At 44.5% G+C, this 57,671-nt stretch carries 49 protein-coding genes and 2 pseudogenes (1 of these 51 running past the window's edge); 41 read left to right on the top strand and 10 right to left on the bottom strand.

Annotated elements, in window-relative coordinates; genetic code table 11:
* The 5 genes from D7Y06_RS11855 to D7Y06_RS28575 form a co-directional block, all read left to right on the top strand.
* A partial coding sequence (locus D7Y06_RS11855; RefSeq protein ID WP_120408013.1) for a CXXX repeat peptide modification system protein occupies window positions 1–378 on the top strand: 378 nt, incomplete at its 5' end.
* A gap of 79 nt (window positions 379–457) precedes the next feature.
* A complete protein-coding gene (locus D7Y06_RS11860) occupies window positions 458–2,095 on the top strand; it encodes a peptidase domain-containing ABC transporter (protein WP_256387221.1) in 1,638 nt (545 codons plus the stop codon).
* Between the two features lie 99 nt (window positions 2,096–2,194).
* Window positions 2,195–4,096, top strand: a complete 1,902-nt coding sequence (locus tag D7Y06_RS11865; protein ID WP_158591362.1) for an FtsX-like permease family protein — start codon at window positions 2,195–2,197, stop codon at window positions 4,094–4,096.
* A gap of 23 nt (window positions 4,097–4,119) precedes the next feature.
* Window positions 4,120–4,779: an ABC transporter ATP-binding protein gene (locus D7Y06_RS11870; protein ID WP_120408016.1), complete on the top strand. Its 660-nt coding sequence runs from the start codon at window positions 4,120–4,122 to the stop codon at window positions 4,777–4,779.
* Window positions 4,780–5,124: 345 nt separating this feature from the next.
* Window positions 5,125–5,682 carry a DUF6033 family protein gene (locus D7Y06_RS28575; RefSeq protein ID WP_120408017.1) on the top strand — a complete coding sequence of 186 codons (558 nt, stop codon included), beginning with the start codon at window positions 5,125–5,127 and terminating at the stop codon, window positions 5,680–5,682.
* On the opposite strand, the gene D7Y06_RS11880 is transcribed toward D7Y06_RS28575, so the two are convergent.
* Window positions 5,583–5,984 carry a response regulator gene (locus D7Y06_RS11880; protein ID WP_120408018.1) on the bottom strand — a complete coding sequence of 134 codons (402 nt, stop codon included), beginning with the start codon at window positions 5,982–5,984 and terminating at the stop codon, window positions 5,583–5,585. The two genes, D7Y06_RS28575 and D7Y06_RS11880, sit on opposite strands and share 100 nt — an antisense overlap.
* 2 nt (window positions 5,985–5,986) lie before the next feature.
* Window positions 5,987–8,830, bottom strand: coding sequence for a hybrid sensor histidine kinase/response regulator (locus D7Y06_RS11885; protein ID WP_120408019.1), 2,844 nt, complete (start codon window positions 8,828–8,830; stop codon window positions 5,987–5,989).
* 211 nt (window positions 8,831–9,041) lie between these two features.
* On the opposite strand from D7Y06_RS11885, the gene D7Y06_RS11890 reads away from it, so the two are divergent.
* Complete coding sequence (locus D7Y06_RS11890) at window positions 9,042–9,824, top strand: sirohydrochlorin cobaltochelatase (RefSeq protein ID WP_120408020.1); 783 nt, start codon at window positions 9,042–9,044, stop codon at window positions 9,822–9,824.
* A gap of 94 nt (window positions 9,825–9,918) precedes the next feature.
* Window positions 9,919–10,868, top strand: a pseudogene (locus D7Y06_RS11895) (family 43 glycosylhydrolase).
* A gap of 447 nt (window positions 10,869–11,315) precedes the next feature.
* On the opposite strand, the gene D7Y06_RS11900 reads toward D7Y06_RS11895, so the two are convergent.
* Together D7Y06_RS11900 and D7Y06_RS27050 are read right to left on the bottom strand one after the other, a co-directional pair.
* Complete coding sequence (locus D7Y06_RS11900; RefSeq protein WP_199714696.1) at window positions 11,316–11,492, bottom strand: hypothetical protein; 177 nt, start codon at window positions 11,490–11,492, stop codon at window positions 11,316–11,318.
* A 100-nt stretch (window positions 11,493–11,592) separates the two neighbouring features.
* Window positions 11,593–11,676 (bottom strand): annotated as a pseudogene (locus D7Y06_RS27050) (helix-turn-helix domain-containing protein); the annotation flags it as partial.
* A gap of 119 nt (window positions 11,677–11,795) precedes the next feature.
* Between D7Y06_RS27050 and D7Y06_RS11905 the strand changes: the two are divergent.
* Window positions 11,796–12,125, top strand: a complete 330-nt coding sequence (locus D7Y06_RS11905) for a hypothetical protein (RefSeq protein ID WP_120408021.1) — start codon at window positions 11,796–11,798, stop codon at window positions 12,123–12,125.
* Here D7Y06_RS11905 and D7Y06_RS11910 read toward each other — a convergent pair.
* Entirely contained in the window at window positions 12,112–13,416 is a 1,305-nt protein-coding gene (locus tag D7Y06_RS11910) for a glycoside hydrolase family 27 protein (RefSeq protein WP_120408022.1), read from the bottom strand. The two genes, D7Y06_RS11905 and D7Y06_RS11910, sit on opposite strands and share 14 nt — an antisense overlap.
* A gap of 204 nt (window positions 13,417–13,620) precedes the next feature.
* Between D7Y06_RS11910 and D7Y06_RS11915 the strand changes: the two genes are divergently transcribed.
* The 3 genes from D7Y06_RS11915 to cysK all read left to right on the top strand — a co-directional run bounded on the left by D7Y06_RS11915 (window position 13,621) and on the right by cysK (window position 16,929).
* Window positions 13,621–15,561, top strand: coding sequence for a glycoside hydrolase family 127 protein (locus D7Y06_RS11915; RefSeq protein WP_120408023.1), 1,941 nt, complete (start codon window positions 13,621–13,623; stop codon window positions 15,559–15,561).
* Window positions 15,562–15,679: 118 nt separating this feature from the next.
* Window positions 15,680–15,871, top strand: a complete 192-nt coding sequence (locus D7Y06_RS11920; RefSeq protein ID WP_120408024.1) for a YjfB family protein — start codon at window positions 15,680–15,682, stop codon at window positions 15,869–15,871.
* Between the two features lie 131 nt (window positions 15,872–16,002).
* Entirely contained in the window at window positions 16,003–16,929 is a 927-nt protein-coding gene (gene cysK / locus D7Y06_RS11925; RefSeq protein WP_120408025.1) for a cysteine synthase A, read from the top strand.
* On the opposite strand, the gene D7Y06_RS11930 is transcribed toward cysK, so the two are convergent.
* Window positions 16,918–18,003, bottom strand: a complete 1,086-nt coding sequence (locus D7Y06_RS11930; protein ID WP_120408026.1) for a DUF4422 domain-containing protein — start codon at window positions 18,001–18,003, stop codon at window positions 16,918–16,920. The genes cysK and D7Y06_RS11930 overlap by 12 nt on opposite strands.
* A 118-nt stretch (window positions 18,004–18,121) precedes the next feature.
* Here D7Y06_RS11930 and D7Y06_RS11935 point away from each other — a divergent pair, with 118 nt between their 5' ends.
* The 14 genes from D7Y06_RS11935 (at window position 18,122) to D7Y06_RS11995 (ending at window position 40,730) form a co-directional block, all read left to right on the top strand.
* Complete coding sequence (locus tag D7Y06_RS11935) at window positions 18,122–18,526, top strand: hypothetical protein (protein WP_120408027.1); 405 nt, start codon at window positions 18,122–18,124, stop codon at window positions 18,524–18,526.
* A 33-nt stretch (window positions 18,527–18,559) separates the two neighbouring features.
* On the top strand, window positions 18,560–20,155 hold the full coding sequence (locus D7Y06_RS11940) for a HelD family protein (protein WP_120408028.1): 1,596 nt from the start codon (window positions 18,560–18,562) through the stop codon (window positions 20,153–20,155).
* 218 nt (window positions 20,156–20,373) lie between these two features.
* Complete coding sequence (gene thiS / locus D7Y06_RS11945; RefSeq protein ID WP_120408029.1) at window positions 20,374–21,345, top strand: sulfur carrier protein ThiS; 972 nt, start codon at window positions 20,374–20,376, stop codon at window positions 21,343–21,345.
* Between the two features lies 1 nt (window position 21,346).
* The gene (thiH, locus tag D7Y06_RS11950; RefSeq protein ID WP_120408030.1) at window positions 21,347–22,504 is read left to right on the top strand and encodes a 2-iminoacetate synthase ThiH; all 1,158 of its coding nucleotides are present in this window, start codon (window positions 21,347–21,349) and stop codon (window positions 22,502–22,504) included.
* The gene (locus D7Y06_RS11955; RefSeq protein WP_120408031.1) at window positions 22,497–23,063 is read left to right on the top strand and encodes a thiamine phosphate synthase; all 567 of its coding nucleotides are present in this window, start codon (window positions 22,497–22,499) and stop codon (window positions 23,061–23,063) included. Before thiH ends, D7Y06_RS11955 begins: the two co-directional genes overlap by 8 nt.
* Window positions 23,064–23,163: 100 nt before the next feature.
* Window positions 23,164–24,507, top strand: a complete 1,344-nt coding sequence (locus D7Y06_RS11960; RefSeq protein WP_120408032.1) for an MATE family efflux transporter — start codon at window positions 23,164–23,166, stop codon at window positions 24,505–24,507.
* 166 nt (window positions 24,508–24,673) lie between these two features.
* A complete protein-coding gene (locus D7Y06_RS11965) occupies window positions 24,674–33,901 on the top strand; it encodes an Ig-like domain-containing protein (protein ID WP_120408033.1) in 9,228 nt (3,075 codons plus the stop codon).
* Window positions 33,902–33,913: 12 nt separating this feature from the next.
* Window positions 33,914–35,059, top strand: a complete 1,146-nt coding sequence (locus D7Y06_RS11970; protein ID WP_120408034.1) for a class B sortase — start codon at window positions 33,914–33,916, stop codon at window positions 35,057–35,059.
* Window positions 35,060–35,091: 32 nt separating this feature from the next.
* Entirely contained in the window at window positions 35,092–36,984 is a 1,893-nt protein-coding gene (locus D7Y06_RS27800) for a leucine-rich repeat protein (protein ID WP_120408035.1), read from the top strand.
* Window positions 36,985–37,066: 82 nt separating this feature from the next.
* Complete coding sequence (locus tag D7Y06_RS11980) at window positions 37,067–37,666, top strand: hypothetical protein (protein WP_120408036.1); 600 nt, start codon at window positions 37,067–37,069, stop codon at window positions 37,664–37,666.
* 177 nt (window positions 37,667–37,843) lie between these two features.
* Window positions 37,844–38,167 carry a hypothetical protein gene (locus tag D7Y06_RS27065; RefSeq protein WP_243119288.1) on the top strand — a complete coding sequence of 108 codons (324 nt, stop codon included), beginning with the start codon at window positions 37,844–37,846 and terminating at the stop codon, window positions 38,165–38,167.
* A gap of 13 nt (window positions 38,168–38,180) precedes the next feature.
* Window positions 38,181–38,945, top strand: a complete 765-nt coding sequence (locus D7Y06_RS11985) for a glycoside hydrolase family 43 protein (protein ID WP_243119290.1) — start codon at window positions 38,181–38,183, stop codon at window positions 38,943–38,945.
* A gap of 32 nt (window positions 38,946–38,977) precedes the next feature.
* On the top strand, window positions 38,978–40,483 hold the full coding sequence (locus D7Y06_RS11990; RefSeq protein WP_199714698.1) for an alpha-N-arabinofuranosidase: 1,506 nt from the start codon (window positions 38,978–38,980) through the stop codon (window positions 40,481–40,483).
* A gap of 4 nt (window positions 40,484–40,487) precedes the next feature.
* Window positions 40,488–40,730, top strand: coding sequence for a DUF6171 family protein (locus D7Y06_RS11995; protein ID WP_120408038.1), 243 nt, complete (start codon window positions 40,488–40,490; stop codon window positions 40,728–40,730).
* A 46-nt stretch (window positions 40,731–40,776) separates the two neighbouring features.
* Here D7Y06_RS11995 and D7Y06_RS12000 read toward each other — a convergent pair whose 3' ends face one another.
* Window positions 40,777–41,700 carry an ArsR/SmtB family transcription factor gene (locus D7Y06_RS12000; RefSeq protein ID WP_120408039.1) on the bottom strand — a complete coding sequence of 308 codons (924 nt, stop codon included), beginning with the start codon at window positions 41,698–41,700 and terminating at the stop codon, window positions 40,777–40,779.
* A gap of 450 nt (window positions 41,701–42,150) precedes the next feature.
* On the opposite strand from D7Y06_RS12000, the gene D7Y06_RS12005 reads away from it, so the two are divergent.
* The 6 genes from D7Y06_RS12005 (at window position 42,151) to arfA (ending at window position 45,853) form a co-directional block, all read left to right on the top strand.
* Window positions 42,151–42,363: a hypothetical protein gene (locus D7Y06_RS12005; protein WP_120408040.1), complete on the top strand. Its 213-nt coding sequence runs from the start codon at window positions 42,151–42,153 to the stop codon at window positions 42,361–42,363.
* Complete coding sequence (locus D7Y06_RS12010; protein WP_120408041.1) at window positions 42,341–42,745, top strand: hypothetical protein; 405 nt, start codon at window positions 42,341–42,343, stop codon at window positions 42,743–42,745. The genes D7Y06_RS12005 and D7Y06_RS12010 overlap by 23 nt, the downstream gene beginning before the upstream one ends.
* Complete coding sequence (locus D7Y06_RS12015; RefSeq protein WP_330566439.1) at window positions 42,724–43,206, top strand: carbohydrate ABC transporter permease; 483 nt, start codon at window positions 42,724–42,726, stop codon at window positions 43,204–43,206. The genes D7Y06_RS12010 and D7Y06_RS12015 overlap by 22 nt, the downstream gene beginning before the upstream one ends.
* Window positions 43,170–43,355, top strand: a complete 186-nt coding sequence (locus D7Y06_RS27940; RefSeq protein ID WP_330566440.1) for a hypothetical protein — start codon at window positions 43,170–43,172, stop codon at window positions 43,353–43,355. Before D7Y06_RS12015 ends, D7Y06_RS27940 begins: the two co-directional genes overlap by 37 nt.
* Before the next feature lies 1 nt (window position 43,356).
* Window positions 43,357–44,226 (top strand): carbohydrate ABC transporter permease, encoded by an 870-nt coding sequence (locus D7Y06_RS12020; RefSeq protein WP_120408042.1) that lies wholly within the window; start codon window positions 43,357–43,359, stop codon window positions 44,224–44,226.
* 115 nt (window positions 44,227–44,341) lie between these two features.
* Window positions 44,342–45,853: an arabinosylfuranosidase ArfA gene (gene arfA, locus D7Y06_RS12025; protein ID WP_120408043.1), complete on the top strand. Its 1,512-nt coding sequence runs from the start codon at window positions 44,342–44,344 to the stop codon at window positions 45,851–45,853.
* A gap of 34 nt (window positions 45,854–45,887) precedes the next feature.
* Here the strand turns inward: arfA and D7Y06_RS12030 are convergent, their stop codons facing one another.
* Both D7Y06_RS12030 and D7Y06_RS12035 read right to left on the bottom strand, forming a co-directional pair.
* Window positions 45,888–46,145: a TIGR03905 family TSCPD domain-containing protein gene (locus D7Y06_RS12030; protein ID WP_120408044.1), complete on the bottom strand. Its 258-nt coding sequence runs from the start codon at window positions 46,143–46,145 to the stop codon at window positions 45,888–45,890.
* A gap of 29 nt (window positions 46,146–46,174) precedes the next feature.
* Window positions 46,175–47,227, bottom strand: coding sequence for an acyltransferase family protein (locus D7Y06_RS12035; protein ID WP_120408045.1), 1,053 nt, complete (start codon window positions 47,225–47,227; stop codon window positions 46,175–46,177).
* 157 nt (window positions 47,228–47,384) lie between these two features.
* On the opposite strand from D7Y06_RS12035, the gene D7Y06_RS12040 reads away from it, so the two are divergent.
* Together D7Y06_RS12040 and D7Y06_RS12045 are read left to right on the top strand one after the other, a co-directional pair.
* Window positions 47,385–48,755, top strand: coding sequence for a GDSL-type esterase/lipase family protein (locus D7Y06_RS12040; RefSeq protein WP_120408046.1), 1,371 nt, complete (start codon window positions 47,385–47,387; stop codon window positions 48,753–48,755).
* A 3-nt stretch (window positions 48,756–48,758) separates the two neighbouring features.
* Entirely contained in the window at window positions 48,759–49,505 is a 747-nt protein-coding gene (locus tag D7Y06_RS12045; protein WP_120408047.1) for a 3'-5' exonuclease, read from the top strand.
* Here D7Y06_RS12045 and D7Y06_RS12050 read toward each other — a convergent pair.
* A complete protein-coding gene (locus D7Y06_RS12050) occupies window positions 49,441–50,073 on the bottom strand; it encodes a hypothetical protein (RefSeq protein ID WP_120408048.1) in 633 nt (210 codons plus the stop codon). The genes D7Y06_RS12045 and D7Y06_RS12050 overlap by 65 nt on opposite strands.
* A 309-nt stretch (window positions 50,074–50,382) precedes the next feature.
* Here D7Y06_RS12050 and D7Y06_RS12055 point away from each other — a divergent pair, with 309 nt between their 5' ends.
* From D7Y06_RS12055 to D7Y06_RS12090, 8 genes are all read left to right on the top strand, one after another.
* Window positions 50,383–51,954 (top strand): VanW family protein, encoded by a 1,572-nt coding sequence (locus D7Y06_RS12055; protein ID WP_120408049.1) that lies wholly within the window; start codon window positions 50,383–50,385, stop codon window positions 51,952–51,954.
* A 99-nt stretch (window positions 51,955–52,053) separates the two neighbouring features.
* A complete protein-coding gene (locus D7Y06_RS12060; protein ID WP_120408050.1) occupies window positions 52,054–53,046 on the top strand; it encodes an AIR synthase family protein in 993 nt (330 codons plus the stop codon).
* A 1-nt stretch (window position 53,047) separates the two neighbouring features.
* Window positions 53,048–53,530: an Lrp/AsnC family transcriptional regulator gene (locus tag D7Y06_RS12065; RefSeq protein ID WP_120408051.1), complete on the top strand. Its 483-nt coding sequence runs from the start codon at window positions 53,048–53,050 to the stop codon at window positions 53,528–53,530.
* Window positions 53,527–54,696 carry an aminotransferase class I/II-fold pyridoxal phosphate-dependent enzyme gene (locus tag D7Y06_RS12070; RefSeq protein ID WP_120408052.1) on the top strand — a complete coding sequence of 390 codons (1,170 nt, stop codon included), beginning with the start codon at window positions 53,527–53,529 and terminating at the stop codon, window positions 54,694–54,696. The genes D7Y06_RS12065 and D7Y06_RS12070 overlap by 4 nt, the downstream gene beginning before the upstream one ends.
* A 4-nt stretch (window positions 54,697–54,700) precedes the next feature.
* Window positions 54,701–55,198 carry a tRNA (uridine(34)/cytosine(34)/5-carboxymethylaminomethyluridine(34)-2'-O)-methyltransferase TrmL gene (gene trmL, locus D7Y06_RS12075; RefSeq protein WP_120408053.1) on the top strand — a complete coding sequence of 166 codons (498 nt, stop codon included), beginning with the start codon at window positions 54,701–54,703 and terminating at the stop codon, window positions 55,196–55,198.
* A gap of 137 nt (window positions 55,199–55,335) precedes the next feature.
* Window positions 55,336–56,202, top strand: coding sequence for an energy-coupling factor transporter ATPase (locus D7Y06_RS12080; RefSeq protein WP_120408054.1), 867 nt, complete (start codon window positions 55,336–55,338; stop codon window positions 56,200–56,202).
* Window positions 56,183–57,028 carry an energy-coupling factor transporter ATPase gene (locus D7Y06_RS12085; protein ID WP_120408055.1) on the top strand — a complete coding sequence of 282 codons (846 nt, stop codon included), beginning with the start codon at window positions 56,183–56,185 and terminating at the stop codon, window positions 57,026–57,028. The genes D7Y06_RS12080 and D7Y06_RS12085 overlap by 20 nt, the downstream gene beginning before the upstream one ends.
* A gap of 10 nt (window positions 57,029–57,038) precedes the next feature.
* Window positions 57,039–57,671: the 5' portion of an energy-coupling factor transporter transmembrane component T family protein gene (locus D7Y06_RS12090; protein ID WP_120408056.1), read on the top strand. Its footprint extends 174 nt past the window's final position; the window shows 633 of its 807 coding nt (coding positions 1–633); the start codon lies at window positions 57,039–57,041; its stop codon lies off the right edge, out of view.

The following is a 57,671-nucleotide window of genomic DNA, read 5'->3' on the forward strand; positions in this document are numbered from 1 at the left end:
GAGGATGAAATAAGAAAGAGAAATCGAAAAAGAACGGAAATACGGGCTTTAAAGAGTTTCCGAGACCGCTCGAGATATGGAATGGAGGATGTAAAAATTTCTAAAGAAAAGACGCAGGAAATACAAAACCTTTATCAGAGAAAATACGCCATTCAGGATTTATGTGTTGTACTGGCAAGTAAAAATGAATTAGTGGAAGAGGGCAATTTGTTTTATGAGCGTTTGCTAAATGACAATTTATCCTGTGCACAGGCATTGGAAGCGTTTTGGGATGAGATAAAGGCAAAATATAATATAACCGTAAAGCAAGGGGAGGAGTTGTTTCTTGATTTTGATACAGGTGAAATCACCTTGCAGAAAGCAGATTGCGGAGCGTAAAGATGAAAGTAGAAGATGTAAAAAAATTAAAGCTTATATACAAGTTATTTGTTAAAAAAAAAGCTGCATTGCAATTTATATAGCTTTGCAATGCGTATGTTCCATGGTGGAGTTGGTGATACCTTTGCAGTTTGGAAATGTGTTAGATGCAGCTATTGACAAGAATTTTACGAGAGTAGTACATATTATTTTGATGGTGGTTTTATTGTTTTTGTCAATGACATTTTTAAATTACATGAGGTCATGGCTTGATATGAGTATCACCATCGATACATCGAAACGCATGAAAAACCATATAGTGTTTCAGATTTTAAACTTTCCCGGTGAAAAAATAGATGAGTATAAAAATGGCGAATTATTTTCCCGGTTTGAAGATGTGGATAAAATAGTATCTTTTTTGCTGACAGTTCTAAACAGTATAATATTAAATTGTTGTATCACTGTTTTTTTGGCAGGGATACTTTTAAAAATATCTATTCCCCTGGCAGTATTTCATTTTATCAGTATTCCATTCTTAATGATAATATCCGGCAGATACAGTAAAGCGGCTAAAAAAGCAGAGAATAGTTTGATTGAGGATAGAGATAAACATTTTAGTTTTTTATTTGGCGTGATGCAGGGAACCCGGGAAGTAAGAAGCCTTGGCATGATAAAAAACGTCAGGAAAGTATTTGAAAATAATCATGATGATTTTGTGACAGGGCAGATATCCAGGGGGAAATTATCTGCAATTTGGGAAAGCGGGTATTCACTGCTAGCTGTATTTTTTCAGGTTATTATATTGCTGATTTCTTGTTGGCAGATTATTATAGGAAAACTGACAGTGGGAATGTACTATTCTTTTAATTCGTATGCTTCGAGATTTTCTGTTTTAGTTCAGGAATTAATTACGTTTCAGGCGCAGTTTGCAGTGATTATTGTATCTGTGGATAAAATCATGTGTTTTTTGCAGGAAGATTTGCATAAACCACAGTTTTTTAAGAATGAAATGGATGTACCTGTTCAATCCCTGGAGGTAAAAAACTTAAAATTTAAGTATAAAGGTATGGAAAAGGATGTGTTAAAGAATGTTAATTTTCGGTATACAGTGCCTTCATTTCAGGTGATTGTGGGACATAACGGAAGCGGGAAAAGCACCCTGTTAGATATGCTGATGAACTATTATGCACCGGATGAGGGGAGCATTTTGATTAATGATATTGATATCAGGGAGTTGGAAGCGGAGAATTTGTACAGTAAAATAGTGTATATCAGGCAGAAGCCCTTTTTTTTTAATATGAGTATCATAGAAAACTTCAGGTTGATAGATGGGCAGATAAGTTTTGACGAGGTATCCAGGGTATGTCAGATGGTTGGCATGCATGAGCATATTATGAGTTTGCCAAAGCAGTATGATACGGAATTGGGAGAGGATGGAACGCATTTTTCCGGAGGGCAGATTCAGTGTTTGGCTATTGCGCGAGGGTTGGTTTTAAATGCAGATATCTATTTATTAGATGAGGTGACATCAGATTTGGATGGCGAGAATGAACAGCAAATAATGAAAATATTGAGAAGTATACATAAAATCGTTATTTTTGTTACCCATCGGTTGTCAGAAATTGAACCGTCCGACGAGATTTTGGTTTTAGAAGAGGGAAGGGTGGTAGCGGAAGGAAGGGGGGAGGATTTGGAAAAATCCTGCCAGATATATCGGAATTTGTCTGGTATAAAATAAATTCCGTATCCGTCCGTTAAAATTGACAAAATGCAAACGGTAACCGCTGGATTTTAAAGAGTTTCCGTTATATGTTTTTGAGACATGGAGGTAGACAGTGTGAGTAAATTGGCATTTTTTCTAAAGTTTTACAGAACTCAGAAGATTCGGTTTCTAATTCTGATTTTCATTTTTACATTTGCAGGGGCAATCCTTTCCTGTTCCCTTTTGGTGCAAAGTAACAATGATGATTATGCAAATGTGCAGATGAAGGTATTGAATGATAAGAACGTAATCGATGAAGGCTTTGATGGAGTTTTTATAATTATGGAAAAAGTAATGACGATTTTTTCTTTGGGCAGTGTTCTTATTGTTGTCTGGGGATGCACCAGTATTCTTTTCTTTCAGAATATTTCCATGCAGAAAAGCTTTGCCATGCTTAGGATTTTCGGAATGCAAAAGAAAGATGTTTTTATCCGGGCATGTGTAGAAGGGATTTCCTTCGGGCTGTCAGGAAGTTTTTTGGGTTGTGTAGGCGGGTATGGATTGTTTGTCCATTTGTCCAGAAAATTGTGTAATATAGAAGAATATATTTCTATATTTTCTATGGAAACAGCAGGGATATTGCTTATAGTTATGGGAATTCTTACATTGATTGCATTTTTTGGGAGTTTTGTCTCAGGGCTTTTTATCTATGAAACTCCCGTTGTGACAATGTTTTACGGGAGGGATACAAATAGAGAAAAAAAGACGTGTTTCTATTATGGAATACTTGAATTCGTGCTGTTATATGCTGCTATGACTGTGCTGTTTTTAAAAAACTGGAAATATATGAATATTATGCTTGTTATCTGCGGAGTGATACTTGGTATGCTGTTTGCAGTATTCTATCTCGTGTTTTCTGGAAGGAGAAAAAAACGCAATGAAAGAAATAAGGTTTTAGATAAAGTTTCAGGCATAAGCTGGCGTTTTTTGTGTACTAGAAACAAAAGAGATGCACTTCTGGCAGCTACGGTGTCGGTAGGGGCAATTATCATATGTATTGCACTTAATTTTATATTGGATTTTGGAGGGGTACTGCGGGCTTCTTACAGTGATAATGTGGGTTTTTCAACTGCAGTAGAGGTTTCGGGTATCCAGAGCGGAGAGTGGATAGGGGAACTGTTAGATAAAAACAGATATTTCTATACAACTGTTTATTGTAAAAATATGAAGTATGCTGATATAGGTGTATCTACTGCCAGTGGAGAATCAGATGCCTTTGACGCAATGCTGATAGGGAAACAGACGGATGGCAATAATCGTTTTAGGATTCCGGAAGGAACTTTTATTGCAGAAAATTATTTTGCATATTTGTGTGGTTTAGAGAGAGGAGAAAAAACAAATGTTTTAGGAAGAGAGTTAATTTGCTCTGAATTTGTAAGTGAGAAGCAGGTATTTACTCCGGTAACTTACAATTTTAAAGTCAATAGAAGTGATTGGGAACTGCCATTAGATGATACTTGGGAAACAGTATTTCTTTTGGATATCAGCAGAGAAGAAGAAAAAGATATAGAATTACTGTTAGAGGGGGAAGTTTGTTCCATAGAAACAGCATCATCGTTTGTAGATATGATAGTGGAATTATTGTCGGATTATTTAAGTGTCATTTCAGCTGTAGGGATTATGCTCATTCTGGTAACGGGAACTTTTTTTTATTCAATGGTGCGCAGCGACCTTTTGGCAAGAAAGAGAGAGATGTATTTATATCAGATATATGGGGCTTCCAGAAGAAAAGCTTTTTGGGTTGTATTTTTGGAATATCTCATGATTGCTTGGATTGCGTCTTTTAGTGTGGTTTTGGTGGCTATGATAGCAGGTGAGGGCATTTTTTCCTTTCTTTTAAATAAACATTACCCTATGTCAATTCCGGTGATTTTGATAACCAGTATCATGGTGACTTTTTTCGTGCTGGCCTGCTGTTATATTGCCCAATGGATAAACTTTATAGGTGAAAAAATGGAAATTATTCGTGACGAATAACAGGTGACAGAAAGGAGTTTCATATGATTAAAGCAGAACATATCAGTAAGAGTATTGAGGTTGGGGATAAAACGGAACACATTTTAAGGGATATTTCTTTTGAATTGGATAAAAATACTATAACAGCCATTGTAGGGAAAAGCGGGTGCGGGAAGAGCACCCTGCTCTCTATCTTAAGCGGGATTGATGAGCCCTCCGGGGGAAAAGTATATCTGGACAAAAAGGATTACTACGACATGGACAGGAAGGAGCAGGAAAAGTTCCGCAATGAAAATATCGGGATTCTGTTTCAGAATTATCACCTGATTCCCGAACTGACCTGTGAGGAAAATATCCGGATGCCCCTGGTTTTTTCCGATAAAAAAGCCGAGAGCGGCAGGGTGAAAAAAATGATGAAAAGCGTAGGGCTTGAGAAACAGCGCAGGCTTTACCCTAAACAGATGTCCGGCGGAGAACAGCAGAGGACGGCTATTGTCCGGGCATTGATTAATAAACCTAATATTCTCTATGCGGATGAGCCTACCGGGGCGCTGGATTCCCAGACCGGAAACAGCGTGATAAAATTTTTGGTAAAATGCGCCCATGACCAGGGGTTGACAGTGCTGTTGGTCACCCACGATATGGGGATTGCAAACCAGTGCGATAGAATTATTAAGATGGAGAATGGCCGGATTGTGCAGTAAAATTTGGAGGAAAAGGGGAAAGCAGGAAATTCTGAATCTGGTTATATATCTATTTTTACCATTTATCTTGTTAATTTTGCCTGGATATCCATTTTCAGTGCTATTTGTAGTATGTATAGGTAAATAGTAAAATTTGAAGAAAAGATGAACCAGTATGAAATTAAGAATCAAGAGAACAATGTCAATTATGTTGTGCATTATGACTTGCATTATTTTTTATGCAACAGCAATGATTGTAAAGGGTTCAGCACTCCAGACAGGGTCTATACAGAATATTTCTTTAATTCCTATTCAGATCATTCAGTTAAAAAATGAAATAAGAAAAAATTTACGATTCAGGAGGGAATGAAATATGGAAGTAGGAGCCTTAAACAGAAATATAGATTACAATTTTACAGGAAAAAGGCAGATAAAAACCAGGCTGTTTTTTCCGCGAAAACAAAAAAGAAAGAAGAATCTGTGCCATCTGATCCATTGGGGTATTATAGAAAATTGTGCGAACAGTTTCCAAATATATCATTTAGATTAGTAGATGAAGAAACAGGAGCCAAAAATACTGATAAAATATGTCTTGGCTATAACGGGAGTATGAATCAAATCGGAGAGAATTTTAGCGGAGTGGGACATTGCAGCATTAACCTGGATATTTCTGTTATCCGTAAGATGCAGGAAGACCCGGAATATGAGCAGGGGATGATCTCTTTGATTAAGCGAACAGAGAAAATGTATCCTTCTATTGAAAACGATACAAGGGCATTGGGTATTTCAGGTAAAGAAATTTACATGGAATACCCAATGAGTGTTTATTTGATAAATCCCTGTCCCAATGCCATGCCCCCTGATTCAAAGACACGGCGGATGCGGGACAGCAAATCCTCTTCCGCAAAGGGTTTTAAAACATAATCGCATATACCCAGTTTGGCACAGTCCAGGACAGATTTTTTATCTTCCATACCGGTAAGCATAATCACCGGAATGTCAGACCTGTTTGTGATAGAGCGGATTTCTTTTAGGGTTTTCAGACCGTCCATAGGGGACATTTTAATGTCTAACAAGATGAGGTCCGGCTTCTGTTTTTCCAGGAATTTTAAGGCCCTGGGCCCGGAATTTGCCGTAACTACTTCATAATCATTCTGAAGGGTATCCACTATCCTGGATAAGGTAATAGCTGCATCATCCACCGCTAAAATAAGCTTTTTTTGCATTGTCACTTTTTCTCCTTCCTCAGTGTGTCTAAAAGCTGTCGGAACAGCGCTTCGGCTTCGTCATCCTCATACAGCTTAAGCTGTGTCTGTATCTGCATCAGGCTGTCTTTCGTGTCTTCGGGCAGGCTGCAGAGAAGCAGGTCTTCTACAATTTTGGCACATTCTCTTGAGTGAAAATCTTCCAACAGGCTTAAAGCCTTTTCCACCTGTTCCAACAATTCCCCGGGGGAAGGGCAGGGGAGCATTTCGGATTTTTTCGTGTTCTTTTGGCGCCGGTTTAAAAATTGTCCGATATTTTCTAATAGTTTTTCATATTCTGTCAGAAGTTTGGGAAGTTCCTGGGCAATATACTCCGTATCCCCCTGGGCGGCAGCATTTTCTTGGGCCCGGGCCAGGGAGGAGACTTCCATGGCCCCGATATTGGCGGAGGCGCTTTTTAGGCCGTGCACTTCCACCTGGTAACGTGTTAAGTCGGACTGTGAAAATCCTTGAAGGAGGCCAATTTTGCGCCTGCCATCGGTATAGTAGAGTTCCAGTAATTCAATAAAGCCCGCTTCATCACCGGAAAAATATTCCATTGCAGTGGTTAAATCCACTCCTTCTATTTGGAAACTGTAGGGACTTAAAGGGGGAGAAACGTCATCTTCCACCTGGTACTGTCTGTGTTCCTCTGGTATCCAGCGTTTTAGAAGCAGGTTCAGCGCTTTTCTGTCCAGGGGTTTGGGGATGAAATCCTGAAAACCGCAGTTTAAGAAACGCTCCCGCATCCCTTCCATTGCGTTGGCGGTCAGGGCAATTATTGTGGGGGAAGTCCCGTTTTCCCCACAGTCCCTGCGGATGATTTCCACCGCCTCAATGCCGTCCATCACAGGCATCATATGGTCCATAAAAATAATGTCAAATTTGTTCTGCCTTACCAGTTCAATGGCCATTGGCCCGCTTTCCGCTTCTGTTAAATCCATTCCATATCTGTTTAAAAAGCCCCGGGCAACTTTCCGGTTGATTGCATTGTCATCAACAAGAAGTACCTTTACATCAGGGGCAGTGAAAGTCTCTGTAAAATCCTGGGAGTCCTTGGGGAGGGCTGGCACCTGGGAAATGGGGCGTCTGTCTGTAATCTTCTGGGGAAGGGTGATTTTAAACACAGTTCCTTTTCCATAGACGCTTTCCACTGAGATTTGGCCATTCATAAGCTCCACCAGATGACGGACAATAGAGAGGCCAAGGCCGGTGCCCTCCACACTTCGGTTGCGCTTGGAGTCCACCTGCTTAAAGTCCTCGAATATTTTTTCCAGATCTTTTTCCTGAATCCCGCATCCACTGTCCTGTATACGGAACGTGAGTAATTCTTCATCCTGATCTTTTCCGGGCTGCCCGGTAACACTGGCATGGACATAACCTTCTTTTGTAAATTTAATGGCATTGTTTAAAATATTTATGAGTATCTGTTTGATCCGCCCTTCATCGCCGCAGTAGCAGCAGGGAAGGCTGTCGTCACATTTGCATTTGAGAATCAGCCCTCTTTGGGAGGCCGCCATATCCATCATGCCTGCAACCTCATCTACCAGGGTTTTCAAGTGGTAATTTGTATTTACCAGTTCCATTTTTCCGGCTTCCACTTTGGACAAATCTAAAATATCATTGATTATCGTCAACAAATTTTTAGCTGCTGACTGCACATCTTTTGCGTGGTCATATATCTGGGAATCTTGGCATTTCTCCATAATAATGTCATTCAGCCCGATAATCGCATTCATAGGGGTACGGATTTCATGGGACATATTTGCCAGAAATTCGCTTTTGGCAATGCTGGCTTTCTCCGCCTGCAGCCGCACACGTTTAATTTCATTAATGTAGGCAGTGGTATCCGTTGTGTCCAAAATAAGAATTACGCATCCCTGTTTTCGTCCATATTCATCTTCTATCAGTTTGCTGTGGCTTTCATATTGATGTTCGTTCAGGGAAAAGCGCTGAAGCGTATCATTCTCAAGGATTTCCTCCCGGAAATCTTCTAATATCCGGATGCTTTCCCCAAGTTTGTGGGAAGGCAGGCGGGTAAAGATTTTAGCCGCTGCCTTATTGTAGCTTACCAGCCTTTCATGGTCATCTAGGACGATGACGCCGTCCCCCAGGCTTTCCAATACTTTTTCTGCGGCTAAATGCCGGAAATCGTAGTTGCGCCGGCTCCACACAACAATAACCACCATGGACATGCAGATGCCCAGGGTCATAGGAGTAAAATCAAAAATTTTGGCAATTTTAAAAATATATGCTGTCAGCACCAGCACAGGCAAAGTGGAAATAATAAGAATGGTCCAGTATTGACGGTTGATTTCCTGATCTGACCGCAATATGGCGCGGATCAGGGTGTAAATGCAAAGGATAAAAGGGATGACCACACGGGATATCATAAACAGTGTGTACAGAGGGCCATAGGTGATGCGGATATAGTGAAAACCTTCTGCTGCCTTCATCCAGGTAATGTTTTTATAAAATAGTCCGTTCCAGTTAAAAATTGCCGTGGGGAGCAAGAAAAAGTTTATAACCCCTAGAATTCTTAAAAAAATTTTCGGGGGAACCGTATAACAGTAGCTGTAGATAAACCAGCAATAGCAAAAGGCTACAAAAGCAGAGCCGACATTTTCCACTGTCACTGCCGTAACGGCGGCGTCTACTGTGGGAGAAGTCAGCTCTAGTAAATACCCTACATTCTGTACCAGAGAACTGCACATACAGAAAATCAATAATTTTTGTTCATGGGCTCCATCTCCATTGAGCAGAAGGAGCAAGGCCACAAAAATCAGTCCTATGCTAAAAAACTCCAATGCAATGACAAAGCTAAACATACGATTTTTCCACCTGTCTGAATCTCTTAAACGTCAATGTCTCAAAGAATGGTTTTATTGCTAAATTCTGTAAGTTTCTTATATTTATATAATAGTAAATTTTTGTATTTATGTCAAGAATACGCAGGTTTGCCTTGCCCATTCCTTTCTCCCGGGGTATAATACAGTTGATAAAACTTCACAGATACATATACTGACGGGAGGTAGATTCATGAAAAAAGGAATTTTAGTGGTAAGTTTTGGAACCACACACCCGGATACAAGAAGATTAACGATTGAGGCCATTGAGAGGCGCATAGAGAAAGCGTTTCCTGATTACAGCTTTTACCGGGCCTTTACCAGCGGCATAATTATAAAAAAAATGAAAGAGCGGGAAGGGATTTCTGTAATGACAGTCCGGCAGGCGTTAAAGGCGATGCACAGTGATGGCATAAGAGATGTGGTTATCCAGCCCACCCATGTGATAAACGGGGTGGAGAACGATAAGATGAGAGAGGAGGCAATGGAATTAAAGGGCTGGTTTTCTTCCCTTAAAATTGGAGATGCCCTGCTTACAACCGGGGAGGATAACCGGGCGGTGATACAGGCTGTGGCGGAGGAATATGGAGATTTAAAGGAAAAAGAAGCGCTGGTTTTTATGGGACACGGTACAACCCATTATGCCAACGCCATTTATGCGGCATTAGACTATGAGATGAAAGACATGGGATACAAAAATATGTTTTTAGGTACAGTGGAAGCATACCCAAGCCTTACTTCAATTTTTCGTATATTAAAAGAGGGGGAATATACCCGTGTATGCCTTGCCCCCTTTATGATAGTGGCCGGGGACCATGCAAAAAACGATTTGTCCGGTGCGTCAGAGGATTCCTGGTACACAAGATTTTTGCGGGAGGGTTATGAAGTGCGGTGTGTCTTAAAAGGTCTCGGGGAGATTCCTGGGATTCAGGAACTTTTGGCAGAGCATGCAAAAAGGGCAAGAGGATACATTTAATTTTCTATAAAGAGGATGCCAAATTACTTCTTTCCATTTATAATTTAGATATAGTTAAAATAATTTAAAATAAATAGAAAGGTGGAGATGAGACATGGACAAAACATTAAAGTATAACGAACCCTGGATTCTGCAGCGGGCGGATCCCTATGTTTACCGTCACACAGACGGGTGGTATTATTTTACCGCATCCGTCCCGGCCTATGATAAAATCGTACTGCGCAGGGCAAAAAGCCTTTCTGAACTGCCGGATGCAGAGGAAATTACGATTTGGAACAAGCATGAGAGCGGTCCTATGAGTGAGCATATCTGGGCCCCGGAGATCCACTATGTCATGGGGAAATGGTATATCTACTATGCAGGGGGGGAAAAGGATGATGTGTGGAAAATCCGTCCCTATGTTTTGGAATGTCAGGGACAGGACCCCATAGGGGGTGCATGGGTGGAAAAAGGGAAAATGCAGCGGGCATTAGAGGATGAGTTTTCCTTTGAAGCTTTTTCACTGGACGGCACTGTGTTTGAGGATAAGGGAAGGCTTTACTATGTATGGGCAGAAAAAGTGGGAGTGGGCAAACAGATTTCTAATCTTTACATAGCAGAGTTGGAAAACCCTTATACGTTAAAGACGGTTCAAGTGCTTTTGACTACGCCGGATTACGACTGGGAGAGAGTTGGATTCTGGGTGAATGAAGGGCCGGGGATTATCCGTCGGGGAGATAATATTTACCTCACCTTTTCCGCCAGCGAGACAGGTGCGGATTACTGTATCGGCATGCTCTCGGCAAAGAGCGGGACAGATTTATTAGACCCCCTTTCCTGGAAAAAAGACCGCTATCCCGTGTTAAGGACAGATGTGTCGAAAGGAGTCTACGGGCCGGGGCACAATTCCTTTACCGTGGATGAGGATGGTAATGACATTATGGTGTACCATGCCAGGTTGGAGGCTAAAATAGAGGGGAACCCTCTCTACAATCCAAACCGCCATGCCCATTTGTGAAAGTGCGGTGGGACGAGAATGACAGGCCGGTATTTTCTTATGATTAAAGCTGCCGGGTGAACGGAACCATCATGATACATATCGCCATATGTGATGACGAGAAAGATTTTGTGGAACATTTAAAGGGACTTCTTTTAAGGTATTCTAGGGGACGGGGGAAGAAGCTGTCTGATGTAGAGTTCCGGCAGCTTGTACATATCCTTGAAAATCGAAATTCTTCAAAAGCTATGTCAGCCAGAGAAAGAAACAGAAATAAGAAAACCGCTGTTGCATGGTATATGTTTCCATGTAGCAGCGGTTTTATGCTGGTGCTATTTAGTTGGGAGTGTGGATCGATAAACTGGAATTTATTTCTCTTTTTTGCTCATAAGAGAACAACTGATAGCTACAAATAAACCAATTAAAATCCACGGAAATGCTGCTCCGAAAAAATCACTAACCATACTTCATTCCTCCTTCAAAATTTCGATTTAAACTTATCACCACATAACCCGTTATAATTTCTTTACAATTTCGATTGCAGAGATAATTAAATCATATCGGATATTGTTTTGCGTATTCCAATTTCGGGAATCCCACTCCTCACCGCTTACATCATCACCAGCATATAATAACTGGGCAAGCGGAATATTGTAATACTGGGACACCGCAAAAAAGGCTGCCGCTTCCATTTCGACTTGTCAATGGCTCCATTATACCGCAATCGCTTTCCAAAGGGAATAGACTTTACAAAAAATCCATTCCCTTGCTGTCGTTCAGTAAATCAAAAAGTTCTTTGCCCATGTTGGCTATCATATTTGTGGTCAGGCCAGCGGCAAGCCTTAAATCCTCTTTCCTCATGTTGCACTCTATCATTTCTTGACGGTATCGCCGGTTCCGTCTGGATTGTGCTTTTCCTTTCCTCTTTTGATTACCTCTAATTAGCCATGACCTGGTTAATTCCTAAGGGAAAATAAAGAAGCGGGGTATGTAATATGGAAATTTTAAGAGCGGAGCATTTGACAAAACAGTATGGCAGAAAGCCGAATATTGTAATGCCCATTATGCTGGACGGGAAGAAGCCGGAGGAGGGATTTTTGGAGGAAATCGTAAGGATGCTGGGGCTAAAGGACAAATCAGAGGGGGAGCCCGGAATTAAGAAAGAAGGGAAAAGACAGGCAGGGGGATATTCTACATTTCATTTTACTCTGCTTCCCTTAGAAATCTGTACCCCGGTATTGATTTTTGAGGCGGTACTCATCTCCTGGCGTTGTTTTGGGAATTTAGAGAAGCAGAGTATTGTGGAACGGCTTAGGGAAGCGTGAAACAACCAAACACTTTACAGCCGTGGGCGTTTATGGAGCAGGCCAATTTTCCGTTTTGGAATGCGGCCTGCTCCCCTGTCCAAAGCTCTGTCAGAGAACTATTTTCAAATTCTTCCCCTGCTGTATTAAGGTCACAGGAAATCATATCCTCCTGGTCTTTTAAATTAAAAAGGGCAAGGTACCTGGAATTCGTCTTTTCATGAAAGGCAGTCCAGATAACACAATCTTCCTCCGATTTTAACAGGTGGGGACGGCAGGCTGGGGTCAGCATATCTAAAACTTTTCCGTTGGTGAGAAGGGAAAGGGTCCAGTCGTCCAGCAGGGTCATTTCAGCCCCCAGCATTAAGGGGGAGCCGAAGAGGCACCACAGTGTCATCATCGTGCGCTGTTCCTCCCTGGTAAAATTGGTTTCCCGGTCATCCTTAAAACCGTGGCCGATATGTCCCAAAGGCAGCATGTCGCAGTCCGGGTAGCAGCCGGGCTTTACATGGTCCTGCCACAGTTCGCAGCGATGGAACATGTCTTTTAACAAGTCCCAGTTATCCCAGAAATCATCGGTAATCCGCCACATATTTGCGTAAGTCTCATAGTGCCATGCCTCCTCGATAAGAGCCGGGCCGGGGGAGAGGGAGAGTACAATGGACCGTCCTGTTTTCTCTATGGCTTTGTGGAGCATTTCTATTTCGTGCCTGGCGGAATAAGGATTGTGGGGGTACATATTTGTGTTGCAGATATCGTCACATTTGATAAAATCTACTCCCCAGGAGGCGTAAAGTGCCAGCAGGGAATCATAGTAAAGCTGCCCCTGGGGTGTGTTTTTTACGCCGTACATATCCGGGTTCCAGCGGCTGATGGAATAGGGGTCAGCGATTTCGTCTGCGGTTAAGGCAGTGCCTTTTACTTTCCCGTGGCTGTGGGCCGCAGCCCTTGGGATGCCCCGCATCATGTGGATGCCGAATTTCAGCCCCAGGCTGTGGATATAATCGGCAAGAGGTTTAAAACCTGCGCCGTTTTTGGAGGAGGGGAACCGATTTTCATCCGGCAGAAGCCTGGAATACTCATCCATGTGGAGTTCTGAAAAAGGAATATACTGGTATTCCTCCCGGCGGCTTCCTGCACCTTTGGCGTACCACTGGATATCCACCACAATATATTCCCAGCCGTATTCCTTTAAGTGGGCGGCCATGTAATCCGCATTGGCACGAACCTGTGCTTCATTTACGGTGGTGTCGTAGTAGTCGAAACTGTTCCATCCCATAGGAGGGACGGGGGCGAATTTGTTTTTATTCATGGGAATCATCCTTTCTGTTTTTTATAAAGGGAAATGCTGATTCAAGCGTTTCCTAAGATTATTATAACAGGATATCTAGTGAAAATCAGTAACAGAATGGAAATTCTATTGACTTACACATAATAGGAATTTACAATATGAGTATAATGAATCAGCCTAAAATAGGCGGTACTTTTCATTAAATAAAAATGGGGGATTTTACAAATGGAGAAGAAAAAATTACAGACAATCAGCCTAAATAAAATCGGGGTAGATGACAGTTTTTGGGGTAAATATATTTCCCTGGTGACAAAAGAAATTATCCCTTATCAGTGGAGCGCACTGAATGATGAGGTGAAAGATGCGGAGAAAAGCCACTGCATTACCAATTTTAAAGTGGCGGCAGGCCTGGAAGAAGGGACGTTTGAAGGTTTTGTGTTTCAGGATACGGATTTGGCAAAATGGCTGGAGGCGGTGGCCTATTCCCTTTCCTATGAGAAAAATGAAGAGTTGGAAAAGCTGGCGGATGAAGCTATCCAATTAATCGGAAAAGCCCAGGAGGAGAACGGGTATCTGGATACTTATTTTACGATTTTAGAGCCTGGGAAGCAGTTTTGCAATCTAAAAGAAGGACATGAACTCTACACCGCAGGGCATATGATAGAGGCGGCAGTGGCCTATTACAAAGTGACAGGAAAAGATGAGTTTTTAAACATCATGAAAAGAACCGCGGATTTAATCTGTGAGGTATTCCACAGGGAAAAATACGAAAATGCAGTGCCGGGGCATGAAGAGATTGAATTGGCCTTAGTAAAGCTTTACGAGGTTACAGGGGAAGAGAAATATCTTTCCATGGCAAAGGACTTTGTGGAGCGCAGAGGCACAAAGCCCAATTATTTAGAGGAGGAGAGCGGCAAAGACTGGTATGTGGACGTATGGCATGATGCAAATCCCTACCATCCCCCTTACGGCCAGGCCCATCTCCCGGTTCGGCAGCAGAAAACAGCGGAGGGACATGCTGTCCGGGCGGTATATCTCTACTGCGCCATGGCGGATTTGGCATTTTTTTCCCAGGACAAAAGCCTATTTGACGCCTGTGAGACTCTCTATAAAAATATAGTGGAAAAGCGGATGTATATCACTGGAGGAATCGGAAGTTCCGGGATTTTAGAGCGCTTTACCACGGACTATGATCTGCCAAACGCCAGCAATTATGCGGAGAGCTGCGCTTCCATCGGCCTGGCCCTGTTCTGCCGGAGAATGGCTCAGATTACCGGGGATGCCAAATATATTGAAACTATGGAGACTGCCCTTATGAATACGGTCCTGGCGGGAATTGCCATGGACGGAAAAAGCTTTTTCTATGTGAACCCACTGGAAGTGTGGCCAAATGCCTGTATGGAAAAAACTTCCATGGAGCATGTGAAACCTGTGCGGCAGAAGTGGTTTGGCTGTGCCTGCTGTCCTCCCAACATTGCAAGGACGCTGGCGTCCCTTGGGGAGTATATCTGTTTTACCGGGGAAGATTCCCTGTGGATAAACCTTCTGGCCGGGGCAGAAATTTCCACCGAGTTAAAAGGGAAAAAAGTGAATATAAAAATGGATAGCTCCATGCCCTGGGAGGGAAAAATCCGTTTACAGATTTCTGCAAAAGAAACGGCGGAGGGAAGCCTTTATATCCGGGTGCCGGAATATGCGAGGAATCCCATATTTACCCTGGATGGAAAAAAAGCGGTTCCAGGGATAGAAAAGGGATATGCGCATTTTAAAGAAGACTGGAAAAATCAGGTGATTACTTTGGAATTTTCCATGGAGGCCCATTTTGCCTATGCGAATCCCAATGTGCGGGCAGATGTGGGAAAAGCGGCAGTGGTGAAAGGGCCTTTGGTATATTGTCTGGAGGAAGCGGATAACGGAGAAAATCTTTCCGGGATTTTTGTGGATGTAAAAGAGGGGCTTAAGGAAAATTTCCGGGAAGATTTGCTGGGAGGTGCGATGGAAATTACCGCCCGGGGAAAACGTGTGGTGAAAAAGGACTGGGAGAAAGAGAGCCTTTACCGTCTGGCTCCTGTGGAGTTAGAAGAGACACGTATGAAATTTGTGCCTTACTGCCATTGGGGAAACCGGAAAACTGGGGAAATGGCAGTGTGGGTAAAATATTGGTAAAATATTTAATTTAGGTCTTGCATTTTTCTGGAAACTGTTGTATACTACATTTAACAAAACAAATCACATAGATGAAACTATTAACCAGGTTTCTTAAGTGACGGAGGAGGTGCTTCCATTGGACATAGCAGGTTTATCCACAGCGTTAGCTCAGACAAAAACACAGAATGATGTAGGAGTGTTAATGCTCAGCAAGAGTTTGGATTTAACAGAGACATTAGGAGAAGGCATGGTAGAGATACTGGATGCATCCGCAATGGAAAGTTCCGTTACACCTTACCTTGGGAGCAACATAGATTATCGGGTTTAACGAAAGTGAAAATGAGCTGATGTCAGCAGAGCGAATCAGAAAAAGATACGCTCTGCTGTTTTGTGTGCAGAGGTAAAATAGAAGCTCTGGTACAGGTTTCTGTGAGGTTATTTTAGATGGAGGGAAAAGTTATGGTTTGCAACAATATCCTGGAAGCTATGGGGCAAACGCCTATGATTCGGTTAAACCATATGGTGACAGAGGATATGGCACAGGTACTGGTGAAGTTTGAGGGTTTAAATGTGGGAGGATCCATAAAGACCAGGACGGCTTACAATATGATAGAAAATGCCGAAAAACAGGGGAAAATCACAAAGGATACCATTATCGTGGAACCCACCAGCGGAAACCAGGGTATTGGCCTGGCTCTTGTGGGGGCCGTAAAGGGATATCCCGTGAAAATCATTATGCCGGATTCCGTCAGCGAAGAACGGAGAAAGTTAATCGGTCATTACGGGGCGGAAGTGATTTTAATCCATGATTCCGGGAACATTGGAAAGTGCATCGAAGAGTGTTTAAATACGGCTCTTGCCATGGCGAAAGAAGATAAAAACGTATTTGTCCCACAGCAGTTTGAGAATCCTGCAAATCCCCAGATTCACAGGATTCAGACCGGCCAGGAGATATTAGGGCAGGTGGACGGGGAAATCCACGGATTTTGCTCCGGCATCGGAACCGGAGGGACGATTACAGGGATTGGGGAAGTTTTAAAAGAAAAAAACCCAGATATAGAAATCTGGGCGGTGGAGCCGGAGGATGCGGCAATTCTCTCCGGAGGCTCCATTGGAACCCATGTGCAGATGGGAATCGGGGACGGTGTAATACCGGAAATATTAAACCAGCAGATTTATCAGGAAATCTGTATTATTTCAGACGTGGAAGCCTTGCAGACGGCAAAGGATTTAGCTTCCAAAGAGGGGATTATGTGCGGTATTTCCAGCGGGACAAATGTAGCGGCAGCCCTTCGCCTTGCAAAAAAACTGGGAAGAGGGAAACGGGTGGTTACCGTTTTGCCTGATACAGCGGAGCGGTATTTTTCCACCCCCCTATTTGACTGATGTTCCCCGGCTTTTTTCCTCTAAAAGCATTTTAGCAATAGTTACAGCCTGAGGGCTTGCCAGATTTTTGTCGGACAGGAAAAGCTTCTCCTTGGGGGAAGCCTTTCCTGCCAGATCATGGGCTGTTGCCTGGTTTAATCTGTGAAAATGGGAAATCAGGCCCTGGTAATCTTTGATGTAATCTAAAATGCAGGTGCCCGTTGCCTCATCCTCAAAGCTGCAGGTGGAAATAATCTGCATACAGAGCCGAAGTTCTCCTGTAATATCAGAAGCTTCCATCAGCACATCCGGACGTTTCCTGTAGCAGTCTAAAAAATACTGCTTCGCCCCTTCATAGTCCCGTGCGGCAAAAAAGGTTCCCAGTTTTTCTTTTAACTGCCTTGTCTCATATTTTTCCCCGGACATTCCCACCATACATTCACAGGTACTTAGGCCGTTTTTTTGTATCCAAAGGGTTTGTAAAAATTCGGATAAAAATCCAAACAGCCGCTTTTGATAACTGTTGTACCCGGTAAAGTCCGTGTCCGTTTTTACCTCAAAAAGAATGTCAAACAGCCACTGGCAATAGTCCGAAAAAAGTTCCCTTGAGGTGATGAAAATATTCCCAAAATAGGTGTGGGGGCCAGTTACCAGTTTTTGGTATGTTTCATAGTATTCCGGGTATTTTTCCTGTATCACTCTCGCCGTGGTTTTTAAATCTTTCCCATGGTGGTTTTCCGAAAATCCCTGCTCATAAGAGCAGGTTAAAGTGAGAAGTTTCGTGGTGACAATATCATATTTCTTTAAGATATCCTGAAGTTCATCCTGGGTAAACAGGCGGCCCTTTTCGTTAATGAGGTAACGCCTGTAATGGCACATTCCAATGTAATCCGCCCTGCAGCGGTTCTTCCAAATCCAGTACATTCCGGTAAGCTCACAAAAATAGGGGTTTTCCTTTGATATGGAATCTCCGGTGTCGTCTCCTAAAAATCCCAGATTATTGCTAATGGCCCGTCCTACATGCAGCGGGATGTACATGGGGTCATTTGGAGGGGTAAAGGGTTTGTGGGTGATGGTGTATATTTCTATGGACATAAAAGACCTCTTTCATTTATAAAATATTTTTCTGCTTTTCAGTATACACGTTGTATTTGATTTGTACAAGAATTGTGGGTATAATATATTCAGACTTATCCAAAAGCAGGAGGAAAAGATGAGAGAAGAAGCCTATTTGGAATCGGTGTTAGAAGTGCTTCACGAAAAAATTGCCGGGATAGATGCAAAAATGGCGGGGAACGAAAAAGACATTGAGAGTATGCATCAGTATTTCTGGGAAAACTATAATGAGTTTGACGAGTATGGATACGAGCTTTTTGACAATACCAATGCGGTGAAGGCAAGACTTAAAGAGCAGGGGGATTATGTGAGGGAGCGGTGCCGTTATGAAAAAATGCTGTACTCCCCTTATTTTGGCAGGGTGGATTTTTGTTATGAGGGGGAGGATACCCCGGAGCAGTACTATATCGGCATTGGGAATCTGGCAAAGGGACGGGCGGACAATCCTTACGTTTTCGACTGGCGCGCCCCGGTGTCCGGGCTGTTTTATGATTATGACTAGGGAAAGGCGAAGTTTACGGCCCCTGCAGGGGTGATGGAAGGGGAAATTACAAAGAAAAAGCAGTATAAGATAAAAAACGGCCGTCTGGTTTTTGTCCTGGAAAATGAGATGAATATTGATGATGAGATTTTGCAGCAGGCACTGTGGGAACATACAGACGCAAAGCTTAAAAGTATTGTTACCACCATTCAGAGAGAGCAAAACAGCATTATCCGGGATAAGAGCCACAGGATTCTTGCGGTCCAGGGGTGCGCCGGGAGCGGGAAAACTTCCGTGGCGCTCCACAGGATAGCCTATCTCTTGTACCATAACCGGGGGAGCCTAAATGCAACCCAGATATTGATTTTGTCCCCAAATCATATTTTTGCGGATTATATATCCAGGATTTTGCCGGAGCTTGGGGAAGAAAATATCTGCGAGATGACCTTGGATGATTTTGCATATAAAAAGCTGCGGCAGTACGGGGAGGCGGAAGACCGGTATGACGAACTGGAAAAAGTGCTGCACAAAAATGAACCGGAAGAATACTTTCTGGGAAAATCACTCATTCCTTCCACAAAAGAGGCGGAGTATAAGCAGACAAAAGGCTATATAGAGGAATTAAACGGGTTTGTCCTTGCCCTGGAATGGGAGATTGTGAATATTTCCGATTTTAAATATAAAAAAATGGAGATGAAAGAGGAGGAAATCGCAAAGTTCTTTTATGAAAAGATGGCGGATATTCCTATTTTATCCCGGATGAAAAAAATCGGGGAATACCTCATTGATGTTGCGGAGACCTTAAATGATAAGGACATGGAGGAGGAAGAGCGGCAGGAAGTATTGGCACGGTTTGACGCCATGTATGAGACAAAAAATCTGGCAAAGCTTTACAACTTATTTCTGAAGGAATCCAAAAGAGAGCCCATGGACTTAAAAACCGGAATACTGCGGTATGAGGATGTATATCCCATGCTTTATCTTTCTTATGCACTGTTTGAGCAGAAGCCGGGGCGGGAGGTAAAACATCTTTTGATAGATGAAATGCAGGATTATACTTATCTGCAGTATGTCCTTCTGGAAAAAATGTTCCACTGTCCCATGACAATTCTGGGGGATAAGGTGCAGACCATGGCAGGCACTTATCAGGACGTGCTTAAATTTCTGCCAAAGATTTTCGGGAAAGAGGTATATACGCTGGAGTTAAAGAAAAGCTACCGTTCCACCACAGAGATTATGGATTTTGCCAATAAGATTCTAGGGGAAAATACTCAGAATGTTTTAAGGCATGGGGAGGCGCCCTTATCCTTAAAGTGCAGTGGAATAAATGAGATGTATGAAAAGCTTTCGGAAGATTTAAAAAATTTTGGGGAATATGACACCTTAGCTGTGCTCTGCCTGGACGCAGACAGGGCAAAGGAAGCCTATGACAGGTTAAAAGATACGGAACTTAACGTGCATCTTTTCACCAAGAATTCCATGAAATTTGACAGGGGGATTTCCGTTATGCCCTTTTATCTGGCAAAGGGGCTGGAATTTGACGGGGTATTTGTGCCGGAGCTTCAGGATTATAAGGAACCCCTGCACAGACAGGCGCTTTACATTAATGCCACCAGGGCGCTGCATGTGTTAAGGCTGTATACTTTGTAGGCAGTTAGAGCATTTAAATCAATTACAAAGATTAGCGTAAATTTTTCCCTTGCCTTTTCACAATTCCTGTGCTATTATCATTTTTGCAGAAACTTTTAACATAGAAACTTTATACAGCAATTCAGAGTGAAACCATAAGGTTCACGAAGGGGTACACCACCGCGGGTGTATCTTTTCGTGAACCTTTTTTGTTTTGCGGGAAAAAAGGAGGAGCAAGCATGAACATTACATTAAACGGAAAACCCTGTGACACAAATGCGGGGAACATCATTTCTCTGCTGGAGGAAAAAAACTACCGCCCGGAACTTGTAGCGGTGGAGGTAAATGAGGACATTATTGCAAAAGAGGGGTATAGGGCATATTCCTTAAAGGAAGGGGATACGGTGGAGATTGTGACGTTTATGGGAGGGGGAGAGGAAAAAGACACCTGGTTTTTGGGGGAGCATGAATTTTCTTCCAGATTTATTTTAGGATCAGGGAAATATTCTCTAAAGCTGATTTCAGCGGCGGTGGAGCAGGCCGGGGCACAGATTGTAACTTTGGCCTTAAGGCGGGCAAACCAGGGGGGGATGGCAAATATTATGGACTACATTCCAAAGGGCGTCACTCTTTTGCCCAATACTTCCGGGGCAAGGAATGCAGATGAGGCTGTGCGGATTGCAAAGCTTTCGAGGGAGATTGGCTGCGGGAATTTTGTAAAAATAGAGATTATGCGGGATTCCAAATATCTTCTGCCGGACAATCAGGAGACGGTTCGGGCCACGGAAATTCTCTCTAAAGAGGGATTTGTAGTAATGCCCTATATGTACCCGGATTTGAATGTGGCAAGAGATTTAAAGGATGCGGGAGCGGCCTGCATCATGCCCCTTGGGGCGCCAATCGGCTCCAACAAAGGGCTTTGCACCAAAGAATTTATCCAGATTCTGATTGATGAGATAGATTTACCCATTATTGTGGACGCAGGAATCGGCGCACCCTCCCAGGCCTGTGAGGCTATGGAAATGGGGGCGGCTGCAGTGATGTGCAACACGGCGATAGCCACAGCGGGAGATATCCCCCTTATGGCGGAGGCCATGAAGCGGGCCATAGAGGCGGGGAGGAAAGCGCACCTTGCCGGGATGGGGAGAGTGCTTTTCAAAGGGGCGTCCCCTTCTTCTCCCCTCACAGGATTTTTAAGGGAGGAAAATTAAAATGGAAAAAAGGACAGACCATATGGCTTATCAGGAGGGGATGGAACGGATTGATACGGATATCCCCCGGAAAGTGATAAATAGGATGGAAGCCTATGATTATCACGTTTATACGGAAAAAGAGGTAAAGGCGGCGCTGGCAAAGGAAACCTGCGGAATTGAAGAATTTGAAGCGCTTTTGTCCCCGGCGGCAGAGAGGTTTTTGGAGGAAATTGCACAGAAGGCCAGGGCGGAGACGAGAAAGCATTTTGGCAATACCGTGTATATGTTTACTCCTCTTTACATAGCAAATTACTGCCAAAACCATTGTATTTACTGCGGCTTTAACTGCCAGAACAAGATAAGGCGGGCCAGGTTAAAACCGGAGGAGATAGAGGAGGAAATGGAAAAGATTGCCGCATCGGGCCTTGAAGAGATTTTGATTCTTACAGGGGAGAGCCGAAAAATGTCGGATGTGGAATATATTGGGGAAGCCTGTAAAACTGCCAGGAAATATTTTAAAGTAATCGGCCTTGAGATTTATCCTGTAAATGCAGAGGAATATGCCTATCTCCACAGGTGCGGTGCAGATTACGTCACCGTGTTTCAGGAGACATACGATTCGGACAAATATGAAACGCTGCATCTTTCCGGCCATAAAAGATGCTTTCCCTACCGCATCAATGCCCAGGAGAGGGCTATTTTAGGAGGTATGAGAGGGGTGGGCTTCGGGGCCCTTTTGGGTCTTTCCGATTTTCGGAAAGATGCCCTGGCAGCCGGGTATCACGCCTATCTTCTGCAGCAGAAATACCCCCATGCGGAAATCGCCTTTTCCTGCCCAAGGCTTCGCCCCATTATAGGTAATGACAAAATTAATCCCAAAGATGTGCATGAAGCCCAGCTTTTGCAGGTGGTGTGCGCTTACCGGATTTTTATGCCTTTTGCCGGCATCACCATATCCACCCGGGAATGTGAAAGGGTGCGGGATAACCTGATTGGTATAGCCGCTACGAAAATTTCCGCAGGAGTTTCCGTGGGAATCGGGGAACATTTGGAGGATGAGGGTTCAAAGGGGGATAAGCAGTTTGAAATTTCCGACGGAAGGAGCGTGGAGGAGGTGTACCATGCCATTGAGCAGGCAGGGATGCAGCCGGTGATGAGTGATTATGTGTATGTTTGATGAAAATATCATAGCAATTACAAACAGAAAGCTGGTGCAGGGGGATTTTTTAGGGCAGATAGAAAAAATATATCAGTCGGGGGTGAAAAAATTGATACTCCGGGAAAAAGATTTGCCCCCCGAAGCCTATGTTTCCCTGGCTTTAAAGGTGCAGGAGATTTCTTTGGCATATCATGTACAGCTTATCTGGCATTTCTTTGTAGAAGAGGCCGCAGAACAGGGGGCAGAATGTATCCATCTGCCTTTGGAGAGGGCTCGCCAATATAAAGATTATTTGAAAAATTTTATAAGCCTGGGGATTTCCGCCCATTCTATAGAGCAGGTGAAAGAGGCGGAAGCTTTGGGGGCGGACTATGTGACCTTTGGGCATGTGTTTGAAACGGATTGTAAAAAGGGGCTTGCCCCCAAAGGGATTGAGGCGCTTTGTAAAGTATGCAGGGCCTCAAATATCCCGGTGTATGGACTTGGGGGGATAACCCTGGAAAACAGGAAGGAAGTAATGGATGCCGGGGCGGCGGGGTATTGTATGATGTCCGGGGTTATGGGGAGTTTTATATAAATTTCGTTTCCCCGCTTTATATATGAAAAATCCCCGCCCTTAGATTAAAACAGACAAAATCCGGTTAAACTATCAGGTAGAAATCTGAGAGGAGAACAGGATGAAAAAAGAAGATTCCCAGTATCGGAAAATGACAGAAGAGCCTGTACCAAAGCTGGTGGCGGCATTGGCTGTGCCCACAGTGGTCAGCATGCTCATTACTTCTATATATAATGTAGTTGACACTTATTTTGTGGCAAAACTTGGAACGGCGGCTTCCGGCGCTATCGGTATCGTCTTTTCTATTATGGCAATGATACAGGCGGTGGGTTTTACCCTGGGGATGGGGGCTGGGAGCACCATATCCCGTCTTCTGGGAAAAAAGAAAGAAGAAGAGGCAAAAAAAGTGGCTAGCTCTGCCCTGGCGGCGTCTGTTATTTCGGGAATTATCCTGGCAATACTTGCCATTGCCTTTCTGGAAAAACTTATGGTGTTTTTAGGGGCCAGTGAAACCATACTGCCCTACGCCCTTTCTTATGCCAGGATTATACTGTATGCCTGTCCGGTGATGATGGCGTCTTTTGTATTGAACAATCTTTTGCGGGCGGAGGCAAAAACCAGGTATTCCATGATTGGAATCGGGGTGGGGGGAATACTCAATGTGGCCCTTGATCCTCTGTTTATTTTTTATTTTCAAATGGGGATAAAAGGAGCTGCTCTCGCCACTGCCCTGGGGCAGGCAGTGGGTTTTTTTGTTCTCTTGTCCTTTTACTTATTAAAAAAAACAGAACTTTCTTTTTCTTTGAAAAAAATTGCACGGGAACTTTCTATTTATAAGGTGTTTGTGTTAAACGGAATGCCTTCCTTTTTCAGGCAGGGGCTTGCCAGTGCGGCGGCAATTGCCTTAAACCGCACGGCAGCGGCAAATGGGGATGCGGCGGTGGCGGCCATGTCCATTGTGGGAAAAATTTTCATGGTGGTATTCTGCACCCTGATTGGTTTTGGCCAGGGATTCCAGCCGGTGGCAGGGTACAATTACGGGGCCAAGATGCCGGAGAGGGTAAAACTTGCCTGTAAATTTACCCTTGTTACAGGAACTTTTGGGATGGCGGCCATGGGCTTTGCAGTATTTTTTCTTGCGCCTTGGCTTATGGAGTGGTTTGGCACCGGAGAAAAGGAAGTAGCGGAAATCGGAGTGCCGGCCCTTCGTATGCAGAGTGCTGCCATGCCTTTTATGCCTCTGGGGATTGTGTGCAATATGGTATTCCAGGCAGTGGGGAAATCTGGAATCAGCACATTTCTGGCAGCCTGCCGACAGGGGGTATTTTTTTTGCCAGCCATCTTTCTTTTTCCAAAATTCTTTGGTATAATAGGTATAGAATTGGCACAGCCCATAGCGGATGTGGCGACATTTTTTGTCTGTGTGCCATTTTATATCCATTTTTATAAAAAAATGGGAAGGTAGTACTTTGGCACTATTATATTTTGGTGAGATTGATACGATATATATGACATAAGTGTAACCAGGTACGTTTATGCCGCAGCCATGGATGATACCTGCTTTTCGTGTCGTTAAAGTGGTTTTCCACTAAATGTAGATAGTCTTAAGGAAGGAAAAGGGAGCGATAATTATGTACAAGGACGTTGTGAAGAGAGTGTTAGCTTGGGTATTAGTCTGCTGTATGATCGGGAGCACCCCGGATTTTAGCCTGTGGGCAGCTTCCACAGGGGGCGGGGGACATTCTTATCAGCTTGAGAATGGCGAATTTACGGAAGTGATTGATACCGGCGCCCAGACAGCCACCATCACCAATACCTTTGTGATGGACGGAAATGATGTGAGCGGCATGCATGTGCAGGAAGTGGGGCTCATTTCATTTGGCGTGAACAATGGAGAGGGCGGAGACCATATCCATGAAGCGGATTATACCCTTACTGTTTCAAGCGGGGGAAAGACAGCCACGGATTCAGGCAAATATCGGCAGAGTCCAAGCGGCTGGGCTGAGATTCCCGGCACAAATTTGACAGGGGATACCATACAGGCGGGAGCGGGAGATGAGATCAGTGTTGCATTAACTCTCAAAAATGCCGTGTGGAGGGATAAAAACGGCGGGCAGATATCCGGTAAGGACAATATCTGTTTTCTGGCTGCAAAGCGCAACGGGGAACAGGGCAGCAGCAGTTCCGATGCGGGGAATCTGGGAGGTAAAGCGGCATGTATCCGTATCAAGACCCAGGAAGCGGCTTCTCAGGAACTGCCTACAGGAATCCGTTTCGCAGGGGATTCTCCGGAGGCTATAAAAGTTGGGGAACAGGCCGGCTTACAGCTTGTGTTTACTCCCAGTACTGCAGGCCAAAGAGAGGTAGAATGGACCTCTTCCGATACCAGCGTGGCTTCGGTGAACCAAAACGGACAGGTTAGCGGCGCCGCAGTGGGAAGGGTAACCATCACCGCAACTTTAAAGGCTGACCCTAATATTAGCGCATCCCATACACTCCGTGTCTGCAAGGATATGGACAGCAGGGATATTACTGTGAGCAGTATAGCAAATCAGCCTTATACCGGACTGCCGGCACGGCCTAAGGTAGAGGTTTCGGACGGAAGCACAAAGCTTGTGGAAGGAACACATTTCAATAGTGACTACGACAATAATACCAATGCGGGGACGGCAAAAGTTGTTCTTACAGGAGTTTTGGCAAACGGATATCTGGGAACGAAGGAAGTAGAATTTAGAATTGATCCTGCTTCTCTGAACGGAGTCACATTGGAGGGGCTGGAGAATGTTTCTTATACCCTTCCCACCCAGGATGAAATTGATGATTTCCAGACATCTTCCGGGAATGCTTCAGCAACAGGGGAAGACGTCCTTCAGGCAAAGATATTAGATGACTTAAAGCATAAAAACATAAAGATTATTTATGCACCATATACTTCACAGGTCAATGAACTTGTGCCGGAGAAAGATTATACCATTACCGGAAGAAAGCTGAATGTGGCAGGGGCTTCTGCCTATATTGAAATTACCGGACAGGGGAACTATAAGGATGTAAAAAGGATTTCCATTCCTATAAAAAAGAGTATCAACGATCCGGATATCAAGGTGACAGATGCATCTTCGTTGTATAATTTCCACTACCGCTATACAGGCAAGGTGATCGAGCCTAAGATTGTGGTAAAGGACGGGACAACAACTCTGGTAAAAGACAGGGATTATACCGTTGATGGATATTATAATGATGAGACAGGAACTGTTACGGCTACCGCCGACGCAGGAAATAAGTATGTTATCATTAGAGGTAAAGGCGCCTATGCTTCTGATGATGGTTCGGGCAATCCTGTTAAAATAGCGCAGAAATATGACGTATCACCAGTAAATGTTGCCGACAGCGATGTGAAAATAACCGTGCCGAAGCAGGTTTCGGGATTTGATGCCGGCAATATAAAGATGGAAGTGACTTTTGATGGGAAAGTACTCACAAAGGGAACAGATTATACTGTTACAATAAACGCTACCTTGGATCCTTCTGTATGGGATGTTGTTGTACAGGGCCAGGGGAACTTTGCAGGGACAAAAACGGTGCAGGCCAGAGCGGGAATTGATATCGCCTCCATGAATATTGATTTTAAGCATTCCGCCGTGGAGACTAACGGTACGCCTTATCTGGGCGGAAACGAGGTGAAACCGGAGATTGTTATCACCGATACCGCCGGTACGGAAGTGCCAAAATCAGAATATATTCTGGCATACAGCAATAACAAAACAGTTGGAACAGCCAAGATTAAAATCACAGGTGCGGATGAGGGCTCATACGGAGGTATGGCGGAGCTTACATTTCAAATCACACCTGTGGATGTAGGTTCCTTGACATACGATTATGAGCAGTCTGCGCTCTTTAATGTAAAAATGACTAACGGAGTGTTAGACACTTCTATTAAACCTAGCATCACAGGGAAATATTCCGGAAACAGCGAAAGCGGAAAATTTAACTATACCCTGGTTAAGGAGAAAGACTACACTGTTACATATAATAATGACGATCATGCAGGTACGGCGACCATCACCGTTACAGGAAATGGAAACTTTACAGGCACGACAGATTTGGAATATACAATTGAAGAAAGAGATTTGAGTCAGCCTCAGCAGGAAACGGGGAATGTGCTGGAGTTTGGATGCGAGACACCAGTCTATGCGGGGAAACCTCTCACTGTAGCGGATCTTGGCGCATATGTAAAGCACAATGACATTGTATTCTCTGAAGCTTCCGGTACAGATGCGGCGCTGCAGCAATTCTGCCAGGACAATTTTAAGATTACCATGCAGGGAAGCGGCAATCAGGTAATGGTCTTTTGGGACGCAAAAGATGGGGGGAACTATACAGGCGGCTACTATACGACAATTGAAGTAATGCCCTGCGATATCAGCGGCAGCAATGTGGTTATTGACCCTGTCAGCGAAGTAGAATACAGGAAAGATGCGGCGGCAACGCCGGAACCTGTGGTAAAACTTGCAAGCGATCCTTCGATTGTATTGACAAAAGATACGGATTATACTTTGAGCTATCAGGATAATGAAGAGGCTGGAAAAGCGACGGTGGTTATTACCGGAAAGGGAAATTATACCGGAAGCAACAAGGCGGAATTTGTTATCTATAAAGATTTGGATTCCACGAAGGATTATGCGGATACCATCGAGTTGGCAAACCCCATTCCCCAGCAATATTATACGGGATCTGCCATAGAGCTTAAGCCCGAGGATGTCAGCCTTCAGGATGTGCTTAAAGGCGGAGGGAAGAAAGCCATTGACAGTTCCGCTTACACACTGGGAAATTATAAAAACAATACGGCTGTGGGGGAAGCAACGGTAACTGTTACAGGAAAAACAGATGGGTACTATAGGGGAAGCCGGGAACTAACTTTCACCATCGCCACAAATTCCATCGCCAATGTGGATGTTACGCTGGACAATACGGAGTTTGACTTTACAGGTGAAAAGATTGAGCCAAATGTGACAGTCAGCTACAATGGCGCAACCCTTACGGAAGACGTAGATTATACTGTCAGGTACCAGAACAATATTAATGCCGGTTCCAAAGAGACCAGCGGGGAAGCCAAGGCGCCCCAGGTTATGATTTTCGCCAAACAAGGCGGTAATTTTGACGGGGTCGGAGGAATAACAGGTAATATGAAGACTGTTTATTTCACGATTTATCCAAAACAGCTGAACAGGACAAATTATGAATACACTTACCCAAAGGATCCAGATGCTATCCAGGGAAATAATGGTTCCTATGATTACAGTTCCGTATCTCTTAAGGATACAGACAGGAATAAGCAGCTTTCCAAAGGTACAGACTATATGGTGGACTGCAAATTTGTAAGCGCAGGTGCAGGGCCGGATGATCCGGATAATGGTAAGCTTACATTTATCGGAAGAGGAAATTATGAAGGAGAGATATCCTTTGACGTACTCTTGGAAAAACAGGAGATTGTACAGTCTGACGTGACAGTTACTTTCTCTTCCGGGCAGACTTTTGTATACACAGGAAAGAGTGTGCTGGAGGATCCGGCATTTGACCTTGTGGTTCGAAAAACAGATACAGGAAAGCTTCTTGTGAGAGGTGTGGATTACAGGGTAATAGCGGCCGATGGTTACACAAATGACCAGTTTACAAACTGTACTGGAGAGACGGTAAAATTCCAGATTCAATTTATCAGCAATGAATTTTCCGGGACTCTGGCGGAAGACCGATTTAATTTTAGTATTGCCAAGAAAAATATTGCGGATTCCGATGTGTCAGTTTCCATACCGAACCAGGCAGCCGGAGACGGTGCATTAGAGCCAAAAGTGACTATCACTTACAACGGTATGACACTCACCGGCGGAACAGATTATACTTACGAGGTATTTGATAATAAGCCGGCGGATATCGCTGCAGGGAAAAAACCATATGTGGTGATTACGGCGAGTGCAGGAGATAATAAAAACTATAGAGGTACAAGAACAGAATATTTTGGAATAGGAAAGAGTATTGCTGCGGCAGAGGTGACACTTTCCACATCGGGATATGCGGTGGACAGCAATGGATACTATATTTATCAGGCGGATCCTATTACTCCGGATGCAGTTGTGAAACTGGAAGGTAAGACCCTGCGGCCCAATGTGGATTATACCCTCTCCTATGAAAATAATGTGGATATCAGTGATTTTTCAGATCCACAGAACCACAAAAATGCGAAGGCCATAGTTACAGGTGCCGGAGAGTACGGCGGACAAAAGATTGTAGACTTTGTGATTACAAATAAAGACGCAGCAAATTCTTTGGGAGGTTCTGTAGTGATTCCAAGGAGTGTGACAGCAGAGTTTACAGGCAGCCAGGTAGAGCCGGATTTGAAAATTGTATACAACAGGCCGGGAAAACAGCCCTATACCCTGATACCCGGAAAGGATTACATTATGGAACTTTCAGGGGACTTAATAGGCGTGGGGGATAATAAGGATGCCACTGTGGACTTCAGGGGGAACTTTATGTATTCTGTTCCCGGGGAGAAACCCAAGATTTCCGTTACTATCGTGGCTAAATCCTTTAAGGATGCGGATGATGAGACGGATCCCGGAGATATTTATTTTGCTTGGAACGGTCAGCAGACCGAGTACAATTATGAGGGGCAGCCCATTACACCGGGTTATACACTGGTGGATTTGAAGCGTAATCTGGACGGAAGTTATAAGAAAGACGGCGGTTCACAAAACATTTCATCCTGTTATAAGTTAAAGTCACCAAAGGATGTGCAGGCAGGAGAAGCTGCTGATTATACTTTAGAATGGCGAAATAATGACAGGCCGGGAGAAGCACAGCTTGTCCTTACTGGTAATAAAAATTATAAAAGTACGGAGCGAATTATCAAAACCTTTAAGATTAAAGGAACCTTAAACTGGGCCACCATTGAGTTTGCAAAACCGGATTTCCCCAATGATAACAACAGGTTAGATTGTTTCCAGTATACAGGAAAGAGAATTCAGCCGGAACTTAAGATTTATTTTGGAAATCATGCAAATGAGCCTTTATTAGCAGGAAAAGGGCCCAATGACATTAAGGCGGATTACTGGTGCGAGTATCCCGAAGACTGTATTAATGTAGGCGAGGGAAAAACCATCATTATCCATGGAATGAACGCCTATGCGGACAGCGGGGATTTTGAAATAGACTACAAGATTGTTCCCCGAGATATCAATGACGCTACGGTGGAGAATCTGGGATCCTTTGCATACACCGGGGAGAATGTGAAACCGGTGCCAAAGCTTTACTATGGCGGTGTGCTGCTGAGGCCGGATTTGGATTATATCTGTACTTGGGAAGAAAACTGCAGCGCTATCAATGATGAGACAAAGCCATATTATGAGGTGAGAGTCACCGCAAATCCTGACGGAAACTTTACAGGTACATATCAGAATGAGATTACTTATAAAGTAGGTAACAGTTTCTCAGAGGCAAATGGTATCAGCGTAGAATTGCGGAAGGACAGCTATAAGTATACGGGGGATACAATTATCCCGCAGATTGTAGTTAGAGACCAGAAGTATACGCAGCCTTTGGAAGAGGGCGTGGATTACAAGGTTGCCATTGATGAGGATAATCCGGAGTATATCAATGCTGGAAAGAAAACTTTCCGAATTTACGGTTTGGAGACAAATCATCCCTATGTGGGAGATATTACGAAAGAATTTACCATTACTCCAATTGATTTAAGTGCCGCAAACGCAACGGAAATTGTGATGGATGAGGAAGGAATCTTAAAAGATACGGCGCAGTATAAGTATCAATATTTCGGCAGGGAACACCGGCCGGAGCCTTCCGTCAACTGGATGCGGGATAAAGACGGTATTATTTCAAAGATTCTCCTTTCCCAGGAGGACGGAGATTTTACCTACACCTACCAAAACAATATCAATGCGGGAACAGCAACGATTACGGTGGGACCGGGGGATGTGAAGTCAGGAGGAAGCGAGCCGAACTTTACAGGCAGCAGAGATTTGAACTTTACCATTAATCCAATCCATATTGATGAGGACAGTTCTCTTTTGAAGGTTTTAGATGAGAGAAACTGGATTTACACCTACACAGGAAAGGAAGTAATTCCTCAGGTGTCCATAGAATATAACGGAACCGTATTGACATCAGGTGTGGACTATGAGGTTACCTCTGGATTTACCAATATTACGGAGGATGCGAAAGCGCTGATCCGTTTTAAAGGGAACTATGAGGGCAGTGTGACAAGACCCTTTGTGATCCGCAGGAGATCTATTTTGAGCAGCGGTGTTGATATTACCTTGGAAAAGGGAAATCAATACAAGTATACCGGGCAGTCTATTTTGCCCAAGGTTACGATTACCTGTGACGGAACTACTCTGGCCGCAGGCACAGATTATACCATTAATTATGGAGAAAACCATGATGTAGGTCTTGGAACCATTGATATACAAGGTATCAATAACTTTGAACAGGGAACGGAACTGACCTTTGACATTCTTCCTATCGACATTACTTCCGCCGATGTGGAGGTGCAGGTGGATTCCGGTGTCGTTACCGTTGCAAAGCCCAATGCTGAACCGGAGTTTACGGTTTACTGGATCAAGGAAGACGGCACAAAAACCAGGGTTTACGCCGAAGGCGAGGGAGACCCGGAAGGTTCCGTTAGGGAAATTGCCTATACCTACAGGTATTATAACAATACTGTGATAGGTGAAAAGGGACATTTAGAGCTTACAGGTAAGAATAACTTTACCGGTGTCAGGGATGTGGAATTTGACATCGGGGCAGACATCAATGACTATGTTCACAGTGTTGAATGGAAAGACGGAGAACCTTCTTTAGAGTTTAACAATGCGGCTCAGAAACCCAAGGTTGCCGTTACATTAAATGAGAGCGGGATTCATTACGGCCTTACAGAAGGCAACGATTATAAGGTTGTCTATGAGCCTGTATCTGACAACGGAGACGGTGAATGTATAAACGCAGGAGACTATAAAGCCTATGTGAAGGGAATCGGAAAGTACGCAGGGCGTATGGGAGATTTGCGCTACACCATCAGGCAGAGAGATCTTAGCAAGGTGAACTTTACAATTCCGGATAAGGCATTTACAGGCAGTGCATTAAAGCCTGACATTACCGCAAGAGATGAAGAAATTGACCTTGATTTGGAACTGGTGGTTCCGGTTGGAAATCAGCCCGTGGGAAAACCCAACGGATACTTGGCGACGATACCGGAGAATCTGGTAAATGCAGGAAAGGTTTCTATTGAAATCTGGGCAGTGGAAGCAGGCAACTACACAGGCCGGCTGAAAAAAGACTTTGTTATTACGCCGAAGGATGTTACAGATGTTACCGTGAAATTTGATCCTTCCGTTATTGAGGAACAGAAATTTACGGGAACAGCCATACGTCCCACCTTTACCATTACGGATACGGCAAGAAATAATGCCGGATTTGCAGTGGCAGCCGGAACAGGGGATTATGTTTTGAAACCGGAAGACTGCACCATTACTTACACGGACAATATCTATCCGGGAACGGCAAAGATTACCGTGGAGGGCAGAAACAATTACGGCGGAAAGCTTATCCGTGAATTTACTATAAGTGCAGATTTGTCTATGGCAGAAATTGCACCTATACCGGCGCAGCCTTACACCGGCCAGCCGGTGACCCCGCCTCTTACAGTGACCCTTGGAGGCCACAAGCTTGTGGAAGGCGTGGACTTCATTGTAAATTACCAGAATAATGTGGACAGAGGTATTGCCACAGTAACGATTACTGCAGCTCCCTTAAGTAAGTATACAGGGGAGAAGACGGCGACCTTTGAAATCGGAAGAGATTTGGCAAACGCCCAGGTTCGGGCTATAGCAGATGCCTTTACTTATACCGGAAATCCCATTGTACCTCAGATTGCTGTGGTATATGGCAATGATATTTTAAGAGAGGGCGTGGATTATACGGTGGTATTTTCCAATAATGTAAATGTGGGAGCTGCCACTGTGACAGTAACAGCAATGGGTGCATACACTGGAAGGATTGAGCGTACCTTCGACATTGTGGCAAAGAATGTGACACGATGCAGTTTCAGTGAGGTGGAGACAAAGCTTTACAACAACCAGGCCACCAGCCAGAATTTGGTACTGACAGACGGCGGCAGGACATTGGTTGAGAACCAGGATTACGCCATTGCTTACGTGAACAATACGAATCCTGGAACCGCGACAATTCAGGTTTCCGGTTTGGGAAATTACGGCGGAGTGAAAACAATCCGTTACAACATTGAAGTGAAGCCTATGACAAATACAAAGGCTTCTGCAACCAGCAACAGTGTGAAACTTTCCTGGTCTGCAGTGGACAGTGCTCAGGGTTATGCCGTTTATAACGACAAAAACAGACTTGTGGGAACAACATCATCTACATCCTTTACCCACAAGAAGCTCAGTTCTATGAAGAGCTACAGCTACAGGGTGCGCCCATATGTGGTATCTGACGGGGCTACCTATTTTGGTGATTTTGCCAATACCGTAAAAGTTACCACAACACCGCCCACGCCTTCTAAAGTAAAGGTAAAAGCGGGAAGCAGGCAGGCGAAAATCAGCTGGGCTAAGATAAAAGGCGTTACCGGATATGAAGTTTACAGGAGCACCAAGAAATCCAGAGGTTACAAGAAAGTGACCACGATTAAGAAAGCAAATACTACAAGCTATACAAATAAGAAGCTTTCAAAGAACAAGAAGTACTATTTTAAAGTCAGAGCATACAAAACTGTTAATGGGAAAAAGCTTTACAGCAGTTATTCTTCTCCAAAGCAGGTAAAAGTGAAATAAGGGATTGCCTTTATGGAAAAGTACAAAATTGGCAGGCATGAATTTGATTCCAAGGAAGAATGGGAAAATGCCCTGAAAGATTTAAAAAAAATAAGAGACCTTGTAGAACAGCTGGATATAGAGGATGCAGAGGACACTCTGGTCCTCTACCAGCTGCTCCGCAATGGAGATGTCACCTTTGACAGTGAACTGGGAGATGCCTTTTTTTGTGATATATCCGACAGAGTGGCAGATAATTCTATGGAATTAATCAAACAGGGTTCAAAGAAAAGTTTTTGGCCGAAGGTGAATGTTTCAAGTTTGATTCAGAGAGAAACCCCAGGCGGGCCGTTGGAAAAAGAGAGTATCTTTAAGCTGGCGGGAGTTGTCTGCGTGGTGCTTGCCCTGGTTTGCTTTGGCGTATACGGACTTTCCGTATTTGCTGAAAACAGGGCAACAAGAAAATTGGAAGAAGTGCAGAGTCTGAAAAAAGAAAACCAGGTTATGGGCTGGTTTATGGAGCGCATTGACCAGGAAGAACCAAGACAGAATTCCGCTCAGGGGGATGCGTCTAAGCTTCAGATGCAGGAGATAGATAAGCCTTTGGAAATTTTGCCGGAATATAAAGAACTGCACAAAAAGTATCCGGATTTAATCGGATGGGTGAAAATAGAGGGAACTTCTATTGATTTGCCGGTCATGCAGACGGTAGACGATTTTTATCTCCACAATAATATAGACGGGGAGGAAGACATTAACGGGACATTGTTTTTGGATTCCCGGGATGATGTAAGCCACAGCATGAATCTGATTGTCTACGGACATAACATGAGAAGCGGTGCCATGTTTGGAAGCCTGAAACAGTATTTGGATGACGGTTTTGTGGCAAAGCATAAGCAGATACAATTTGACAGTATATATGAAAAAGGGACTTATGAAGTATTGTATGTGTGTCTCACCAAAGTGGGATATCAGGATGAGCCGGAGTATAAATATTATAATTTTATACAGCCCAAGTCCCCGGAGGAATTTGATGCATACTTTGAGACAATCAGGGCGTGCGCTGTTTATGACAGTAAGCAGGAGGTGACAGAGGAAGACAAATTCCTCACATTATCTACCTGTAACAGCTACATTGAAGACGGAAGACTCTTTGTTGTGGCGAAAAAGATACAATAGCCTGAAAACTATAATGCTTAAGGAGGGTGAAAATGAAAAAAAGTCTAGCGGTACGTGCAAGTGCCATCGCAGCAGTGTTGACGCTGGCTTTGGCTATGGTTTTACCAAATCTGGTAAAAGCAGACGGAGACGAAAAGGGCGAACCAACAGTAGAAGTTGCGGAAGAGCAGCAAACTCCGGCGGAGCCGGAAGCACCAGTGGAGCCGGCACCTCCGGCAGAGCCGGAAGTTCCCGCAGAACCAGAGACACCAGCAGAGCCGGAACCCCCGGCAGAATCAGAGACACCGGCAGAGCCGGAAACCCCGGCAGAATCAGAGACACCGGCAGAGCCGGAAACCCCGGCGGAATCAGAAACCCCGGCGGAGTCAGAGACACCAGCAGAGCCGGAAGTTCCGGCGGAGTCTGAGACACCAGTAGACACAGAAACTCCAAATGTGCCGGATAAATCTGACCAGGATGACACGGTAAAAGACAGTGAGACACCGGCAGAGGGAACACAGCCTGGAAACCCGGAAACACCTACACCTGAAGTTCCGGCAGAGAGTCAGCCTGCCCCGGAAACACCCCAGCCTGCTCCCGAAACACCGGCAGAAGGACAGCCCTCCACAGAGGCAGCCCAGGTTCCGGAGGACACGGAGTCTGTAGATTTGTCTGAAGTGGATGATTTGGGCCTGTTAGATCCTGTTTGGAATACAGTGGCAACAAAGACTGTCACACCCGTAGGAGATGCGGTGGATGTCTTTGAGGTAAATGACGGTGCAGATTCCTTTGTCATGGATGGAACAACGATTACAGGTTATACCGGACCAGGGGGATATGTATCGATTCCAGACGGTGTCACATCTATTTCAGATAACGCATTTTATGGAAATACCAGTGTAATCAGCATTACACTGCCAAATACGATTCAGAGTATTGGAAGTTCTGCTTTTAACGGGTGCAGTAATTTGGAATCTGTGACAATTCCTGCCAGTGTAACAGACATTGGAGTATCTGCTTTTGCAAATTGTACAGGTCTCTCCTCTGTCACCATAAACGGTGCGGTGGGAACCATTGCACAGGGACAGTTTTATAACTGTATTAGTCTGTCTCAGATAGATATTCCTGAAGGAATTACAAGTATCTATGCAGGGGCGTTTTCCGGGTGCAGCAATCTCTCAAGCGTTACACTTCCGGCATCCCTTGTAAGCCTGGATTTAAATGCCTTTGATTCAGATGTGAACTTAACCAATATTACTGTGGCGGACGGGAATCCCAATTATTCTTCCAGTGACGGATGTTTGTATTCCTCTGACGGTTCCCAGTTTATACTGTGTCCTGCAGGGAAGACAGCCACCACAATTCCCAAGGGTGTGACAAGTATTGCGGCAGGAGCTTTTGCCGGCTGTAACTATATTACAAATGTGAAACTGCCTGACTCTGTCACAAGTATTGCGGCAGATGCCTTTACAGGAAGCAATATCCAGGCAGTTACCATACCAAAAGGTGTTACTTCTATTGGAGTCCAGAGTAACTGGACGCCGGATATTGTATACGGATATACCGGTTCTCAGGCGGAAACCTGGGCAGATGAAAATAATTATATTTTTGAAGCTCTGGATCAGAAACAGCCTACGGAGGATCCGGGAGAGGATCCCACCGAAGATCCGGGAAATAATCCCACCGAAGATCCGGGAGAGAATCCCACCGAAGATCCGGGAGATGGCGGTGATAATAACAACGGTAACGGAAAAGCCTGGGGTAACGGAACCACTACAGTTTCTGGTACCGGAGCGCCTACCGTGACTGCAGCTGCTCCTCATATCAAGGACGCTACGCCAAAAACTGGTGTGGAAGATTATGGAATTTATTTCCTTTTTGGAGCGATTCTCTTAGTGGGCGGGGCATGTTTCGCTTACAGTAAAAAATTACATTGTGAAAAATAAATTGATGAAGAACGGGTAAGCATTTCGCTTGCCCGTTTTTATAATGCATGCTATAATAAGCGTATTGAAATGAGGGGATAATATGATTTTAGGAAGAATTGCTGAAAAGAATTCAAGAATGCGTCAGGGATTGAAAGTGGACGGCCCACATTATCAGCCAGGGCATGTGACATATGCTTTTTTGAGAGTACAAAACATATCTTCTCAAATAATTCTTTTGGCTCAGGGAATGCGGATTGCCCAGATTATTTTTGAACAGTTAACTCAGATTCCAGATGTTCCCTATAGTGCGCAGCCTAAAGCGGCTTTTCAGGATGAAGTCCGTTATAAAGGGTTGGGAAATTATAAGGAAGATTACGAAAAGGAAACCAGAAAGGAAGTAAAGAGGACAAAGGAAGACATTGAAAGATTGTCTCAGAAAATTTATGCGAATGTACTTACGATTATGGGAATAATGGTTGCTATATTTGCCCTGCTTACTATTAATTATCAGGCATTTACACAGGCAGCAGTTGATTTTCGATATATATGGGTTATGAATCTTACATTGGCACTTTGTATTGTGATAATGCTGGGATTGATTTTAATATTCATAAATAAGCCGGAAAATAAAAAAAACAGTTTGGATTTACATTGGAATATTAGCGTTACTTGCAATTCTGACAGTAATTGTGAGTCTTAGATTGTTTTAGTACTTAATATAAAAGAATGGCGTGATGGCCATTTTTTTGTGCTCCGCAGTTTAGTTTTAAAAAAAATAAAGTACTTTAACTAATATTAAAGAAACCTATTGCCAAGTGGGAAGGGATTTGTTATAGTATAAATGTGATGAAAAATCAGCAAAAAGCAACCGATTTTTGTGAAAAAAGGAGAAGGCTATGAAAAAAAGGAATATAATTATTCTTGCAGCAGCGGGAATTCTGTGCGCAGCCGGCGTGGGGCCGTTGCTTTCAATGCGGACAAGATTTTCCCGGAAAAGATTGACAGCGATTTTTCTGTGAGCTACGAGGGCATTACGGCAAAGAGCATAGATGCGGGAGTCAGTGTCCATGACCCTTCCATCATAAAAGGAGAGGATGGAAGATATTACATATTTGGTTCCCATATGTCCGGGGCAGTGACAGACGATTTGAAAAATTGGGAGTCTATCGGAGACGGGGCTTCCTATCCACCCGGAAAATGATCCGGAAAATAATGTGGACACATATTATGGCAAACGTCTTTTGGGGGGAGGCCACAAATCCATTGAAGGGCCTTATATTATGTATGATGCAAAGAGTGATTACTATTATCTGTTTGTATCTTACGGTGCCCTCACCAGAGAAGGAGGGTATCAGATTCGTGTGTTCCGCTCTAAAACACCGGACGGAGATTATGTGGATATGAACGGAAACACGCCCTGGGCAAAGGATAAGGACCATGCGGGATTTGGCCTGAAGCTTTCCGGCAATTACATGCTGCCAAGTTTGGAGCAGGCCTATATGGCAACGGGGCACAACTCGGCTTTTGCAGATGACGATGGCAGGGAATATGTGGTGTTCCATACCCGCTTTGAGAAAAGAGGGGAGGAGCATGAGCCTAGAGTGCACCAAATGCTTCCAAACGAGGAGGGATGGCCCTGTATGCTGCCCTACGCCACAGAAGATGAGACGGTATCGGAGACAGGATACGATAAAGAGGAACTTGTGGGAGAGTATTTTGTGATAAACCAGGGGAAAGAGATAAACGAAAAAATTGCCAAACCTTACAAACTGGTGCTGTCCAAACGGGGAAAAGTTTACGGAAAGGACGTGAAGGGAACCTGGGAGGCAAAAGATAACAGCTATTATATGAATATTACCATAGACGGTGTTTCTTACAGCGGCGTGTTCTGTAAAATGAATGACGAGGCGGGGACAGAAGTGATGTCATTTTCTGCCGCAGGGGACAATGAGAGCCTTTGGGGCGTGAAATATGAATAAAAATCAGCAAAAAAAGACAGGAGGAAAACAATATGGCAAAATTGGTAATCAACGATAATAAGAAACTGGGCAGAATTGAGCCGGAGATTTACGGACATTTTTCCGAGCATTTGGGAAGGTGCATCTATGAGGGAATTTATGTGGGAGAGGATTCTCCTATCCCTAATAAAAACGGGATGCGCACTGACGTGGTGGAAGCGTTAAAGGAGTTAAAGATACCGGTGCTGCGGTGGCCGGGGGGATGTTTTGCAGACGAATACCACTGGAAAGACGGCATCGGACCCAAAGAGGGAAGGAAAAAAATGGTGAACACCCATTGGGGAGGGGTTGTGGAAGATAACAGCTTCGGAACTCATGAGTATATGGAGCTGTGCAGCCAGTTAGGATGTAAAACTTACGTGAACGGAAACTTAGGCAGCGGAACCGTGCAGGAAATGTCGGAGTGGGTGGAATACATGACATTTAGCGGGGTAAGCCCCATGGCGGATATGCGGAAAAAGAACGGCCATGAAGAAGCCTGGAGCGTGGACTATTTTGGCGTGGGCAACGAAAACTGGGGATGCGGGGGTAATATGACCCCGGAGCACTATGCCAATGAGTACAGGCGTTACCAGACTTATGTTCGCAATTATAACGAAGAGAAACCCATAAAGAAAATCTGCTGCGGGCCTAATGTGGAGGACTATTTCTGGACCAAGGGTGTTATGGAGACGGCATTCTCCCATGCAGAGCAGTTTGATGGATTTATGAACGGTCTGTCCCTTCATTACTATGTCCACCCGGAGGGCTTTGAGATAAAGGGAAGCGCTACGGAATTTGACGCAGAGGCGTGGTACAAGACCCTGGGAAAAGCCCTGTTTATGGACACATTAATCACCCGTCACGGGGCGATTATGGACATGTATGACCCACAAAAGAAAGTGGCAATGATTGTGGATGAGTGGGGAACATGGTTTACTTGTGAGCCGGGGACAAATCCTGGATTTTTGTATCAGCAAAATACGGTAAGGGACGCATTGGTGGCAGGAATCACATTAAATATCTTTAATAAGCACTGCGACAGGGTAAAGATGGCTAATCTTGCCCAGATGGTAAACGTGCTTCAGGCAGTGCTTCTTACCGAGGGGGAGAAAATGGTGAAGACTCCCACATACCATGTCATGCATATGTACCGTCATCACCAGGGGGCCAGCCTTTTGGCCAGCGAACTGACAGATGCGGAGTATATCGGCACGGAAGAATGGAAAGTGCCCAAAGTGACGGAATCTGTATCTTTGGGAGAGGACGGGGTGATTACCGTAACTTTGAACAATCTTTCCATAGAAGAGCCGGAGAAGGTGGAAATGCTCCTTGCGGGAGAGGGATATCGAGTTTTGGAAGCAAAGATTGTAACCGGGGCTGATTTGCATGATTACAATGATTTTGATGCACCGGAAAAAGTGACGGAGAAGGATTTTAAAGAATATAAAGAGATGGGAAGAGGCTTTGAACTTACCCTTCCGGCGGGTTCTGTAGTGGAAATCCGTCTGGCAAGATAGAAAAATGGCTTCTGTTTGTAAAAAATGTCTGCTTCGGGAAATGGCACAGGCGGACCAGAACATGATTGCCCGGTATAAGGCGGCGATAAAGAAAGAGGATGCGGCGGAGGAAGAACTTTATGAGAAAAGGCTTTCCATCTGTAAATCCTGCGAAGCTTTAAATGCGGGCACCTGCTTAAAGTGCGGGTGCTATGTAGAACTTCGGGCGGCGGGGAAAGTGAGCCGCTGTCCGGCAAAAAAGTGGTGAAAAACAGACGGCATAATGGATATGCCGTCTGTTTTTATGTGCACCGTTAAGTATCATTCATGGGAGAATAGTAAAGCCTTACCTGAATATCCTGACCGTAGTTTCCAAAACTTTTTCCAAATAAGGTTAAACCACCCACATGGTCCGCATCTTCCTCTATGGCCATTTTAAGCCTTAAGGAACTGCGGTAATCCAGATTAAAATCATTAATGGTAACATCAGAAATTTTTAGTCCGTCAATAAAAGTTCCTTTTTTATTTATAATAATTAATTTTAAAAGCCCGTACTGGTTCCAGTTTGGGGGCCACCACTCCGGGGTGAAAATCCCCTTGACGTCACCGAAATCTCCGGGAGAAGTCCAGGTTCCAATACATATGTCATTGAGATAAAAACGGATATCAGAGGGCCAGTTCTCATTGATGCCCGGGGCTTCCGAACTTAATTCACAAGATATATAAATCTGGTTAATGCGGTTTTGCCCTGGAATAAAATTAGGGATGACATATTCCACATAACCTTTGGAAAACCAGAGGATGTCCGCATTATACCGGCTGGGATGCTCAAAATACCTGGGGTCATCCACTTCTCCGATTAAAGTGTGGTCTGTGGCCAGTCCGCAGGTAGGGGATATCTGATAGTTGGAATAATGTCCTATTTTAATTTCCGTATGGTAGACATTTTCAAAGTCTTCGGATTTTTCCAGTTCCACTAAAATTTTGTCCTGAATAATGGAACAAATTTTTTGATTTCCATGTCCCGCAGCTTCACCAGATGCGGTGATTAGTCCGCAGCTTTCCAATTTTTTAATATGGTTGGTTAAGGCACCGTTGGTAATATTCAATCTGGAAGCCAGTTCGTTCATGTTGATGTTATTTTCTTCCAGCAAAATATTAAGGATTTCGATTCGTACATCGGAGCCTAGGGCCTTAAAAATTTCCAGGCCTTCACTTAGGGAAGTGATGTGCAGCAAAGGATTCACCTCTTCTTTCTCTTCTGACTTTCAAACGAAAGGGAAACTATATTAATTATACGAAAAACAATAGGGAATGTCAAAGTGTTTTCAATTTAGCTTTAGAATCAGTGTTTAAATGGCAATAAAAAATATAATATTTTCTATGCCTATTCTAAATATAAACAAAAACAAAAAATATTTTAGAAAAAATTAAAAAATATAAAATAACTGTTGACATTTTAAAAAGATAACTGTGCAATATAACCATAAAGAAATCAAAAAAATGTGCAATCTGACGAACTCACCAAATTATGGTAAAATTCGGTTGTGTGCAATTTTTTTAAAGAGGGTTTCTTTTAAGGTTTAACTAAATTATTTTGGTTAAAAATCAGGAGGAAAAGGAGAAAAAAGTATGAAGAGAAAAGTTTTAAGTGCAGTGCTTTGTGCAGCAATGGCAACTTCCTGATCATGGCATTACAGACCGGGGACGGCGCACCGGATTTATGTGATATCGAGCGCAGCCAGTTCCCCAACTTTTTACAGGGTGAGCCCCAGTTGTACGCTTTAAATGATGCACTTGCGCCTTATCAGGCAGACCTGGTAGAGTCCCGTTTTGACATTTACGCAAAAGACGGCACCTACTACGGAGCGCCTACCCATGTTGGAGCTACACAACGGTGAAGTGACAATGACAAGTGTTGACACAGGCGGAACCGACTGGTTATGGGTTGCAATGGCAGAGCATGGCGAGGACTACACAGATGCAGACGGAAAAGTAACTGTTCCGGCATCCTGGGAGAAAATGCTTACCATGCAGCAGGGATGGATCAACGACGGTCTTGCAGTTGTTTCCCCAGACGGACAGCTTGACACAGAGGGCGGACGCCAGATCATCATGGATCAGAAGATTGCTTCCTTCCCCAAGGCACTTTGGTATATGAACCGTTTCTTATCCTATTCTAACGGCGAACTTGACACAATGGATGCACCAGGAAAATGGGCTATCGCTCCCTGTCCGGTATTTGAAGGATCCCGTTTCCAATGTTGTTTGCGGTTCTTATAGACAGTAATCTGGTAAAGGCTTCCGGTTTCTGGAAAGCGGTTTTATACCTTCCTTCCCTGACATCCGTTGTTATTTCCGGTATCCTTTTCCGGTTGATGTTTACCGAGTATCCCACCAGCCAGATGAATAAGCTTCTTGTATTCTTTGGACAGGAGCCGATGGCATGGCTGAAAAACGGCACCACGGCTATGTTTGCGCTACTGCTTTTGGCCTGTTGGCGGTGGACCGGGGTAAATATGCTTTACTTCCTTTCCGGATTAAAGGGAATTGATACCTCCCTCTATGAATCTGCAGAGATTGACGGCGCCAATGGATGGGAAAAATTCCGCTACATAACCATTCCTCTTTTGAAACCCACTACGATTTATGTGTTGACCATCAGCGTGTATGCCGGACTGGCAATGTTCTTAGAGTCCTACATGTTATGGCAGGAAACACTTCGCCGAAGAATATCGGTCTGACCATTGTAGGTTATCTGTACAAACGTGGTATTGAGAAGAACCAGCTTGGCTACGCATCCGCCGTAGGTCTTGTGCTGCTTGTCATTGCACTGGTAATCAATATTGTACAGTTGATATTGAACGGAACATTCAAGAAGGAGGAGAGGTAATATGGGAAAAAAGAATAAAGGCGGCATGGTAAGACGCAATCCGTTTGCTTCTATATTGGCGACACTTCTGTTTGCAGTGCTGGGATTTTTAGTAATCTTCCCGGTTCTGGCAGGGGCTCTGGCATCTTTTAGACCCGGCGTGGAGCTGCTTCGAAGAGGTTTGTCCATCAACTTAAACTTCTCCACGATGAATCTTGACAACTGGAAGCTGTTGTTTACCAAAAACGCATCTTCTCAAAAGTATTTCATGTGGTTTAAAAACAGTATGGTGCTGACATTGGTTACCGTAGTGCTTACTTTAATTATCTGTTATTTTGTGGCATACGGACTTTCCATGTATGAGTATAGGTTAAAGAACCTGCTGTTCTTTTTGGTAATCGCAACCATGATGGTTCCCTTTGAAATCTTAATGCTCCCCCTGTACCGGGAAATGATGAGCTTAGGGTTAATGAATACTGCAGCCGGAGTTATTTTACCGGGACTCTGCGGGGCCTCCACCATATTCTTTTTCCGGCAGTATATGATTGGACTGCCAAAAGAACTTTTGGATGCGGCCAGAATTGACGGCGCTACAGAGTATGGGATCTGCTTAAAAATCATGCTTCCCATTACAAAACCGGCATTTGCTTCCATGGCAATTTTAAGTACCATGGGTGCATGGAATAACATGCTCTGGCCCATGATGGTGTTCCGCGATGCAGATAAATTTACACTGCCTATCGGTTTAAATACTTTGCTGACACCTTACGGAAATGACTATGATCTTCTGATTGCAGGCTCTATGTTTGGAATTATTCCTATTTTTGTAGTGTTCCTGTGCTTCCAGAGATACTTTATTGAAGGTATGACAGTGGGTGCAGTAAAAGGTTAATTATCATTCAGATTTGGAAAGATAATATAGGTAAAGTCTGGGAATTGTTTGATACAGGAAAATGCTGATAAAACAATTCCCAATTTTTTAAAATAATGTATGGGAGGAAAGTACTATGGCGCAAAAAACAAAAATGATTGTGGACAAAGATTTTAAAATCGGAGAAATTGACAAAAGGGTGTACGGCTCCTTTATTGAACATCTGGGAAGGGCGGTTTACACAGGAATCTATCAGCCAGGGCACGTATCTGCCGCTGAAGAAGGGTTTCGGAAAGATGTGATTGAGTTGGTGAAGGAGCTTGACGTTCCAATCATCCGTTATCCGGGAGGAAATTTTGTCTCCAATTTTTTCTGGGAGGACAGCGTGGGGCCGAAAGACCAGCGGAAAAAACGTCTTGACCTGGCCTGGCGTACTATGGAGAGCAACGAAGTGGGGCTGGGGGAATTTGCCCACTGGTGCGACAAAGTAAACTCTGAGATGATGATGGCGGTAAACTTAGGCACCAGAGGTACAAAAGATGCCTTGAATCTCTTAGAGTACTGCAATTTAAATACCAACAGCTATTATGCGGATTTAAGGAGAAAGCACGGCAGGGAAAATCCTTATAATGTGAAAGTATGGTGCCTGGGGAACGAGATGGACGGTCCCTGGCAGGTAGGGCACAAAACAGCAACGGAATACGGCAGGCTGGCGGCTGAAACGGCAAAGGCCATGAAGATTATGGATGACTCTTTAGAATTTGTGGTGTGCGGAAGTTCCAATGTGGATATGCCTACCTTTCCCCAGTGGGAGGCGTCTACCTTAGAGGAAGCCTATGAGTATGTGGACGATATCTCCCTGCACCAGTACTACGGCAATGCCAAAAACGATACCGCCGATTTCTTTGCAAAAACCCAGGATTTGGAGATATTTCTTCATAGTGTAATCGCCACCTGTGATTTTGTGAAAGCGAAAAAGCGCAGCAATAAGAATATCAATTTAAGTTTTGACGAGTGGAATGTATGGTATCACACCAACCAGTCCGACGATGAGGAGATGAAAAAACGTCCCTGGCAGACAGCTCCCCATCTTCTGGAGGATATCTATACCTTTGAGGATGCAATTTTAAACGGTCTGATTTTGATTACGTTCTTAAAACATGCGGACAGGGTGAAAGTGGCATGCCTGGCCCAGCTTGTCAATGTAATTGCACCTATTATGACAGAGACAGATGGCCCGGCCTGGAGGCAGACTATCTTTTATCCTTTCCTCCATGCATCCAAATACGGCAGGGGCACGGCTCTTACTCCTGTGATTTCTACAGGCGTGCATGATACCGCCAAACATGAGAATGTGACGGATATAGAGGCGGTGGCCGTTTATAATGAAGAAAAACAGGAAGTGACAATATTTGCCGTAAACCGCAACACAGAGGAGGATATTTTCTTTGAAAGCGATATGCGGGGCTTTGAAGGGTATAAGGTGAAAGAGTATCTTGCCTTGGAAAGCCAGGATATGAAAATTGTGAACGGTGCCGGGGCAAGTCCTGTGACACCCGTGGAAAAGAAGAATTATGTGATGGAGGACGGAATCTTTACAGTGGAGATGAAAAAATGCTCCTGGAATGTGATTCGGTTTGGGGTTTAAAAAAAGGGAGTCTCTCAGTTGAGAGGCTCCTTTTTTAGGAATTGCTCTGTTCTAAAGCTTCCCGGCAGGCCTTTGCAAGCTGGTCGCCGCAGGAAGTGCTTTTAAATCCGCACTGTATCCCTTTGATGCGCTGTTCCACTTCCTCCACCGTCATGCCCTCCACAAGCCTTGGGATGGCCTGGAGGTTGCCGTTGCACCCTCCTGTAAACTTTACGTTGTGGACAACATTGCCCTCCAGTTCCAGTTCAATTAAGGTGGAACAGGTTCCTTTTGTGTGGTATGTGTATTTCACGGTAAGACTCCTTTCTATAAAAAATGTATCTATGTTTCCGGTATAAAAAACTTCTGCAGGCTTTGGAAAAATTTCGTCTTAAGAAACGCCTGATTCAGATAGGTACAAATCCCTGCAAAGATGTAGATGACCACAAAGGTTACAATTAAAAGTCCAAATTCGTGGAGTACAGTAAGCTCATAATTGTCAAACATGTGAAGGACCTGGCTCATCACTACATGCTGCAGTAAGAATATGGCGTAGGATATTTTACCGGTATAGCGGAAAAATCCGGTGACAGCCCCTATTTGCATCACATATTTTCCTATGGTGTAAAGTGCCAAAAACAGTGTGATGTAGATGGCCTGCACAACCAGGAAGGAATCTATGGGAATATGCACCAAAAGCAAAAACAGCGCACAAATTCCTGATAATATTCCAAGCCAGAGTTTATCTAGCATTTCCCGGTGCGTCATAAACATCATTCCAAGCCAGAAGGCAAAGAGACAGGTGATTAAATTCCGTTCCCTCTGAATCATAAAGATAGACGGAGACCAGTGGAGAGCAAGAGTGCCTGCGCCTAAAACTAAGGTGGTGATAATCTGGCAATGGCTGATGCACCAGGTGAGCACCGGGTATATGAGGTACAAAAGCACCAAAGCCCCTAAAAACCATTCCCCGATGCGGTAGTAATTTTCCGGGAAACGGTAGGACAGATAGCCGTCCATGCCAAAGAGGGTTAAAACCATGGATTTTGGATTTCCATTGTAAAACAGATTGTGCCGTTCTGCTGCCCGCTGATAAAAGAGAAAAAGCCATATCATGTAAAACATGGGAAAAATGCCCTTAAATCGGCTGAAATAATATTTTTTTAAATCTTTTGCCCGGATTCTCTCGTGGTTGTAGATGAGAGAGGCCCCGGAGAGCATAAAGAATATATTCACACTTGTGCTCTCACCCCAGACGCCGTTGGCATGTTCATAGAGCAGGGGGAAATCTGCAAACTGAGGGGTGCTGTAGCAGATTCCTGCAAAATGGTAAATCACAATAATAAATGCTGTGATGCTCCTCATAAAATCAAAGGAATCGATGCGTTCTTTCATAATATATTGCTCCTTGAAAATTCTTTTGTATAATATTGTACCATACTATGGAAGAAAAAAAGAAAAAAACACAAAAAATTCATATATTATTTTGAATGTGGAAGATGTTGTGTTATAATAGAACAAATAATCAGTTTGGCACATAGGAGAATAAAGTATGAGAGGAAAAAAATCAGATTGGGGAAAACGCACGGTAGTATTCTTGCTGGCATTTATAGTTGCAGCATTTTCCGGGGGGAGTTTGACGGCTTTTGCCGGGGATACCACCACCATTACGGGAACGATTACGGATCCTGCGGACACGCCGGGGGAGCCGGAACCTCAGCCAGAGTATTCACTGAGCAAAACCAGCCTTACCATGGCTCCCGCCACCACCAGCACTTTGAAACTGAAAGGCGTATCCGCCACAAAGGTAAAGTGGAAGAGCAGCAAAAAGACGGTTGCCACTGTGGATAACAAAGGCAAGGTGACAGCCCGGGCAAAGGGGACGGCGGAAATTAGAGCTGTCTACCAAGGAAAGACTTATAAGTGTAAAGTAAGTGTAAAGTATAAAACTTACACGGCAAAAGACGGTATCACCTACAAAGATGTCAAGGGTGATTTTGGCCGCACAGGGCGCTGGTTTAAGAAAAGTATCGCCGGGGGAAAATATTATTTTACCAACACCGGGGGAAGCGCCATCTATTTTAAGGTTACAGGAAGCAAGTATATCAATGTAAATTTTGTGCAGAAAATCGGTGTGGCGACTCCCTATTTTGCCTACTCTGTGGACGGGGAGGCCATGAAACGCCAGAAGATAAACAACAGTAAAATCAGCGTGGGCAATACAAAAACCCACTATGTCCGTCTTGTTGTGGATGCCATAGCAGAGCAGGAGAACCGCTGGGGAGAATCCGGTGTGGGGATCAAGAGTATAAAACCGGTTACGAAAGAAGGAGTGGTGACGGCCATACAGCCCCAAAATCCCACGGTTGCCTTTTACGGTGACAGTATCACCGAGGGGGTGAGGGCATTAAACATGGCGCTTCTGCCCTCCGGGACCAGTGCTACCCACAGTTATGCCTGGTATTGCGCCGAACAGTTGGATATGATTCCTTACTATGCCGGGTACGGCGGTTCCGGTATCGTTAAAACAGGCTCATTTAACACCTGTTATAACGCCATCACATCATTTTCCTCCGGCAGGAAAGCGGAAAAGTTTGATGCAGATGTGATTGTGGTGGAGCACGGCACTAATGATGTGGATGTGAGCGGTTCCGTATTTACCAGTGAGTACAGGAAGGTTTTGACAAAGCTTCACAGCGACCATCCGAAGGCGTACATTATGGCCATGATTCCCTTAAAGCAGCGACATGCCCAGGATATCAAAGATGCTGCAAAAGGGTTAAAATATGTTACGGTGGTAGAGACGGCATCCTGGGGAATTTCTTATACAGACGGCCTGCACCCCAATACAGAAGGGGGCAAGGTTATGGGAAAGAACCTTGCAAAGAAAATAGCATCAAAAAGAAAGGCAGTTTTAAAGTAACAGATGGTTACAGATTATATAGCAGTAGATTTAGAAATGACGGGATTAAATCCCAATAGAGACAGAATATTGGAAATCGGAGCAGTGAAAGTGCTGGGTGGGGAAGTGAAAGATACCTTTTCCCACCTGGTGAATCCCAAGATCCCGGTCAGCGAAACTGTTGTAAAGCTGACCGGGATTTCTAATGAGATGGCAGGGCTTGCCAGGGACATAGATGAAGTGATGCAGGAATTTTTAGCCTTTGCCGGGGAATTTACCTGGGTTGGCCACAATGTAATATATGATTACGGCTTTGTAAAACAGTGGGCGGTAAACCATAATATCCCATTGGAAAAAAGGGCTGTGGACACATTAAAAATTGCCAGAAAATGTTTGGTTTTCCCGGAAAAAAAATCACTGGATTCCCTGTGTATGTTTTACCACATTGAAAGGGAAGAAAGGCACCGGGCTTATATGGACGCCCTGGCCGCCCACAGGCTGTATGAAATTCTAAAGAAGGAGTTTTATGAGGGGGAGAAAGAACTGTTCTTGCCCCGGGAACTTCAATATCACGGAAAAAAGCAGACAAAAGCTACTCTTTCCCAAAAAAACTACTTGAAGGAATTGTCAGAATATCATAAAATAACTATTGATATACCGATAGAGGAACTTACAAGGAGCGAAGCTTCCAGGCTGGCAGATAAAATTATTCGCCAGCATGGGAAGATTCCAGATGCTTTAAGACATAGGAACGGAAATTTTCATCCATAGCGTCCAAGGCAGCATAGATGCCTGATATTTTTTCCGGGCATCCATTTTTCTGATAAAGTTCTGCCAGGAGAAGATAAATCTGGCTGATATCGATTTGCAGGGAAGACGCATATTCCAAAACAGTGATGGCTTCTCTTGAAAAGCCAAGGTCCGAGAGCCCCTTGGCATACTCTAACAGCGTCAGGGAGAGGGCGTGGTAATTGTCGTCGCATTCCCAGAGCGTGTCCAGGTTTGCCGGGCCGTACATCATTTTCAAATCGGTATTGGATTTATCCGACAAGTCAAGGATTTGCTTTTGGGACAGCTCTGTTAAGGTGTCCTCCAGTATTTTTATAGAAGGATCCTGTGTTTTGCCCATAGGGAGAAGGGATAAATCCAAAACCATGTAGTCCAGATGTGAAATATCCTGTTTCCTCGTGGAATTGGCTAGGCGCTCCCGCTCAAAAAAATCTTCCATAGTTTTGGATTGGGAAGATTTGTGTTTGTGGCGGCTGTGGGCGATGAGTGAGCCCACAATGAGAAATAAGGGCAGTCCGATTGGGATGCTGATATGTTTTAAAAAATCCATGGCGTATCCTTTCTGTAACAGTAGTTTTATATAAAAGAGGTGATAAATATGATTAATTTTTTTAATTCCAAAAGAAACCGTACCATTGCAGGGGTGATTGTAATTATCCTGATTGTGTGCATGGTTTTAACTACTATTTTATCTGTTTTCCTGTAAAATACAACATTATAGTACAAATATACAGAAATAAAGAAATTCTGTCAATTATATTCGTGGATATGCATCTTGAAAACAAGGTGTGAGATGTTTTAAAATACATGTTGTATCTTAGAAAAACGGGGTTAATGAATAGTTCAGAGAGGAAAAAAAATGAAGAAATATTTAAAAATTTTCCCTGCTTTTGCACTGGCAGTTGCAGCAGGCGTGTTTGGGCATACCGTGATTACGGCGCAGGCCGGGGAATCCGAGGCTGTCATTCCAGAAACAGTATACATTGAGGACAGAGATGTGAGCGGAATGACAGAGGAGGAGGCACGGGAAGAACTGGACTCTTATGTAAGACAGTTGCAGAATACCGTGTTCACCCTGACTACAGGGGACACCAGCATTCGTGTTTCCGCCCAGGATTTAGGGATTCAGGTGGAAAATGAGGAAGTGGTGGAGGAAGCCTTAAATATTGGAAAGACAGGAAACCTTATCACCAGATATAAAGATAAAAAGGATCTGGAAAAAGAGCCCAGGGTTTTTGAACTTGTCTTTGGCGTGGATCAGGACAAAGTGGAGAGGCTTTTAGGTTCAAATCAGGAAAATCTTGGACAGGAGGCAGTGAACTGCAGCCTTACCAGGGAAAACGGAAGTTTCCGCATTATTGACGGAGCCAATGGAATCAAGGTAAATGTTTCAGATTCCGTAAAAAACATTTCCGAGTTTGTGGGCAAAGAGTGGGACAAGGAAAATGCCAGCATTGAACTGGCAGTGGAAGTGACGGAGCCCCAGGGCACCAGGGAAGAGCTTTCTAAGGTAAAGGATGTGCTGGGAACGTTCCACACGGATTTCAGTTCCTCTTCAGCGGGACGTGCCACGAATGTGAAAAACGGCTGTTCCAAAATTGACGGAACGCTGTTGTATCCGGGGGAGCAGCTTTCTGTGGCGGAAGCGTTAAATCCCATGACTGCGGAAAACGGGTATGAGCTGGCAGGATCCTATGAAAACGGAACTACAGTGCAGACTTACGGCGGCGGTATCTGCCAGGTGTCTACCACCCTTTACAATGCAGTGATTCTTTCAGAACTTCAGATAGATGAGCGTTACAACCATTCCATGATTGTAAATTATGTGGAGCCTTCCATGGATGCGGCCATTGCAGGGACAACAAAAGATTTTAAGTTCTCTAACAATACGGATGCTCCCATCTATATCGAAGGGTATACGGAGAATGGACAGATTTATTTTACTGTCTTCGGGGAAGATACAAGACCTTCCAACCGGGTGGTAAGCTATGAGTCTGAGACTTTGAGCGAGACACCTCCGGGAGTGACTCTCCAGGCAAACGGCGGCTATCCTATCGGATATATTGCCCAGGCCCAGAGTTCCCATACGGGATACACGGCAAGGCTGTGGAAAGTGGTTACGGTAAATGGCGTGGAGCAAAGCCGCACAGAGTTTAATAAGAGCAGATATAACCCTTCCAATAAAATTTTGGTGGTAGGCGTGGGTACGGATAATCCGGAGGCGTCTAACCAGATTCATGCGGCCATTGCCACAGGGGACGAGGGCACGGTGAGGGCTGTTGCAGCCGGGTTGGTTCAGAATCCGCCGCAGCAGGAGGCACCCCCGCCAGACCATCATGATGATGAGCCAGACGAAGAGGATTTATCTGCAGCAGTTGTCCGGGATGAGAGCGATGACAGCGGGGATGATGACGGCGGAGATGATGATTAATTCTGCCAGGAAATAATAGTAAATATAAATATACAGTTAAATATACGGTAAGGCTGTCTTTTGCGGACAGCCTTGCACTGTATACAACAGGAGTTTTTCATGAAGACAGGGAAATTGCCGGAGAGCGTGTTAAAGCGTTCCGTTTTAAGACAAATACATACAAAGCGGGAAGAAATAATTCTCGGCGCCGGTGTGGGAGAGGACTGTGCGGCTATAAAACTTAAGGATGACGAGGTCTTTGTGCTCTCCACAGACCCCATTACCGGGACGGTAAAGGATATTGGGGAACTGGCAATTTTAGTGAATCTAAACGACCTTGCCTCTGCGGGGGCGGAGCCTTTGGGGGTTTTGCTATCTGTCCTGCTTCCCCCGGAGATTACGGAACCGGAAATCAGGGAGATGATGCAGCAGGCGGAAGAAGCCTGCGAAAAGGCCAATGTCCAGATTGCAGGAGGCCATACGGAGGTTACAAAAGCGGTAAACCAACCGGTGATTACCGTCACCGGAATCGGGAAGGCGAAGGAGGGAAGCCTGATTTCCACTGCCGGGGCTTTGCCCGGGATGGATATTGTGCTCACCAAATGGGCGGGCATTGAGGGGACTTCTATTTTGGCAAAGGAAAAAGAGCAGGAGCTTTTGACAAGATTTTCCCCTGGATTTATCCGGAAGGCCAAAGAGTTTGACAAAATGATATCTGTGCTGCCTGAGGCGGCTGTGGCAGTTAAGAATGGGGTATCTGCCATGCATGATGTGACGGAGGGAGGTATTTTCGGTGCATTGTGGGAAATGGCGGAGGCTTCCGGTGTGGGGCTTGAAATAGAATTAAAGAAAATTCCTTTAAAGCAGGAGACGGTGGAGATCTGCGAATTTTTCGGTATCAATCCCTATGGGCTGATTTCAAGCGGTGCCATGCTCATGGCATCTTCCGATGGAAACCGTCTGGTGATGGAACTGCAGAAGGCGAAGATCCCAGCGGCAGTCTTAGGGAAAGCAACTTTTGGCAATGACCGCATCCTTATCAACGGTGAGGAGCGGCGATTTTTGGAGCCGCCCAAGGTGGATGAGCTCTATCAGGCATTAGGGAGAGAATAGAATGAGAGAAAAAATTTTAACGGTAATTGAAAAAAACAGCCGGATTGATTTGAAGGAGCTGGCCATTATTTTAGGGGTGGATGAGGCCGCCATTTTAAACGAGCTGGCGGCGATGGAAAAGGAACATGTCATCTGCGGTTATCACACCCTGATTAACTGGGAGAAAACCGGAGTGGAAAAGGTAATGGCCATGATTGAGGTGAGGGTTACTCCTCAGAGAGGCATGGGATTTGACAAAGTGGCGGAGAGAATTTATAATTACCCGGAAGTGGAATCCGTGTATCTGATTTCCGGAAGTTTTGACTTTATGGTGGTTTTGGACGGGAAAAACTTAAGGGAGGTCTCCCAGTTTGTGTCAGAAAAACTGTCTACCTTAGATTCGGTTTTGTCAACGAAAACAAACTTTATTTTAAAGAAATACAAAGACCATGGAACGATTATGGCAGAGCCTCCAAAAGATGAAAGGATGAAGATTGCACCATGAGAAACCCACTTTCCAAACAGATTGTAGAGATAGAGCCCTCCGGTATCCGGAAATTTTTTGATATTGTAAACGAGATGGAAGACGCCATCTCCTTAGGGGTGGGGGAGCCGGATTTTGACACCCCCTGGCATATCAGGGAGGAAGGAATTTATTCCCTGGAAAAGGGACGGACCTTTTATACTTCCAATGCGGGGTTAAAAGAACTGAAAATAGAGATTTCCCGGTATATGGACAGGAAATTTCATCTGGATTATGATTATAACCATGAAATAATTGTAACCGTGGGGGGCAGCGAGGCCATAGACATTGCCATGCGGGCCATGATAGATCCGGGGGATGAAGTTTTGATTCCCCAGCCCAGTTTTGTGTGTTATCCTCCCTGTGCCCTTTTGGCAGGGGGAAAGCCGGTGGTGATTGAACTTAAGGAGGAAAACGAATTCCGCCTGACAGCGGAGGAAGTTTTAGCCGCAGTTACCCCAAAGACAAAAATTTTAGTGCTTCCCTTCCCCAATAATCCCACAGGCTCCGTTATGGAAAAGAAGGATTTAGAGGAGATAGCAAAAGTGGTGATCGACCATGACCTTTTTGTTATCAGCGATGAGATATACAGCGAGCTGACTTACGGTTCTTCCCATGTTTCTATTGCGTCTCTGCCGGGAATGCAGGAGAGAACCATTACCATAAACGGTTTTTCCAAGTCCTATGCCATGACAGGCTGGCGGCTGGGCTATGCCTGCGGGCCAAAGGAAATTATTGAGCAGATGTTAAAAATTCATCAGTTTGCCATTATGTGTGCCCCTACCACCAGCCAGTATGCCGCAGTGGAAGCTTTAAAAAACGGGGACGGGGATGTGGAGAAAATGCGCCAGGAGTATGACGGCAGAAGGCGTTACCTCCTCCACAGGCTTCGGGAAATGGGCATTGAGTGCTTTGAGCCCTACGGTGCATTTTACATGTTCCCAAACATCAAACAGTTTGGCATGACTTCCGAGGAATTTGCCAAACAGCTTTTGGAAAAAGAAAAAGTGGCGGTTGTACCGGGAACGGCCTTTGGGGAGAGCGGGGAAGGATTCCTTCGGATTTCCTATGCCTACTCCCTGGAGGATTTAAAAGCGGCTTTAGGGCGCATTGAGAATTTTGTATGTACATTAAAGAGAGAGCAGTGAACCTATGTCAAAAATTAATATCGTGTTATTTGAACCGGAAATCCCTGCAAATACCGGGAATATAGGACGTACCTGCGTGGCGGCAGGGGCCAGGCTCCATCTCATTGAGCCTTTGGGCTTCCGCCTTACGGAAAAAGAACTGAAGCGGGCGGGGATGGATTACTGGCAGGATTTGGATGTGACAAGATATATAAACTGGGAGGACTTCCTTTCCCAAAATAAGGACGCAAAAATTTATATGGCTACCACAAAGGGAAAACATGTATATTCCCAGGTATCCTATGAGCCGGATTGTTATCTCTTGTTTGGAAAAGAGAGCGCAGGAATCCCGGAGGAGATACTTGTAAATTACCCGGAAAACTGTGTGCGGATTCCCATGGTGGGGGAGACACGCTCCTTAAACCTGGCAAATTCCGTGGCCATTATGTTGTATGAAGCTCTGCGGCAGAATGAGTTTAGAGATATGAAACTGGAAGGGGAGCTGCACAGACTGAGGTGGTAGTTGTCATCAAAGCAGCGCGAAGCGACCTTTGATGACCGCCGTCCCCAAAGGTCACTATGTGCTGCTTTGAGGACAAGGCGCGAAGCGACCTTTGATGACCTGCGCACGCATCAGCGTGCTTCCTTACGAGGTGTAATATGGGAATTATTAAGGCAAGTAAAGTAGTATTTGAGTATATCCGGCGGGACGAGGAGGGCAATGTAGACTCAATCCAGACTGCCGTTGACCATGTGGATTTGGATGTAAAAGAAGGGGATTTTGTTGTCATTTTAGGACACAATGGTTCCGGGAAATCCACCCTGGCCAAGCAGTTAAACGCTCTTTTGGTTCCAAGTGAGGGAACCCTATGGGTGGACGGGAAGGACACGAAGGAGCGGAAAAATGTACGGGATGTGCGGAGAAAGGCCGGAATGGTTTTTCAGAACCCGGACAACCAGATTATCGCCAGTGTGGTGGAGGAGGATGTGGGATTCGGGCCGGAAAATTTAGGCGTGCCCACAGAGGAAATCTGGAAGAGGGTGGGGGAGAGCCTTACTTCCGTTGGGATGCTAAAGTTCCGCAGGCATTCTCCAAATAAATTATCCGGGGGACAGAAGCAGCGTGTGGCCATTGCAGGGGTTATGGCTATGGAGCCCAAGTGCATTGTCTTAGACGAGCCAACCGCCATGCTTGACCCAAAGGGAAGGAAAGAGGTGCTTTCCGCTGTCCATGAATTAAACCGGAAAAAGGGAATCACTGTGATTCTTATCACCCACTATATGGAGGAAGCGGTGGACGGGGATTATATCTATGTGATGGATGAGGGGAAAGTGGTGATGGAGGGACTTCCCAAAGAAATTTTTTCTAAGGTGGAAGAGTTAAAGCGCCACCGCCTGGATGTGCCCCAGGCAACCCTTTTGGCTTATGAACTGAAAAAAGCGGGACTGCCCCTTTCTGAGGGGATTTTAACAAGGCAGGAGCTGGCGGAGGAACTGGAGAGGTGCTATGTCAATTATTCTAAATAATGTAAGCTTTACCTATGGGGAGGGGACTGCCTATGAGATGCAGGCCCTAAAAAATGTCACATTAAAAATTGATGACGGGGAGTTTATTGGGATTATCGGCCATACGGGGTCCGGGAAATCCACCTTAATCCAGCATTTAAACGGGCTGATGAAAGCTGTGTCCGGGGAAATCTATTTTAACGGAAGGGATATTTACGAGGAGGATTTTGATTTAAGGGAGCTTCGCACCAGGGTGGGCCTTGTGTTTCAGTATCCCGAGCATCAGCTTTTTGAAACCACGGTTTTTAATGATGTGTGTTTCGGCCCCATGAATCAGGGATTTGATAAAAATGAGGCGGGGCTTCGGGCTTTTGAGGCTCTGCGCATGGCAGGGGTGCCGGAAAAGCTCTATTACCAGCCGCCTTTTGACTTATCCGGGGGACAGAAGCGCCGGGTGGCTATTGCGGGAGTTCTTGCCATGAAGCCGGAAGTTTTAATCTTAGATGAGCCCACGGCGGGACTTGACCCTAAGGGCAGGGATGAGATTTTAGATTTAATTGCCGGGATGCATAAGTCTAAGAAAATGACGGTGATATTAGTATCCCACAGCATGGAGGACGTGGCAAAATATGTGCAGCGCATTATTGTGATGGACGAGGGCCAGGTGTTTTTAGACGGCGCTCCCAGGGAAGTTTTTAAATACTATAAAGAGCTGGAAAAAATCGGCCTTTGTGCCCCGGAAGTCACCTATCTCATGGAGGATTTGAAGGCCAGGGGAATGGCCATTGACGGGGATGCAACTACGGTGGAGGAAGCCAAACAGAGTATTTTAAAACTGTTTCAGTGAGGAAATTTATATGCTTAGAGATATAACCTTAGGACAATATTACCCGGGAAATTCCCCGGTGCATAAGTTAGACCCCAGGGTGAAGCTTTTCGGGGCTCTTGTGTATATTGTGTCTCTTTTTGTTTTCCGGGGGATTTTGGGATTCCTTTTGGCCACTGTGTTTTTAATATTTGTAATTAAAATCTGCCAGGTGCCTTTCCGTTTTATGGTAAAAGGGTTAAAGGCCATTGTGATTTTAATGGCATTTACCGCAGTATTTAACCTCTTTTTAACACCGGGGGAACATGTCCTTTTTCATTATGGGATTTTCACCATTACCATGGAGGGGGTTAAAAATGCGGCCTTTATGTTAATCCGCCTGACCTATCTGATTGTGGGCACCTCTGTTATGACACTAACCACTACCCCCAACCAGCTTACAGACGGGTTGGAAAAAGCCTTAAAACCCCTGTCAAAAATAGGGGTTCCGGTACATGCCGTGTCCATGATGATGTCCATAGCCCTAAGGTTTATCCCTATTTTAATCGAGGAGACAGACATCATTATGAAAGCCCAGATGGCCAGGGGGGCAAATTTTGAGGAGGGCAGTTTAATTGTCCGGGCAAAAAATATGATTCCTCTTTTAGTTCCTCTTTTTATCAGC

The sequence above is a fragment of the Roseburia sp. 1XD42-69 genome, assembly GCF_003612565.1.
In the GTDB taxonomy this organism is placed as follows: Bacteria; Bacillota; Clostridia; order Lachnospirales; family Lachnospiraceae; genus Roseburia_B.

Bases quoted from the DNA above. Each gene is read 5' to 3' on its own strand.
- D7Y06_RS12070 (WP_120408052.1), top strand. From the start codon at position 53,527: ATGAGAAACCCACTTTCCAAACAGATTGTAGAGATAGAGCCCTCCGGT.
- D7Y06_RS12050 (WP_120408048.1), bottom strand. From the start codon at position 50,073: ATGGATTTTTTAAAACATATCAGCATCCCAATCGGACTGCCCTTATTT.
- D7Y06_RS12020 (WP_120408042.1), top strand. From the start codon at position 43,357: ATGGGAAAAAAGAATAAAGGCGGCATGGTAAGACGCAATCCGTTTGCT.
- D7Y06_RS11880 (WP_120408018.1), bottom strand. From the start codon at position 5,984: ATGCAAAAAAAGCTTATTTTAGCGGTGGATGATGCAGCTATTACCTTA.
- D7Y06_RS11915 (WP_120408023.1), top strand. From the start codon at position 13,621: ATGGAGAAGAAAAAATTACAGACAATCAGCCTAAATAAAATCGGGGTA.
- D7Y06_RS12045 (WP_120408047.1), top strand. From the start codon at position 48,759: ATGGTTACAGATTATATAGCAGTAGATTTAGAAATGACGGGATTAAAT.
- D7Y06_RS11955 (WP_120408031.1), top strand. From the start codon at position 22,497: ATGTTTGATGAAAATATCATAGCAATTACAAACAGAAAGCTGGTGCAG.
- D7Y06_RS11885 (WP_120408019.1), bottom strand. From the start codon at position 8,830: ATGTTTAGCTTTGTCATTGCATTGGAGTTTTTTAGCATAGGACTGATT.
- D7Y06_RS11940 (WP_120408028.1), top strand. From the start codon at position 18,560: ATGGAAGGGGAAATTACAAAGAAAAAGCAGTATAAGATAAAAAACGGC.
- D7Y06_RS11935 (WP_120408027.1), top strand. From the start codon at position 18,122: ATGAGAGAAGAAGCCTATTTGGAATCGGTGTTAGAAGTGCTTCACGAA.
- D7Y06_RS11980 (WP_120408036.1), top strand. From the start codon at position 37,067: ATGATTTTAGGAAGAATTGCTGAAAAGAATTCAAGAATGCGTCAGGGA.
- D7Y06_RS27800 (WP_120408035.1), top strand. From the start codon at position 35,092: ATGAAAAAAAGTCTAGCGGTACGTGCAAGTGCCATCGCAGCAGTGTTG.
- D7Y06_RS12055 (WP_120408049.1), top strand. From the start codon at position 50,383: ATGAAGAAATATTTAAAAATTTTCCCTGCTTTTGCACTGGCAGTTGCA.
- D7Y06_RS12040 (WP_120408046.1), top strand. From the start codon at position 47,385: ATGAGAGGAAAAAAATCAGATTGGGGAAAACGCACGGTAGTATTCTTG.
- D7Y06_RS11990 (WP_199714698.1), top strand. From the start codon at position 38,978: ATGGCAAAATTGGTAATCAACGATAATAAGAAACTGGGCAGAATTGAG.
- D7Y06_RS12060 (WP_120408050.1), top strand. From the start codon at position 52,054: ATGAAGACAGGGAAATTGCCGGAGAGCGTGTTAAAGCGTTCCGTTTTA.
- D7Y06_RS12080 (WP_120408054.1), top strand. From the start codon at position 55,336: ATGGGAATTATTAAGGCAAGTAAAGTAGTATTTGAGTATATCCGGCGG.
- D7Y06_RS12010 (WP_120408041.1), top strand. From the start codon at position 42,341: ATGTTGGAGCTACACAACGGTGAAGTGACAATGACAAGTGTTGACACA.
- D7Y06_RS12065 (WP_120408051.1), top strand. From the start codon at position 53,048: ATGAGAGAAAAAATTTTAACGGTAATTGAAAAAAACAGCCGGATTGAT.
- arfA (WP_120408043.1), top strand. From the start codon at position 44,342: ATGGCGCAAAAAACAAAAATGATTGTGGACAAAGATTTTAAAATCGGA.
- trmL (WP_120408053.1), top strand. From the start codon at position 54,701: ATGTCAAAAATTAATATCGTGTTATTTGAACCGGAAATCCCTGCAAAT.
- D7Y06_RS12015 (WP_330566439.1), top strand. From the start codon at position 42,724: ATGTTGTTTGCGGTTCTTATAGACAGTAATCTGGTAAAGGCTTCCGGT.
- D7Y06_RS11910 (WP_120408022.1), bottom strand. From the start codon at position 13,416: ATGAATAAAAACAAATTCGCCCCCGTCCCTCCTATGGGATGGAACAGT.
- D7Y06_RS12035 (WP_120408045.1), bottom strand. From the start codon at position 47,227: ATGAAAGAACGCATCGATTCCTTTGATTTTATGAGGAGCATCACAGCA.
- D7Y06_RS11960 (WP_120408032.1), top strand. From the start codon at position 23,164: ATGAAAAAAGAAGATTCCCAGTATCGGAAAATGACAGAAGAGCCTGTA.
- cysK (WP_120408025.1), top strand. From the start codon at position 16,003: ATGGTTTGCAACAATATCCTGGAAGCTATGGGGCAAACGCCTATGATT.
- D7Y06_RS11900 (WP_199714696.1), bottom strand. From the start codon at position 11,492: ATGGAAGCGGCAGCCTTTTTTGCGGTGTCCCAGTATTACAATATTCCG.
- D7Y06_RS11970 (WP_120408034.1), top strand. From the start codon at position 33,914: ATGGAAAAGTACAAAATTGGCAGGCATGAATTTGATTCCAAGGAAGAA.
- D7Y06_RS11930 (WP_120408026.1), bottom strand. From the start codon at position 18,003: ATGTCCATAGAAATATACACCATCACCCACAAACCCTTTACCCCTCCA.
- D7Y06_RS11965 (WP_120408033.1), top strand. From the start codon at position 24,674: ATGTACAAGGACGTTGTGAAGAGAGTGTTAGCTTGGGTATTAGTCTGC.
- D7Y06_RS11890 (WP_120408020.1), top strand. From the start codon at position 9,042: ATGAAAAAAGGAATTTTAGTGGTAAGTTTTGGAACCACACACCCGGAT.
- thiS (WP_120408029.1), top strand. From the start codon at position 20,374: ATGAACATTACATTAAACGGAAAACCCTGTGACACAAATGCGGGGAAC.
- D7Y06_RS12005 (WP_120408040.1), top strand. From the start codon at position 42,151: ATGGCATTACAGACCGGGGACGGCGCACCGGATTTATGTGATATCGAG.
- D7Y06_RS28575 (WP_120408017.1), top strand. From the start codon at position 5,125: ATGAAATATGGAAGTAGGAGCCTTAAACAGAAATATAGATTACAATTT.
- D7Y06_RS12085 (WP_120408055.1), top strand. From the start codon at position 56,183: ATGTCAATTATTCTAAATAATGTAAGCTTTACCTATGGGGAGGGGACT.
- thiH (WP_120408030.1), top strand. From the start codon at position 21,347: ATGGAAAAAAGGACAGACCATATGGCTTATCAGGAGGGGATGGAACGG.
- D7Y06_RS11870 (WP_120408016.1), top strand. From the start codon at position 4,120: ATGATTAAAGCAGAACATATCAGTAAGAGTATTGAGGTTGGGGATAAA.
- D7Y06_RS27940 (WP_330566440.1), top strand. From the start codon at position 43,170: ATGGCAGGAAACACTTCGCCGAAGAATATCGGTCTGACCATTGTAGGT.
- D7Y06_RS11905 (WP_120408021.1), top strand. From the start codon at position 11,796: ATGGAAATTTTAAGAGCGGAGCATTTGACAAAACAGTATGGCAGAAAG.
- D7Y06_RS11995 (WP_120408038.1), top strand. From the start codon at position 40,488: ATGGCTTCTGTTTGTAAAAAATGTCTGCTTCGGGAAATGGCACAGGCG.